General features: G+C 66.8%; 42 protein-coding genes (2 of these 42 cut by a window edge). 25 read left to right on the forward strand and 17 right to left on the reverse strand.

Features of this window, described 5'->3' with window-relative positions; all coding sequences use genetic code 11:
* On the forward strand, window positions 1-1,181 hold the 3' portion of the coding sequence (locus tag CAP37_RS18965) for a hypothetical protein (protein ID WP_179190283.1). It extends 829 nt beyond the left edge of the window; only the last 1,181 of its 2,010 coding nucleotides appear in the window; its start codon lies off the left edge, out of view; its stop codon occupies window positions 1,179-1,181.
* A 13-nt stretch (window positions 1,182-1,194) separates the two neighbouring features.
* On the opposite strand, the gene CAP37_RS18970 is transcribed toward CAP37_RS18965, so the two are convergent.
* The 3 genes from CAP37_RS18970 to CAP37_RS18980 are packed head-to-tail and all read right to left on the reverse strand — an operon-like array spanning window position 1,195 to window position 5,071.
* A complete protein-coding gene (locus CAP37_RS18970) occupies window positions 1,195-3,702 on the reverse strand; it encodes a hypothetical protein (RefSeq protein WP_086125861.1) in 2,508 nt (835 codons plus the stop codon).
* A gap of 18 nt (window positions 3,703-3,720) precedes the next feature.
* Window positions 3,721-4,470 carry a hypothetical protein gene (locus CAP37_RS18975; RefSeq protein ID WP_179190284.1) on the reverse strand — a complete coding sequence of 250 codons (750 nt, stop codon included), beginning with the start codon at window positions 4,468-4,470 and terminating at the stop codon, window positions 3,721-3,723.
* Window positions 4,471-4,480: 10 nt separating this feature from the next.
* Window positions 4,481-5,071 carry a hypothetical protein gene (locus tag CAP37_RS18980; protein WP_086125867.1) on the reverse strand — a complete coding sequence of 197 codons (591 nt, stop codon included), beginning with the start codon at window positions 5,069-5,071 and terminating at the stop codon, window positions 4,481-4,483.
* A 201-nt stretch (window positions 5,072-5,272) separates the two neighbouring features.
* Between CAP37_RS18980 and CAP37_RS18985 the strand changes: the two genes are divergently transcribed.
* Complete coding sequence (locus tag CAP37_RS18985) at window positions 5,273-5,758, forward strand: hypothetical protein (protein WP_086125870.1); 486 nt, start codon at window positions 5,273-5,275, stop codon at window positions 5,756-5,758.
* A gap of 121 nt (window positions 5,759-5,879) precedes the next feature.
* Here CAP37_RS18985 and CAP37_RS18990 read toward each other — a convergent pair whose 3' ends face one another.
* A complete protein-coding gene (locus tag CAP37_RS18990; RefSeq protein WP_086125873.1) occupies window positions 5,880-6,908 on the reverse strand; it encodes an IS630 family transposase in 1,029 nt (342 codons plus the stop codon).
* Window positions 6,909-7,257: 349 nt separating this feature from the next.
* Between CAP37_RS18990 and wbaP the strand changes: the two genes are divergently transcribed.
* The 20 genes from wbaP to CAP37_RS19090 are packed head-to-tail and all read left to right on the forward strand — an operon-like array spanning window position 7,258 to window position 28,890.
* Window positions 7,258-8,832, forward strand: a complete 1,575-nt coding sequence (gene wbaP / locus CAP37_RS18995; RefSeq protein WP_179190286.1) for an undecaprenyl-phosphate galactose phosphotransferase WbaP — start codon at window positions 7,258-7,260, stop codon at window positions 8,830-8,832.
* Window positions 8,833-8,855: 23 nt separating this feature from the next.
* Window positions 8,856-9,869, forward strand: coding sequence for a GDP-L-fucose synthase (locus tag CAP37_RS19000; RefSeq protein WP_086125879.1), 1,014 nt, complete (start codon window positions 8,856-8,858; stop codon window positions 9,867-9,869).
* Window positions 9,870-9,879: 10 nt separating this feature from the next.
* Window positions 9,880-11,031, forward strand: a complete 1,152-nt coding sequence (gene gmd, locus CAP37_RS19005) for a GDP-mannose 4,6-dehydratase (protein WP_086125881.1) — start codon at window positions 9,880-9,882, stop codon at window positions 11,029-11,031.
* Window positions 11,032-11,047: 16 nt separating this feature from the next.
* Window positions 11,048-12,370, forward strand: a complete 1,323-nt coding sequence (locus CAP37_RS21770) for a lipopolysaccharide biosynthesis protein (RefSeq protein ID WP_179190287.1) — start codon at window positions 11,048-11,050, stop codon at window positions 12,368-12,370.
* Window positions 12,367-13,962 carry a GMC oxidoreductase gene (locus CAP37_RS19015; RefSeq protein ID WP_179190288.1) on the forward strand — a complete coding sequence of 532 codons (1,596 nt, stop codon included), beginning with the start codon at window positions 12,367-12,369 and terminating at the stop codon, window positions 13,960-13,962. The genes CAP37_RS21770 and CAP37_RS19015 overlap by 4 nt, the downstream gene beginning before the upstream one ends.
* A 2-nt stretch (window positions 13,963-13,964) precedes the next feature.
* On the forward strand, window positions 13,965-14,906 hold the full coding sequence (locus CAP37_RS19020; protein WP_218776884.1) for an aldo/keto reductase: 942 nt from the start codon (window positions 13,965-13,967) through the stop codon (window positions 14,904-14,906).
* Window positions 14,894-16,162: an O-antigen ligase family protein gene (locus tag CAP37_RS19025; RefSeq protein ID WP_086125892.1), complete on the forward strand. Its 1,269-nt coding sequence runs from the start codon at window positions 14,894-14,896 to the stop codon at window positions 16,160-16,162. Before CAP37_RS19020 ends, CAP37_RS19025 begins: the two co-directional genes overlap by 13 nt.
* A 1-nt stretch (window position 16,163) precedes the next feature.
* Window positions 16,164-17,150 carry an acyltransferase gene (locus CAP37_RS19030; RefSeq protein ID WP_086125894.1) on the forward strand — a complete coding sequence of 329 codons (987 nt, stop codon included), beginning with the start codon at window positions 16,164-16,166 and terminating at the stop codon, window positions 17,148-17,150.
* 25 nt (window positions 17,151-17,175) lie between these two features.
* A complete protein-coding gene (locus tag CAP37_RS19035) occupies window positions 17,176-18,306 on the forward strand; it encodes a glycosyltransferase (RefSeq protein ID WP_086125897.1) in 1,131 nt (376 codons plus the stop codon).
* Complete coding sequence (locus CAP37_RS19040) at window positions 18,303-19,451, forward strand: polysaccharide pyruvyl transferase family protein (protein WP_179190289.1); 1,149 nt, start codon at window positions 18,303-18,305, stop codon at window positions 19,449-19,451. Before CAP37_RS19035 ends, CAP37_RS19040 begins: the two co-directional genes overlap by 4 nt.
* A complete protein-coding gene (locus tag CAP37_RS19045; protein ID WP_086125903.1) occupies window positions 19,448-20,020 on the forward strand; it encodes a putative colanic acid biosynthesis acetyltransferase in 573 nt (190 codons plus the stop codon). The genes CAP37_RS19040 and CAP37_RS19045 overlap by 4 nt, the downstream gene beginning before the upstream one ends.
* Window positions 20,013-20,966 (forward strand): nitroreductase family protein, encoded by a 954-nt coding sequence (locus CAP37_RS19050; RefSeq protein ID WP_086125906.1) that lies wholly within the window; start codon window positions 20,013-20,015, stop codon window positions 20,964-20,966. The genes CAP37_RS19045 and CAP37_RS19050 overlap by 8 nt, the downstream gene beginning before the upstream one ends.
* 10 nt (window positions 20,967-20,976) lie before the next feature.
* Window positions 20,977-21,948: a glycosyltransferase family 2 protein gene (locus tag CAP37_RS19055; protein ID WP_086125908.1), complete on the forward strand. Its 972-nt coding sequence runs from the start codon at window positions 20,977-20,979 to the stop codon at window positions 21,946-21,948.
* Window positions 21,949-21,960: 12 nt separating this feature from the next.
* Window positions 21,961-22,875 (forward strand): hypothetical protein, encoded by a 915-nt coding sequence (locus CAP37_RS19060; protein ID WP_086125911.1) that lies wholly within the window; start codon window positions 21,961-21,963, stop codon window positions 22,873-22,875.
* A complete protein-coding gene (locus CAP37_RS19065; protein ID WP_086125914.1) occupies window positions 22,872-24,113 on the forward strand; it encodes a glycosyltransferase WbuB in 1,242 nt (413 codons plus the stop codon). Before CAP37_RS19060 ends, CAP37_RS19065 begins: the two co-directional genes overlap by 4 nt.
* Entirely contained in the window at window positions 24,110-24,484 is a 375-nt protein-coding gene (locus tag CAP37_RS19070; RefSeq protein WP_086125917.1) for a VanZ family protein, read from the forward strand. Before CAP37_RS19065 ends, CAP37_RS19070 begins: the two co-directional genes overlap by 4 nt.
* Window positions 24,481-25,194 carry a polysaccharide biosynthesis/export family protein gene (locus tag CAP37_RS19075; protein WP_086125920.1) on the forward strand — a complete coding sequence of 238 codons (714 nt, stop codon included), beginning with the start codon at window positions 24,481-24,483 and terminating at the stop codon, window positions 25,192-25,194. The genes CAP37_RS19070 and CAP37_RS19075 overlap by 4 nt, the downstream gene beginning before the upstream one ends.
* Window positions 25,195-25,209: 15 nt before the next feature.
* The gene (locus CAP37_RS19080) at window positions 25,210-27,618 is read left to right on the forward strand and encodes a polysaccharide biosynthesis tyrosine autokinase (protein ID WP_086125923.1); all 2,409 of its coding nucleotides are present in this window, start codon (window positions 25,210-25,212) and stop codon (window positions 27,616-27,618) included.
* Between the two features lie 10 nt (window positions 27,619-27,628).
* Window positions 27,629-28,096 carry a DnaJ family molecular chaperone gene (locus tag CAP37_RS19085; RefSeq protein ID WP_086125926.1) on the forward strand — a complete coding sequence of 156 codons (468 nt, stop codon included), beginning with the start codon at window positions 27,629-27,631 and terminating at the stop codon, window positions 28,094-28,096.
* The gene (locus CAP37_RS19090) at window positions 28,093-28,890 is read left to right on the forward strand and encodes a tyrosine-protein phosphatase (protein WP_086125929.1); all 798 of its coding nucleotides are present in this window, start codon (window positions 28,093-28,095) and stop codon (window positions 28,888-28,890) included. The genes CAP37_RS19085 and CAP37_RS19090 overlap by 4 nt, the downstream gene beginning before the upstream one ends.
* 9 nt (window positions 28,891-28,899) lie before the next feature.
* On the opposite strand, the gene CAP37_RS19095 is transcribed toward CAP37_RS19090, so the two are convergent.
* On the reverse strand, window positions 28,900-30,156 hold the full coding sequence (locus tag CAP37_RS19095; protein WP_086125932.1) for a murein transglycosylase A: 1,257 nt from the start codon (window positions 30,154-30,156) through the stop codon (window positions 28,900-28,902).
* Between CAP37_RS19095 and CAP37_RS21775 the strand changes: the two genes are divergently transcribed.
* On the forward strand, window positions 30,089-30,235 hold the full coding sequence (locus tag CAP37_RS21775) for a hypothetical protein (protein ID WP_179190290.1): 147 nt from the start codon (window positions 30,089-30,091) through the stop codon (window positions 30,233-30,235). The two genes, CAP37_RS19095 and CAP37_RS21775, sit on opposite strands and share 68 nt — an antisense overlap.
* Here CAP37_RS21775 and CAP37_RS19100 read toward each other — a convergent pair.
* The 7 genes from CAP37_RS19100 to CAP37_RS19135 form a co-directional block, all read right to left on the reverse strand.
* The gene (locus CAP37_RS19100) at window positions 30,230-30,859 is read right to left on the reverse strand and encodes a response regulator transcription factor (protein WP_086125935.1); all 630 of its coding nucleotides are present in this window, start codon (window positions 30,857-30,859) and stop codon (window positions 30,230-30,232) included. The two genes, CAP37_RS21775 and CAP37_RS19100, sit on opposite strands and share 6 nt — an antisense overlap.
* Before the next feature lie 55 nt (window positions 30,860-30,914).
* Complete coding sequence (locus CAP37_RS19105; protein WP_179190291.1) at window positions 30,915-31,676, reverse strand: hypothetical protein; 762 nt, start codon at window positions 31,674-31,676, stop codon at window positions 30,915-30,917.
* A gap of 35 nt (window positions 31,677-31,711) precedes the next feature.
* Window positions 31,712-32,659, reverse strand: a complete 948-nt coding sequence (locus tag CAP37_RS19110; protein WP_143435988.1) for a hypothetical protein — start codon at window positions 32,657-32,659, stop codon at window positions 31,712-31,714.
* A gap of 1,424 nt (window positions 32,660-34,083) precedes the next feature.
* The gene (locus CAP37_RS19120; protein WP_218776885.1) at window positions 34,084-35,046 is read right to left on the reverse strand and encodes a M28 family peptidase; all 963 of its coding nucleotides are present in this window, start codon (window positions 35,044-35,046) and stop codon (window positions 34,084-34,086) included.
* A 7-nt stretch (window positions 35,047-35,053) separates the two neighbouring features.
* The gene (locus CAP37_RS19125) at window positions 35,054-37,087 is read right to left on the reverse strand and encodes a nitrogen regulation protein NR(II) (RefSeq protein ID WP_086127114.1); all 2,034 of its coding nucleotides are present in this window, start codon (window positions 37,085-37,087) and stop codon (window positions 35,054-35,056) included.
* A gap of 11 nt (window positions 37,088-37,098) precedes the next feature.
* A complete protein-coding gene (locus CAP37_RS19130; protein WP_086125951.1) occupies window positions 37,099-37,905 on the reverse strand; it encodes a carbon-nitrogen hydrolase family protein in 807 nt (268 codons plus the stop codon).
* A 27-nt stretch (window positions 37,906-37,932) separates the two neighbouring features.
* Complete coding sequence (locus tag CAP37_RS19135; protein WP_256927056.1) at window positions 37,933-42,063, reverse strand: YhdP family protein; 4,131 nt, start codon at window positions 42,061-42,063, stop codon at window positions 37,933-37,935.
* A 71-nt stretch (window positions 42,064-42,134) separates the two neighbouring features.
* Between CAP37_RS19135 and glnE the strand changes: the two genes are divergently transcribed.
* Together glnE and CAP37_RS19145 are read left to right on the forward strand one after the other, a co-directional pair.
* Entirely contained in the window at window positions 42,135-44,969 is a 2,835-nt protein-coding gene (gene glnE, locus CAP37_RS19140) for a bifunctional [glutamate--ammonia ligase]-adenylyl-L-tyrosine phosphorylase/[glutamate--ammonia-ligase] adenylyltransferase (RefSeq protein WP_086125956.1), read from the forward strand.
* Window positions 44,966-45,589 carry a rhomboid family intramembrane serine protease gene (locus tag CAP37_RS19145; RefSeq protein WP_086125958.1) on the forward strand — a complete coding sequence of 208 codons (624 nt, stop codon included), beginning with the start codon at window positions 44,966-44,968 and terminating at the stop codon, window positions 45,587-45,589. The genes glnE and CAP37_RS19145 overlap by 4 nt, the downstream gene beginning before the upstream one ends.
* Here CAP37_RS19145 and CAP37_RS19150 read toward each other — a convergent pair.
* The 5 genes from CAP37_RS19150 to CAP37_RS19170 form a co-directional block, all read right to left on the reverse strand.
* Window positions 45,564-46,412, reverse strand: a complete 849-nt coding sequence (locus CAP37_RS19150; protein WP_086125961.1) for a ferritin — start codon at window positions 46,410-46,412, stop codon at window positions 45,564-45,566. The genes CAP37_RS19145 and CAP37_RS19150 overlap by 26 nt on opposite strands.
* Before the next feature lie 101 nt (window positions 46,413-46,513).
* Window positions 46,514-50,323: a hypothetical protein gene (locus tag CAP37_RS19155; RefSeq protein ID WP_086125964.1), complete on the reverse strand. Its 3,810-nt coding sequence runs from the start codon at window positions 50,321-50,323 to the stop codon at window positions 46,514-46,516.
* Between the two features lie 7 nt (window positions 50,324-50,330).
* Window positions 50,331-51,365 carry a hypothetical protein gene (locus CAP37_RS19160; protein ID WP_086125966.1) on the reverse strand — a complete coding sequence of 345 codons (1,035 nt, stop codon included), beginning with the start codon at window positions 51,363-51,365 and terminating at the stop codon, window positions 50,331-50,333.
* A 14-nt stretch (window positions 51,366-51,379) separates the two neighbouring features.
* Window positions 51,380-53,386, reverse strand: a complete 2,007-nt coding sequence (locus CAP37_RS19165; RefSeq protein WP_086125969.1) for a hypothetical protein — start codon at window positions 53,384-53,386, stop codon at window positions 51,380-51,382.
* A gap of 7 nt (window positions 53,387-53,393) precedes the next feature.
* Window positions 53,394-57,671 carry the 3' end of a DUF6603 domain-containing protein gene (locus tag CAP37_RS19170; protein ID WP_086125972.1) on the reverse strand. The gene runs 6,438 nt beyond the window's last position, so only the last 4,278 of its 10,716 coding nucleotides appear in the window; its start codon lies off the right edge, out of view; its stop codon occupies window positions 53,394-53,396.

The raw sequence follows: 57,671 nt of genomic DNA on the forward strand, positions 1-57,671 counted from the left end.
ACCGCATCCAGGGCCAGTTCCTCAACACGCAGGCCAGCAACGTGCCGGGTGGGCGCCAGGGTTTCTGGGTCGACGGCGAATGGGACGACGGCCCGCGCAAACACGGCCTCGGCGCCTACCGCCTCGAGCCCGACCTGAGCTGGGCGCAGCAACCTCTGGCCAACGACATCGTGGGCGCCTACGCGCGATCAAGCTGGCGCACACGCCAGTGGTCGGCCGAGGGCTCGCTCGACTGGCTCGACTCGGTCAGCGGGCGCAACGCCAGCGGCTACTTCGCCACCGGCTCGGCGCGCTGGCGCCTCAACCGCGACCACTCCTTTGGCGCCGGTGCCACCGTGCGCCAGTTCAATGGCAGCGCCTGGAGCACCTACGGCGACTGGCGCTTCCAGAACGGCTTCGGCACGAGCGGCCTGCACCTTGAACTCACACAGGGCGACTCCGACTACGACTCGCGCCGCCTCACCTGGGACCAGGACTGGCTGGTGCCGCAAGGCTGGTCGTTCGCCACCAGCCTCGGCCTGGGCAGGAACGGGGCGCTGTTCGACCAGCCGGCCGAATCGCTCTGGAGCGCGGCCATGAGCCTGTCCATGCCCCTGTCGGGCCGGGCCGGCTTGCGGGGCAACCTCACCACCGAACGCGGCAGCTCGGGCCAGTCGCGCCACAGCATGAACCTCGGGGCCGACTGGCGCATCGACCGCCACTGGAGCGTGGAAGCCAACTACAACCGGTCCACCGGCCGCAACCGCTTTGTCACCTCGCTGGACCCGCTCGCCCCCTTCGCGCCAGTGGTGGTGCCGCTTTCGGACCGGTCGTTTTTCGCCGTGCTGCGCTACGAGCTGGAAGCCGGTACCCGCAATGTGCCGCTGGGGGGCAGACCTTCAGACGGCGGCGGCCGCATCGAAGGCACGGTGTACTTCGACGCCAATCGCAGCGGCACCCAGGAGGCCAGCGAGACCGGCGTGCCCAACGTCACGGTGTTCCTCGACAACCGCTACGCCGTGCGCACCGACAGCCAGGGCCGATTCGAGTTTCCTTTTGTCGCCGCTGGCCCACGCATGCTGAGCGTGCGCAACGAAACGCTGCCCCTGCCGTGGGCGGTGGTGGACCAGGGCCAGGTCAAGGTGGACGTGCGCATTCGCGAGAGCATCGGCCTGAGCATTCCGGTTCAGCGCAGCGAATAAAGCGCCGCGCCCGTCAGCGCGGCGGGCTGGCGGCCGCAGGCGACACCAGCACCTCGCACTGGAATTCCACCTCGGGGTAAATGCCCGCCAACAGCACGGGCGCGGGAGGGGGCGCCTCGCACCGGTAACGTGTGACTTCGCGACTGTTGTAAACGTCGAGGTAACGGACCCGCGTGTCCTTTGCCGCAGGTTCAAACACAAAGGCGTAGCCCTGAGCGTCCTGGTAGATGCGCTCCTCCGCGCCATCGAGGCTGCGTCTCACGTGGGTCGTCTTCAGCCCCTGCACCCCTGAGGCTTGGCCACCCGAACCCATGAATCGAACGCGCTGCCAGCTCCCGTCGCGCACCCGGATTTCCTCGATGTTTCCGGCGTGCAGGTATTTCGGCATGGCAAGGCCCTGCGGATCCTCTACCGGGCCGGGTGCGACCCTGACGTCGGGCGAGTGACCCACCAGCGAGGGAATCAACAAACGCGCCTGGGGTGGCACGGCAATGGTCCGCATGCCCAGGGTCACCATCTGTTCGTCCATGGAGTCGTTCACGAATTTGACCGCTGCCATGGTGGTGGGTGACAGCGTCGACTGGCCCAGTTCGGGTGAGTAGCGCGTGAACGCCAGCCGGCCCCGCGAAAGGCCGTAGTGCGCCGTGCCAGCAGCGTTGATCACCCCAGAGCCCTGCCCCCCATGGCTGGCCGACAGGTGGGCGCCGATGGGCCCGGCTCTGCCACTGAACTGGTGATGAAACGAAGGCGGTGCCGAGCCCGTGCCGAACTGGCCGGAGATTCCCTGAGAAATTGTGGCTGGCGCACCCCATACGTCGTCGAGGCGCCGAGAGTAGCCCACCCCCAGATCGGTGCGTCCGTCTTGCGCGTTCAGTGAGGAGTTCACCATGGTGCCCTCGGCATCCAGCATGAAACTCAGGAAGGCAAACACCGCCCGGGTGCCCGACGGTTGCATCTGCCTCAACCCGATTTGCAGATGCGTACGGTTTGCGCCGATGTTCAGCGGTATCGAGGTGCGCAACAGCATCTGCCGGCTGGACAATCCACCGCTGCGCGATGCGCTCACACTCAGGTGAATGGGCCAGCGCGAATTCAACCAGCTCGCTTGCACCGAGGTGCGTTCCTGCGAAACGCTGGCGTAACACAGCGTGCGGTCCATGGAGCAGGGGAGGGTCGCCGTCCCGCTGTTCCAGGTCGGCGCGCGGTAATGCAGGTGATTCACCCCGGCTTCGAGCACGTCCAGCAGGCGCGTGGAGGCATGGCCGCTGAAGGCGAACTCTCCCCGATGGCCAACCGTTACGCTGCCACCCCACCGGCCCTCGTGGGGCACCAAGCTCAAGCCCAGGCGCGCAGCCCCGCCGGAGCTCAACTGCATCGCCGCCTGCCAGTTGAACGCCTTCCAGGGCTGGGCGCGCACGGCCGTCAGCAACAGACCCTCCTTATGGGAAGCAATCGCCAGGCCTGGATTGGCCACCGTCTGGCCCAGTTCAAACCGCCACGAGTCGGCCTGGCCGCCGCTGAATTCGCTGCCGACCACCGCGGCCTGAAACGTCTGACGTTCCCCGCTCATTTCCTCCGTCTGGACATCGACGAAGTTGCCCGGCAAGCCGGGCAGCGAGATGACCTGCTCGCCCAAACCCAGCAAGGCCGAATACAACTGCACCCCGTTGGCGCTGATGGTGACCCGGGCCGGCGCCAGCAACGTGATGCGAACTTGCGCCACTTCGCCAGGCCGCAGCATGCGCCCCTCGGACCGGACCGCGAAACCCAGCAAGCGGGGCCGCACAAAGAATTGTGTGGCGCTGGCCTCACCCCCCAGGCCACTGGCTCTGAAGAGTCCGGCATGCGCCGCCGCGCCGCTGAAAAGCCGTGTGCCCCACACCAGCAGGTTGGGTGTGATGGCGCCACTCTGCCGCGTGCTGCCCGCCAGCAGATCGTATTCAAGGTAGTTCTCGCGCGAAGACACCATGCCCTGCGTCGAGAGGCCGTAGCGCAAGCCCGAGCTATTCTTCGACTGAAAAGCCCAGCTGGTCGAGGCGTAGGCACTGCCCAGCAGGGCGAGTTCGCCGTCTCTGGCCTCGGGTGCCCGCGGCTCGCCTGACAGCAGCGAAACGCGTCCCTGCTCATCCGCATCCAGCCAGATCGGCAGGCAGTCGGCCGAACGCTTCAGCGGCAGGCAACTGCTGGATCCGAGTTCGAATTCGGCCCGATCCACCCACGCCCGCGCAGCGCGTGGATGCACACCGAGCTGGCCCAGAAGCCCTGTCAGTGGCTTGCTGGTGGCACGAGCGACGACCACGGTGTCGCCGGCCTGCACAGCTTGCGCCATCTGGCTGCGCACCAACAGCACCATGCCGGGTTGCGGTATGCCCTGGAAGTGAATGAGCTGCTCGACAGAGCGCGTCTGCAGGGTCTCAAAGCCTGGTGGCGCCAGGCGCTTCACCGAGACTTGCGCGTGTGCCGCCAGCGCCACCCCGAACTGCGCCGCCCACAGCACCAAGACCCGCAACTTGAACGGCATGCCGCATATCCCCTCGCCTCAGGGAGGGACGGGAATCAGGAGCGCCTGCGGCAGACTCTGCTGGCTCAGGCTGGGCTTCAGCAGAACGCCTAGAAACGGTGCGTTCGGGGCTGGAATCCGCAACTCTTCGTCCATCACCGCAGACTGCCGGGGGAAATCTCGCAGCATGTTGCAGGAGTTGAGCGATTGCTGCGCGTTGTCGCACCCATAGCCCCCCTGCAAATACACGTGTTGCCCGCTGCGGTTGCTCAACCGCCACTGCCCCTGATCATCGCGTCTGACCACGAACATATCCGGCTTCACGGTCGCTGCGTTTCTCGCACCGACCGACACCAGCACTTCATGCGCCAGCAAGGTGCTGGTGGCCATGGCACTGCCAGCGCCTTCTGCCACCAGGTTCGAGACATCACGCAGTTTCAGGTAGAAGCTGCGGTTGGTGCCTTCGAGCTTGCGCGCATCGGCCACCACCCGAACCGCAAACGAGCTGTTCGGGTGCAGCACGAACTCCGCCGGATACACCGAGAGCACCGGGCCACTGTCGGGCGCCCGCTCACGCCGGCCATCCTGTGCGAGCAGCGCGGTGGTGCTGGCGCGCAGGTACACCGGCTGAGGCGTGGGATTGGTGGCCACCACGGTGGCCACGTACCGGTTCGACGGTTCCAGCAACAGCATGCTGGACTCCATGTACCAGGCTTGCTGTGCCTGCACGGAGACCACCGGCAGGCACAGCAGCGTGACCGACAACCATCGAAGCCGTTGCCGCCACATATTCAAACCTTCAGTTCGGCGTGGCGGTGATGGTCACCTGGCTGAAGTAAACGTTACCGTTGGTGGGCAACAGGCCGTCGATGATCACCCCACCGTCGAGGTCCATCGCATGGATTGCCTTTCGCATGTTGCCCCCACCGCACTGGCTGGCATCCGAAAACCCATTGGGAACGATCTGGGTGGGCAGAGTCGAATCCATAACGGTGTTGAAGCCCGGATTGGCAACGGACTCCATCGACAGCTGGTATCCCAGGATCGAGCCGCTCGCAGCCCGAGCCACAGGCCGCAGGGTAGTGGCGCTGTATTCATTGGCCGTCACCGTCAGGCCGACGGCGCCGCCGTAGGTATCCACCACGCAGAAGTTGTCCGCCACGCCCTGAACTGGGGTGCCTGGGCTGGAAGTGAACGCGTTGATCATGCCGGAATCGATCGACACCGTGGCGTCAAACAGACCCAGCACCTGCACCTGGCGCAACCCTGTGGCGTTGAACGTGTTGGTGAAACTGCCGGTCGAGGTGGCGCCCAGCGTACCCTGCTGGGCTGCGAAGGCGCTCGAACAAGCAATACCAATAAGGGCAGCAAGGATTCGATGGGTTTTCATAACATGACCTCTTGAGTTGGATAAGGGGAATTCATCTTTGCCCACATCGGATCATTCCGATGCGCTGCGGAACCAAGCGGCGTTCTGCCTGCTTCGGCAGACAAGAAGCCGACACCAGACCGAATGCTTCCGCCAGGCGGTCGATTGAACTGACCCGTAAAAGCCCCTCAAGTTGAGGGATCGGGGGTCGATAGTTTGGGCATGTCCAAGTTATTGCCCCGCCCAAACCGCCTGTCAGCCGCCCTGCTGGCGGTGGGCTGGCTGCTCACGCCCGCGACGGGCATGAGCGAGAGCGTCCTGGGTGGGGCGTCGCGCCCGGCCAGCGCCGCTCTGGACTTCCGCATCGTCATTCCCCCGGTGATGCAGGTGCTGGAAAACAGCCATCCCAGGCAACTCGACACCTTCGCCGACGGTGAGGCGAGCGCGCTGCAACGGCTGGTGGTGGTGTCGAACATGAAGCGGGGTTTTTGCGTGTCGCTGCGCCAGGACGCCGCCCCGATCGGCACCTGGGAGGTGCAAACCGCCCCACAAAGTGGCATGCAGCTGAGCCTGGTGGCCAACGGCTACCGCCTCTGTGGCGCCCAGCCAGGGCGCTACACCGTGCTGATTCAGCACCGCTTTCGCAGCAGCGACGGCAGCCTCGACGCTCTGAACTGGCCAGTACAGACCGACATCTCGGCGATCTGAACCGCCATATCTGTGGAACGAGCGCGCCAAACGGGTTTCCGGATGTAAGCATCGCACACAGCCTAATAGCCTTCCCGAGCCGGTTTTATGCTGCAGTGCGTCATTTTGAGTTGCACTTAAGTTATCGTTTTGAACGCGTCGGAGAGGCCCGGGTAACGCCGCCGACCTCTTCTGACGCGCTGGCGGTCCAGATGAACGGTTTTGGGTGTTCAGGGCGGTTCTCTATGTACTGCGCCATGGCCTGCAGAAGTCCGGCCATGTCGGTGAAGCTGTCACGTCCGATTTGCTCCTCCGGAATAGCCGACAGGAACCGCGTGACGGTCTTCAGCCAGGACGCACTGGAGGGCGTGAAGTGCATGACAAAGCGCGGGTGTCTGGCCAGCCAGGCCAGCACCTCCGGGTGTTCATGGGTTGCGCTGCTTTCGGCAATCAGGTGCAACGGCAGGTGCCTGGGTGTCTTGCGATCGATCAGGCGCAAGAATTTCATCCAGGTCTCGTGGTGATGCCGGGCCTGAAACACGGAGGTTCTTGCACCATTCAGCAGGTTGAGCGCGGCAAACAGAATGGCAAGGCCACTGCGCTGGGGGTCGCGGCTCGTGGTGCTGGCGCGTCCGGGTTTCGCCGGCAGACCCGTCAGCACCAGCGCGCGCTCAGGCGGGTTCAGGTAGAGCCCCACCATATCGATCGGCCTGTCTCGCGAGCGGCGATGAGATCCTGAGACGGGCTCCTGCAAATGCGGCTGGATGCCGTTGCGCTGCCACACCCGGCGGATGGTTGTGGGGCTCAGGCCCAGCTCTGATGCGAGCGTGCGCGTGCTCCAGTGCGCGGCCTCCGCCGGTTGCTCGCGCAGCGTCCTGCTCACGATCAGCGACTCGACCGACAGCGTCACGCTGGGCGTGCGACCCGAACGCACAGCGTCTTGCAGCAACGCCTGCACGCCGCCTTCCATAAACCGCCGTCGCCACATGGCCACCTGCCGCCGGTCGAGCTTGACCGCATCGGCGATGTCCTTGTTCTGCCAGCCCTGGGCCGCCAGCAGGATGACGCTGGCGCGTTGCTGCACGCGGGCCTCCACCCGCCGCCCCTTGGACAGTTTTCGCAGTTCGCGCTCGGTTTGCGCATCCAGGTCAATCGGCTCTGCCACTCGCATCGAATCATTTTCCGCAAGGCTCGAAATGGCAGCGTAACGATAAGTTCCATCAATTAAGGCGCAAGGCCTTCCGCTGCCTCGACACCGGGCCTCATACGTGGATTGATGCCCTGCAAATTCCTGTGCAGTAAATCAAAGCTCGTTACATGCGGCCGCCGTGCGTGACCTAAAAAAGGTGAAACGCCAGTGCATGAATGAACGCATGCCGGCGCAAGACCAACTCAATCAGGGTGTCCATGTATGTCGTGCTTCAACCACCAGCAAATATTCCTGCGCGCCAAGCGAGTGCATGCCGTGCACCCGCTTGGGGCCTGTCCAACGATTCACGCCATGGGCGGCAGGTGCTGACATGAGCACCGCAATCGCCCGCCCGCAGGAGAAACCCCCGCCGGCTGAAGACCGGCAGGGCACCGTCGTCCCTCTCTACAACGAGCACGACCTCGCTCGAAGTCTCGCTCCGTGGGCCAACCTTGCGCAGCGGCAGAACGAGGTCAAAGCCTGGCTGGTGCTGACCGACCTGAGCGTGCTCGGGTTCTGCTTCATCGCCGGGCGCCTGCCTGCATGGTTTCGCGACGAAGCAAACTTCTCGCAGGCCATGAACGTGTGGTGGGCCGCCAATGGTCACCTTCGCACCACGCTGTTCGCTGTGATCGCGCTGGCGATGGTGAGCTGGATGTGGACCGTGCAGGGCCACTACGCGGACCACCGCCGAAAACCCTGGTGGGACGAAGCGCGCCAGATGATCCAGGTGGTTGTGCTGGCGGCGCTGCTCGACGCCATGGTCATCTACCTCGCCAAGTGGCCGCTCTCTCGGTTGTGGACCGGTGCCACCTGGGGTCTGGTGCTGATCTGTCTGCCGCTGGCACGGCTGGCCATCCGCACCTACCTGTTGCGTGCCGGTCTGCTGACCCAGCCCTACGTGCTCATCGGTCATCCCGACGACGTTGAAAAAGCCGCCGCCGCGCTGGCGAGCGAGCCGCTGCTGGGCTACCAGCCTGTGGCCGTGGTCTGCCCAGACCCGGGCGCGCGGCTGGTTGAACTCGGCGGCGGACAAGTGGCCGCGCCCACCGCGCTCACACCCGGCGTGCGCGAGTTCCTCGCCCGACCCGCACCCCACCAACTGGTGGGCGTGCTCGGCATCCGGGACAACAACTGGCTGCGCGAACTCGCGCAGGAACTCATGCTCACGCGGGACGACCTGGTCATGGTGCCGGCGATCGGTGGCCTGCCCATCTACGGCATGGAGGTCTCCCACTTCTTCAGCCATGAGGTGCTGCTGCTGCGCGCCCGCAACAACCTCAACCGCCGCGGCCCGCAAGTGCTCAAACGTGCGCTCGACATCGTGGGCGCCACCGTGCTGCTGGTGCTGCTCTCCCCATTGTTTGCCTGGGTCGCATGGCGCATCCGGCGTGAAGACGCCGGCCCCGCCCTGTTCGTGCAGAAGCGCGTGGGGGTAGACGGCCGGCTGTTCGACTTCTTCAAGTTCCGCAGCATGGTGATGGATGCCGACGGCGCGCTGGAGCGCTGGAAGACCGAAAACGAAAAGCTCTACGTGCAATACCTCGCCAGCAATTTCAAGCTCGCGCAGGACCCTCGCATCACGAAGATCGGTCACTTCATCCGGCGCACCAGCATCGACGAGTTGCCCCAGCTCATCAACGTCCTGCGGGGCGACATGAGTCTGGTCGGTCCGCGCCCACTGCTGGCCCGCGAGCTGGGCGAGTACGGCAAAAGCATCGCCGCTTACGGCAAGGCGCGACCCGGCATCACTGGCCTCTGGCAGATCAGCGGGCGCAGCGCCAGCACGTTCCAGCACCGCATCAACATGGACCTCTGGTACGTGCGCAACTGGTCGCTCTGGTACGACCTCGTCATCCTGCTTCGCACCGTGCGCGTGGTGTTCAGGCAAGAAGGCGCCTGCTGATTCAACCCACCCACGTCCCTCCCATGAACACACCTGAAACCATCTACGTGGCAGGCCATCGCGGCATGGTTGGCTCGGCCATCGTGCGCCAGCTGCTCGCTGCCGGCCATCCCGCCGACCACATCGTCACCCGCACCCGCGCTGAACTCGACCTGACCGACCAGGCGGCCGTGCGCGCCTTCTTTGCACACACCAGACCGCAGCAGGTGTACCTCGCCGCGGCCAAGGTGGGCGGCATTCATGCCAACCACGTCTTCCCTGCCGACTTCATCTACCAGAACCTGATGATCGAGGCCAACGTGATCGAAGCCGCGTTCTGCAACGGCGTGCGCAAGCTCCTGTTCCTCGGGTCCAGCTGCATCTATCCGCGGCTCGCCGAGCAGCCCATGAGCGAACAGGCGCTGCTCACCGGGCCGCTCGAAGCCACCAACGAGCCTTATGCGGTGGCCAAGATCGCCGGCATCAAGCTCTGCGAAAGCTACAACCGGCAATTCGGCGCCAGCCACGGCGTCGACTACCGCAGCGTCATGCCCACCAACCTCTACGGACCGGGCGACAACTACCACCCTGAAAACAGCCACGTCATTCCTGCGCTGATCCGCCGCTTCCACGAAGCCAAGGTGTCCGGATTGCCAGAGGTCGCGATCTGGGGCAGCGGCACGCCAATGCGTGAATTTCTGTATGTGGAGGACATGGCTGCCGCCTGCGTGCACGTGATGAACCTGCCCAACGCCGTCTACCAGCTGCACGCCCAGCCCATGGTCAGCCACATCAACGTGGGCTACTGGCCCGACGTGACCATCGCCGATCTGGCCCACAGCGTCGCCCGCGCCACCGGCTTCACCGGCGAGATCCGCTTTGACGCCAGCAAGCCCGACGGCACGCCCCGCAAGCTCATGGACAGCAGCCGCCTGCAAAGCCTGGGCTGGCACGCCAAGGTCGATCTGCACCGAGGACTGGAACTCACCTACCAGGACTTCCTGGCGCACTCGCCCCCCACCCCCCTTTCCGCCTTTCGCCCATCCACCACTCAGTGAGGAACGAACCATGACCAAGAACCCCCCCTATTTCAAGGCCTGGCCCAAGGTAGCGCTCATCACCGGCATCACCGGCCAGGACGGTTCGTACCTCGCGGAGCTGCTGCTCGAGAAGGGCTACATCGTGCACGGCATCAAGCGCCGCAGCAGCCAGTTCAACACGCAGCGCGTGGATCACTTCTACGAGGACCCACACATCGACAACGCACGCTTCCACCTGCACTACGGCGACCTGAGCGACACCAGCAACCTGATCCGCATCGTGCAGGAAACCCAGCCCGACGAGATCTACAACCTGGGAGCACAAAGCCATGTGGCGGTGAGCTTCGAGAGCCCTGAATACACAGCCGATGTCGATGGCCTGGGCGCGTTGCGCCTGCTGGAGGCCATCCGCATTCTCGGGATGGAGAAGAAGACCCGCTTCTACCAGGCCAGCACCTCCGAGCTGTACGGTCTGGTGCAGGAAACGCCGCAGAAGGAAACCACGCCCTTCTACCCGCGCAGCCCCTACGCCGTGGCCAAGCTCTACGCGTACTGGATCGTCGTGAACTACCGCGAGGCCTACGGCATGTACGCCTGCAACGGCATCCTGTTCAACCACGAATCGCCACGCCGGGGTGAAACGTTCGTCACCCGCAAGATCACGCGCGGCCTGGCCAACATCGCGCAGGGCCTGCAGGACTGCCTCTACATGGGCAACCTCGATTCGCTGCGCGACTGGGGCCACGCCAAAGACTACGTGCGCATGCAGTGGCTGATGCTGCAGCAGCAGAAGCCCGAAGACTTCGTCATCGCCACCGGTGTGCAGTACAGCGTGCGCCAGTTCATCGACATGGCCGCCAAGGAGCTGGGCCTCACCCTGCGCTTTGAGGGCGAAGGCGTGGAGGAGCGGGCCATCGTGGAAGCCGTCGAGGGCGACAAGGCCCCGGCGCTCCAGCCAGGCGACGTGATCGTGAAGGTGGATCCGCGCTACTTCCGCCCGACCGAAGTGGAAACCCTGCTGGGCGACCCTTCCAGGGCCAAGAACAAGCTGGGCTGGGTGCCGCGAATCGCGTTGCAGGAAATGGTGACCGAAATGGCGAGCGCCGACCTGAACGACGCACAGCGCCACGCCTTGCTCAAGAACCACGGCTACCCGATGGCGGTGTCCAGCGAACACTGAACCACGGATCTTCCCGATGTCTGTCCCTCACCCCTTGCGCACACCGGCTGTCGGCGCGTCGTCCATCGCGCGGCGCATCGCCACGGGGGCGGGTGCCTACGGCTATGCGCAGGGGGTCAGCATCGGCACGCAACTGGTGTCGCTGCCGCTCTTCCTGCACCACTGGGACATGGCCACCTACGGCTACTGGCTGGCGCTGACGGCGCTTCCCTTCTACCTGTCGCTGGCCGACGCGGGCATCTCCACTGCCTCGAGCAACCAGATGATCGGCCTGATTGCACAGGGCCAGAAAGCGCGGGCGGCCGAGGTGTTCCAGAGCGCGGTGGCGTTCCTGTTGTCCATCTCGCTGCTGGTGCTGCTCATTGTGGGCGTTGCCCTGCTGCTGCTGCCTGCCACCACGCTGCAGGCTCCGCACTGGAAAACCGTGATCATGCTGCTGTCCTTCAGCGTGGTGCTCGGCCTGTTCTGCAGCCTGGCCGAGGTCATCTACAAGGCCACCGGCGGCTACGCAGCGGGCACCTACCTGGTCACCACCGGCCGCCTGGCCGAATGGTTGGGCGGCATCACGGGTCTGGTGCTCACGCAGAGTTTCATCGGGGTCGCCGCCTCGGCGCTGCTGGCGCGCCTGGGCTACACGCTGCTCTGCATCTGGTTGAGCCAGCAGCGCACCGACTTTCTGCGCTGGGGCGTGCAGCGTGCCAGCCTGGCCGATATCAGGCAGGCCGCGAAGCCGGGCATGCTGTTCCTCTCGCTCACGCTGACCAACGCGCTGAGCCTGCAAGGCTTCACCTTGCTGGTGGCCGCCACGCTTGGCCCCGCCGCCACCGCCGTGTTCAACACCTACCGCACCCTCGCCCGGACCGTGGTGCAGCTCACCAGCGCCCTCAGCAACCCGCTCTGGCCGGAACTCACCGCGCTCAAGGGGCACCAGAACGACAGCGCCTTCTGGAAGCTCTACCGCCGGGCCAACCGCCTGGGCCTGCTGATGGCCGCCGCGGGTGCGTTGCTGGTGTACCTGATCTCTCCCTGGTTGCTGCACATCTGGACCCACGGCCAGATTCCCTTTGCCGCCACCGGCATGGCGCTGTTCCTGCTCTACGCCGCCGTGTGCTCGGCCACCCAGGTTCCGCGCGTCGTGCTCATGTCGATCAACCGCCATGCCGGTCTGGCCTGGCAGAGCCTGGCCGCCGCCGTGGTGGCGCTGCTGGTGGCATGGCTGGTCTGGGACCACACCGGCATGACCGGCGTGGTGGGCGCCATGTTGCTGGGCGAGGCGCTGGTCTGGTTCACCGCCACACGCGCGGTGCGCCACCTGCGAAGCGCGAGGGCCGCCGCATGATCGTCGACCTGAACCACACCGCTCCACCCGACACGCCGAATGATGTCGTCATCGTCGGTGGTGGCACGGTGGCCCTGTTGCTGGCGGTGCTGCTGGAGCGCCAGGGCCAGCGCGTGCTGGTGCTGGAAACCGGTGGTGGCAGCTTTGAAGCGCCCGCGCAGGAACTCAACGACGCGACCGTCATCGGCAGGGCCCACAGCGGCATTTCCGTGGCCCGGGGACGCGCACTGGGTGGCACCTCCAACCTCTGGGGGGGCCAGCTCACCGGCTTCATCCGCTCCGATTTCGAGGCACGCCCGGGCGTGTCCGATGCGCCCTGGCCGATCGACTTCGACGATCTGCAGCCCTGGTACGAAGCCGTGGCCCGAGAGCTTCGCCTGGCCGATGTGCTCGATGAAGGCACGCCGCAGGCACACAAACTCTTCGGCGACCAGTACCCCGATATTCCCGGCTTCACCCTGTTCCTCACCCGCTGGCTCAAAGAGCCGGCGCTGGCGCGGTACTTCCATGAACGCCTGCAGAACGCGCCCGGGCTCACCGTGCTGCTGCATGCGCACGCCACCGGCCTGGACCTGGCGCCGGACGGCAGCCGCGTGCTGGCCGTGCGTGTGGCGCTGCCCGACGGCACCGCCACAGCCATCCGCGGTGAGCGTTTCGTGCTGGCCAACGGCACCATCGAAATCGCCCGCCTGATGCTTGCCTGTGCGGCCGAACAGCCACAGGCTCCCTGGGCCGGCAACCCGTGGGTGGGCGCGGGCTTTCAGGACCACCTCGAAATGCGTGGCGGCCGGGTGCACCTGCTGGACAAGCCCCGCTTCCTGCGCACTTTCCAGAACATCGTGCTGGGGGGCCACAAGTACCAGCCCAAGCTGCGGCTGAACACCGACGCGGGGACCGTCGGCGCCGATGCAGCGCTCAACGTCACCGGCTACTTCGCGTTCGAGTCCAGCATCAGCGAGCATCTGCAGCACCTGAAGGTGATGGTCAAGTCGCTGCGGCGCGGCGGGCTGTCGCACCAGGGCATGGGCGACATGCTGCGCCACGTCCGTGGCATGGGCAGCGCCTGGGTGCCGATGATCGTGCAGTACCTGCGGCATCACCGCATCTACAACCCGGCCGACCGCGGTGTCTGGCTGGTCATGCATGCCGAACAGCTGCCGCGCCAGGACAGCCGCATCACGCTCGACCCCGAGCGCAGGGACCGCTTCGGCATGCCACTGGCCACGCTGGACTGGCGCATTGGCGGCCAGCCCGAGGTGCGGGCCATGGCCGCCTTTGTGCGCCGTGTCGGTGAGAGCCTGCAGGCGGCCGGGCTGGCCCGCGTGGAGATCGATGCGCTGCTCGACGCCGAAGACGCTCACGCGCTGGACCGCGCCACCGACACCTACCACCAGTGCGGTGGTACCCGCATGGGACACCACGCGCGCGACGGCGTGGTCGACAGCGAGCTGCGCGTGTTCGGCACCAGCAACCTGTATGTCGCCGGTGCCGCCGTGTTCCGCACCTCCAGCTACGCCAACCCCACGTTCACCGCGCTGGCGCTGACCGCGCGGCTCGCCGATCGGCTTCACCTTGAACCGGCCCACGCATGAAGATGGACCAACCCACCGACTTCATTGCCCAGCGGCTGGGCTTTGGCTGCGGCCGTCTGAAGGGGGGCGCTGAAAAGGCCCACGCCCTGCGGCTCGTGCATGCGGCGCTGGACCTGGGCATTCGACACTTCGACACCGCGCCACCCTACGGCCTGGGCACGTCCGAATCCGTGCTGGGCGAAGCCCTCAAGGGCCGGCAGGAGGTCGTCACGGTGTTCACCAAGGCGGGGCTCGCCCGGCCTTCATCGCCCGGCCTCATGCAGACGGCGCGGGCGATCGTCAAGCCGCTGGCCAACCACATCCCCGGCCTGCGCCGGGCGGTGCTGCAGGGCCTGGCGCAGCGCGCCACGCCGGCCAGTTTCAACCCGGACTCCATCGCCCGATCGTTCGAGACCAGCCTGCGCTTGCTGCAACGTGACCGGGTGGATGGCCTGCTGCTGCACGAGGCGCAACCCCATGACACGCTGGCTCCCCTGAAGCCGCTGTTCGACCGCTACGTCGCCCAAGGCCAGCTGGTGGCCTATGGCTCCTCGACGGGAGGACCATTGGGCGACCTCGTGCGCTTTGGTGCGGTGCTGCAATACCGCTGCCCGGTGCCCGGCACCGACGACATGCCTGACGCGCCCACCGATGTTCTGCACGGTGCGTTCCGCTTCATTGCACCGGCCATCTCACGGCAAATGGAACGTGACAGCCAGCTCACAGACGAGCTGGCCAGCCTGCTGCCCGCGGGCACAGACCCGGCCGCAGCCACCGGCACCCTGGCCCTGGCCTACGCACTGGCCCGGTGCCCCAACCGCCTGCTGTTCTCCACCAACCAGCCGCAGCGCCTGGTCACCACGCTTCAACACATCCGGCACGTCACAGGCTCGGCCCGGTGGCGGCCTGCGATGCAGACCCTTCACGCGGCCCTCGCGCAGACAGGTGACCTATGCGCGGCCTGAACACACAGTTGTCGCGCTGGTTTCTGGGCGGCTCCATCTACCTGACGGGGTGGTACTACGAAGGCCCGGCGCTGCAGGCTTCCCAGATGGGGGCCATCAGCCTGCTGCTCATGGCCGGCTTCTTTGCCGCGCTGTCTGGCGGCACCCTGCGCATTCGGCCCAGCCTGGTCGAATGGATGTTCGCCACCGCCTTCCTGTTTGCCATGCTGGTGGCCTGGGTGACCGGCAACGTGCTGTCGACGATGTACGGTGCCATGTTGCTTCTGGTGCTCACGGCCGTTGCATTTCTGGTTCGGCACCGGGGTGCGGCCGAGCTGGTCGCCGTGTTCCGGTGGGCCTACGTGGCGCTCATCGGCACAGTGCTCGCCCTGGAGTCCCCGGCCTGGTTCGCCTCGCTCTCGGGCAGTGTGGAATACGGCCTCGGACTGGTTCGCTACCAGCCGCTGGGCATGCACCCCAACCTGAGCGGGCTGGTGTACGGCGGTGGTGCGCTGCTGTTCTTTCAGCGCTATCTGGCCACGCACAGAAGGACCGAAAAAGCTTTTGCAATGGCCATGGTGGTGCTGTGCCTCTGCGTGTTGCTGGCCGCATCGGCACGCGCCGGCATGCTGGCGCTGGCCGCCGCCGGATTGACCGGCATCAGCCTCATCGCCTTGCGCGGCTCCCGCCGTTCGCGCGTGAGCCTGGTGCTGGTTGCGTTGATCGGCGTGATGGTCATTTTCTTCAAGCGGGCGGACATCAAAGAGTACCTGTCGCTCATCCTCGACCTCGACTCGCCCACCCGCGGTGTGGACTCCGGCGCCACGGGGCGCACCGATATCTGGCGCGCCGGCATCGAGCTGGTGTTCTCCGACGCCGTGCTGCTTTTCACCGGCCGGGGCATCCGCTCGGCGCTGCCCGAGGTCATTGGATTTCCGGTCGAAAGTTCATACATCAACCTGGCACTGGAACACGGGCTGTTCTTCGGCTCGCTGATCGTGCTGGCGTTCGTCGTCACCGCCTGGCGCGCGCTCCAGCAAGGCCTGCAGCCGGGCCAGCACCGGTACCAGCTGTTCATGGCGGGGCTGATGCTGGTCTTCATCCTGGCCCAGTCCATCTTCAACCGTTACCTGATCGGTGTGGGCAATCCCTATTCGCTGTGGATTCTCGTGTTGACCCTGCAGCTCAACCTCGGCCGAGTCCACCGCACTTTGCCGGTCAGGCGCGAGACCTTCTCTTCTCTGAACATCCCTCGGACCACCCGGATCGGAGCTTGATATGACACGCAGACAAACAGACACCACGCTGATGCTGTTCATTGCGACCGCATTGATCACCCTGTCGCACCTGGATGCCTTCGTGCCAGACAAACGCATTGCCACGGGCGGCGCCATCGGCAATTCCCTGTTCTTCTTTCTGTCGGGCTTTGGCCTGGCGATGAGCCTGAACGGCGCCGGCAAGGACGCCTCCGCGCCGTCGCTGCTGGACTACCTCGAGAAACGTGTCCTGCGCCTGTACCCCGCGGTGCTCATCGTTGCCTGCGCCATGCTTGCCATCGGCATGATCCGCATCACAGGCATCGCCGACCTCGCGAAGATCTTTGTCTGGCCGACACCGTTCTGGTTCATCTCGGCCGTGATGGCGTTCTACGTGCCCATCTTCTATCTGGCGCGACTCAAACCCGCTGGCATCGCTACGGCCATGGCGCTGCTGCTCATTCCGTACGCCTTCTTCTACAGCCAGCTGGACCTGTCGACGTTCGTTGTTGAGGGCGACGACTATTTCAAGTGGATCAATTACTTCGGCATCACCCTGCTGGGCTGCCTGGTCGCGCGCCTGCAGATGACGCCCAGAGCCAGCCTCTTCACCATCGCTTCTTTGCTGATCTCGTTGCTGTTGTTCCTGGTCACCAAGCTCACGGTGTTCCGCTACGACCTGGGCCACCTGCAGTTCGTGTTCCATGTCCTGCTGTACCCCATCGTCTACTTCAGCTTTCATCTCTTTGCATCTGAATCGGTGCTCCGGCCCCTGCGGGCCACACCGCTGTTCCCCGCCATCGCGCTGCTGGGCGGATTGACGCTTGAGATCTATCTGACCCAGACCGCGTGGATCCATTGGCTGGAAGCGCAGAACTACGACTTCGGGTATGCCGTTCTCCTGTTCCTCGCGTTGGTGCCCCTGGTGATTTTTTCGGTGGTGACGCGATGGCTGTCCACCCGCATGACCGCAGGCGCATCGCGATTGCTCCACCCCGCAACGGCCTGACCCACCGAATCCGCTGGACCCCCACATGACCTTCGTCTTCTGGCACTCCTACCTGATGTTCCACCAGGCCGCCTACATCCGCGAGCTGGCGAACCATCCCGGCAACACTGTGCACTGGTGTGTGACCCAGGACCTGCCCGCCTACTACCGCGACCGCGGCTACCCGCTGCCCGACACCGGCAAGGTTCAGGTGCACGCGGCGCCCTCGCCCGAGCAGATCGCCGAACTGGCCACGCTGCCCGACTCGGTGCAGGTCTTCTTCGGCCTGCGCGGTTTCGCGCTGCCGCTCTGCGCCTTCAAGGCCAGCCTGGGTGCTCCGGTGCACCGCTTCCTGATGACGGAAAACCGCTACGAGGCGGGCGCGCGGTTGTGGCCCCGCTGGCTGCTCTACACCTGGGACGCACTGCGCTATCGGCGCCATCTGAGCGGTGTGTTCTGCATCGGTCATTCCGGTCGCTACGGCGGCGAACGGTTCTTCTCGTCCTGCGGTTACCCCAGGGATCGCATCGTGCCCTTCCTGCACGTGGTGGACAGCAAGCCCGTGCAGCACCTGCCCGTGCAGCGCGACCACAAGGAGATCCTGTACGTGGGCCAGCTGATCGCGCGCAAGCGGGTCGACCTGCTGCTGAAGGCGTTCAGCCAGCTCGCGCTGCCATCGGCCCACCTTCGCATCATCGGCGGAGGCGAAGAAGAGCAGAACCTCCGGCAGCTGGCCAGCGAGCTCGGCATTGCCGGGCGGGTCAGTTTCTCGCAGGCGCTGCCCAACGCCAGGATCCTGCAGGCCATGGCCGCCGCCGACGTGCTGGTGCTGCCGAGCCGTTTCGACGGCTGGGGCGCGGTCGTCAATGAAGCCCTGATGGTGGGCACGCCGGTGATCTGCAGCGACCGCTGCGGAGCCAGCGACGTGATCGAAAACGGACACAACGGCTACGTGTTCGAGGCCGACGACGCCGACGCCCTGCTGCAGCGCCTGCACAGCTTCTTCGAAGATTTCCAATGGAACCGGGCAGAACTGGCCAGCGCGGAATCGCTCCGGCTGGGCGGCGTGGCGGTGGCCGCACGCTTTCAGCGCAACACCCGGCGATTGCTCGCCACCTGTCAACCCACCCCGCAGCCGCATGGCGTGCCCACTTCTCAAAAGATGCTGAAAAAATGAACGTCGGCATTCTCACTTTCCACTTCAGCGACAACTACGGTGCCGCGCTGCAGGCCCATGCCTTGCGCCGCTGGTTGACGGAGCAGGGCCACCACGCCAGCTTCATCGACTACCGGCCCGCGCACATCGAGCACGGTGGCCGGCTCAGCGCGCCCACGTCGCCGGCGAAGATCAAGGCCAATCTGAAGGTGGTGTACCTGGCGGTGTCTTCGTTCATCCACCAGCACTTCGGTCACCGGGGCCAGAAAGAAAAGTTCGTCCGGTTCAGGGAACATTTTCTGGGTGTGCGGAGCGACGCCGCACCCACGGACAACGGTGCATCGCTCGCCGCGGCGCAGGCCTACGACCTGATCGTGGCGGGCAGCGACCAGATCTGGAGTCCATCCCAGCATTTCGGTTTCGATCCGAACTACTTTCTGTCCTTCGCCCATGCGTTCCCGGCCAGAAAGATCTCTTACGCCGCCAGTTTCGGCAGAGACCGTGTGTCCACGGCAGAGGCCGCGCAGCTGCCCCGCTTGTTGCGCAACTTCGATGCCATTTCGGTGCGCGAAGCCTCGGGCATCACACTGGTGGAACGGGCCACGGGGCATCGGCCTGCCAACGTGCCGGATCCGACGCTGCTGCACAGCCACTACCCGGAGCTGACCGAAGGCGCAACGTCCGCACCTGGCGACCCTTACATCTTCTGCTACGGGCTGCGTTCGCCCGACAACATCCGGCAGACCGCCGACGTCGTGTCGAAGCAGCTGAATTGCCCGGTCCTCTCGCCGCACAACCCGCACCGGCGCTGGTCGGAGATCGGCACCACCGTGTATCCCGATCCCGGCGAGTGGGTCTCTCTGGTGAAGAACTCGCGTTTCGTGGTGACCAATTCCTTCCATGGCACGGTGTTCGCGCTGTTGTTGCGCAAGCCTTTCATCGTGGCCGGGCTGACGGGCGAAAAAGCCGCCGCCAATGCCCGCGCCACCCACCTGCTGCGCGCCGTGGGGCTGGAGAACCGTTTCGCGCCGTCGTTCTCGGCGCAGAACGTGGAGGCACTGATGGCCAGCGAGATCGACTGGGCTGCGGTGGACGCGAGACTGGCGGAGCTTCGGCAGGCTGGCAATGCGTTCCTGAGTTCGCAATTGAAGGCGGTCTTCCCATGAGCGATTCGGCGATGGACTTCAGTTCGCTGCAGTACCGCAACCGGTTCACCGCCGCCTCCAAGCTGCGGCGGCTGGCGTGGGAGGTGGTGTGGCTGCTGGCTTTCCGGACCACGCCCCGCTGGGCGCTGCACGGCTGGCGGCGCTTCCTGCTGCGCGCGTTTGGCGCCCAGCTGGGCACCGGTTGCCGCGTCGCACCGTCGTGCCGCGTGTGGGCGCCCTGGAACCTTGCCATGGGCGAGTTCTCCGTGCTGGGTGATGGCGTGGACTGTTACAGCATGGACCGCATCACCATCGGCTCCAAGGTCGCCGTGAGTCAGCGAACTTTCCTGTGCACCGGTTCGCACGACATCCGTTCACTGGCCCGGCCACTGGTCACCGGCCCCATCGTGATCGAGGACCACGTGTGGATCGCCGCCGAGAGTTTTGTCCATCCGAACGTGGTGATCCGGGAAGGCGCCGTCATCGGGGCGCGCTCGGTGGTGCTCCACGAAATGCCCGCCTGGTCGGTCTGCGCTGGACACCCTTGTCAAAAGATCAAGGACCGTGTGGTGAGGGAGCGCCATGCTTAACAAGCTCGTCAAGGTGGCAGGCATCTTCAGCGAAGCCATGCGCGACGCCGTGCTGTTCCTGCGCTTCAACTCCTACTCGCCGTTCGCGGACAAGTCCAAACGCGCGTTCTACAAAATCATCATCGAGGCCCACACGATCGAGAAGGGACTTTCGCTGCGGCATCCGAAGATGCTGTTCGGCAAGGACAAGATCCGCTTCGTCATGGCCGCGCTGTCGCGCTACGACCTCCAGCACTCGCCGGTGCCTGCCCACATGTCGCTGGGCGCGTTGGACGCCTACGTGAACTTTCATGCGCGGGCCGGCATGTCCGATCCCTTTCTCGACGAGATCACGGGTTACCTGAAAGGCTGGGAAGCGCGGCTGCCGAAGCCCTGGAAAGGCGGCACCCGGGACTACTCGTTCCAGACCCAGCCGCCCGGCAGCCTGCAGCACCTCATCGCCAGCCGCTCGAGCGTGCGCACGCTGCGCTCCTCGCCGATCGACCCCGACCGGATCGTTGAAGCGATCTCGCTCGCACAGATGGCGCCTTCTCAGTGCAACCGCCAGTCCAGCCGCGTGCACACCTATCGGGATCCCGCTCTGATCAAGGAACTGCTCGCGCTGCAAGGAGGCTCTCGCGGCTTTTCGGAATCGGTGGGCAACCTGTTCGTGGTGAGTTCGGAGATCTGCGCCTGGGGTGGCCCCGGCCAACGCAACCAGGGGTATGTCGACGGCGCGCTGTTCGCCATGTGCCTGCTGCTGGCCTGCCGATCGATGGGCTGGGGCGCCTGTCCGCTCAACCTGGCCATCGACCACAAGACCGAATCGGCGATCCGCCGCGTGGGCGGCATTCCTGCGGGCGAGCGACTCATCATGATGATCGCCTTCGGTGAACCCGTCGCGCCCGAAACGACGGTGGCCTTTTCGCCGCGACGGCCCGCGGCTGAAATCGTGACCGTTCACTGAGGAGATCACCATGAGCATCACGGCGATCATCCTGACCTACAACGAGTCGCGCCACATCGCACGGGCCATCCTGTCCATCAAGGCGTTCGCGGACCAGATCTGCGTGGTCGACTCCGGCTCCAGCGATGACACCACCGACATCGCCAGAGACCTGGGTGCCGAGATTCACACCCACGCGTTCATCAACCAGGCCAGGCAGCTGCAATGGGCGCTCGACCACCTCGACATCCGCGGCGAGTGGGTGCTTCGCCTGGATGCGGACGAGATCATCGAGCCCGATCTCGCCCGCGAGATCGCCGAGGAATTGCCCCGGCTGCCGCGCGACGTGGCGGGCGTCAATCTCCAGCGCAAGCACATCTTCATGGACCGGTGGGTGCGCCACGGCGGGCGCTTTCCACTCGTGATGCTGCGCCTGTGGCGCCGCGGGCAGGGCCGCGTCGAAGACCGCTGGATGGACGAGCACATGGTGGTTTCTGGTGGGCGCACCGTCACCTTCAACGGCGGCTTTGCCGACCACAACCTCAACGACCTGAGCTATTTCACGAGCAAGCACAACCAGTACGCCACGCGCGAGGCGATCGAAGTGCTGAACCAGCGGCTGGGGCTGTTCGCCCGGGACGACGCACTCAATGCCCGCAGCGCTTCGTTTCAGGCTTCGTTCAAGCGCTGGGTCAAGGAGCGCCTTTACAACCGCCTGCCGTTCACGCTCAGTGCGCTCCTGTATTTCCTGTGGCGCTACTTTTTCCAGCTGGGTTTTCTGGATGGCCGCAGCGGGCTGGTCTACCACTTCCTGCAGGGCTACTGGTACCGCTTTCTGGTGGGCGCGAAGGTCATGGAGCTGGAGCGCGCCGTGGCCCCACTGCGCGACAAGGCCGCCATCTGTGCCGAGTTGAGCCGGCTGACCGGGCACAAGCTGGTGCCGCTGAGCGAAGCCGTGGCGACCCCGGCTGTCCGCGACAACCAGCTCGCACCCCGACTCTGAAGAGGAACCCTCATGCACATCCCCACCCCGACCCGGCCGATCCCCTGCGCACTGGCCGCCCTGTGCCTGGCATGGCCGGCCTGGACGCACGCCAATGACGCGTTGATCTGCCTGGACGCCACCACGCCCGAAGGCGCCACGCAGGTGGGCGCGCTGCAACCGCTGTTCCGGGATTGCCCCCGGCTCGCGGACGTGGACTTCACAGGGCGGGCCGACGGGCACAAGTACTACAGCGGCGTGTATTCCACCCCGCTCAAGGACAAGAGCTTTTATGAACAGGCCCACGATGGCGTGGTGATGCAGCGGGGTGGCGTGCTGGCCACCGTGAAGACGAACTCGACCCTCGGCGGACAGTTCCCCTTGCTCAGCGGGGCACGGCCGTTCTACATCGAAGCCCAGGTCGCGACGTCTTCCAACCACCGGGACAACTTCCCCGCCGTCTGGCTCATGCCGATCGAACACAACCCGCGGATGGAAGACGTGTACGAAGGCGATCCGAAGGGCTTCGAGCGCTGGTTTGAACTCGACATCGACGAAGGCGGTTTCGGACCCGGGGGCCACCACACCGCCATCTCATGGTCCGGCATCTGGCCCAACTACAAGAAGATCCAGAACCCCAACCCGACGTCGAAGATCCCGCTGGACAGAACCCAGCCCAACGTCTTCGGGGTGTCGTACTCGCCCGAGACCCTGACCGTCAGGTGGTGGCTGAACGGCAAGCAGGTGCTGGAAGCGGCCCATCCCTACGTGCCCGAAATCGCCCGACGGCAGAACTTCTACCTGATCGTGTCGGCGCAGAGCCACAAGAACATCAGCCACTACCAGATGAAGTTGCTGGGCGTTCGCGCTTTTGTCGGCGAGGCTGTCCAGAAAGGCAGCAGCGCTGCAGCTCCCGCAGGTCCATCCACCACGAAAGGCTCGCCATGAAGCTGCTCTTCTACGGCATCAACTTCGCCCCCGAACTCACCGGCGTGGGCAAATACACGGGCGAGATGGCGCGGTGGCTGGCCAACGCCGGGCACGAGGTGCGTGTGATCACCGCGCCCCCTTACTACCCCGACTGGAAGGTGAGCTCCGGCTACAGCGGCCGGCAATACCGCACCGAAACCTGGCACGGCATTCAGGTGATGCGAACACCGGTGTGGGTGCCGCACCGCCCGGGCGGCCTCAAGCGCCTGCTGCACCTGGCCAGCTTTGCGCTGAGCAGCCTGCCGGTGCTGTGGGCCCAATGGCGCTGGAAGCCCGATGTGGTGTGGGTGGTGGAGCCGCCTTTGATGTGTGCACCCGCCGCGGTCGCGTTTGCCTCCCTGCGCGGTGCTGAAAGCTGGCTGCACATTCAGGACTACGAAGTGGACGCCGCGTTCGATCTGGGGCTCATCAAAGGCAACACCCTGCGCCGCTGGGTGCAACGCGCCGAGCGCTGGCTGATGCGCCGCTTCGACCGCGTCTCCACCATTTCCGGCCGCATGGTGGACCGCGCGCTGGGCAAGGGCGTGGAGGCCGAGCGGATCGTGCACTTCCCCAACTGGGTCGACATCCACGGCATCGCGCCGCTGGCCACGCGCAGCGCCTACCGGGCCGAGCTGGGCCTGGCGCCAGACGCCATGGTCGCCCTGTATTCCGGCAACATGGGCAACAAGCAGGGTCTGGAAATACTCGCCGATGTGGCACGCCTGCTGCAGGACGATCCGCGCATCCAGCTGGTGATCGGTGGCAACGGCACCGGACGCGATGCGCTGCAGGCGCTTTGCGCCGGCCTGACCAACGTGCGCTTTCTGGACCTGCAGCCGCTGGAGCGGCTGAACGACTGGCTGGGTCTGGCCGATGTGCACCTGCTGCCCCAGCGTGCCGATGCGGCGGATCTGGTGATGCCTTCCAAACTCACCGGCATGCTGGCCAGCGGGCGCGCCGTGCTGGCCACCGCACAACCCGGGACCGAGCTGTGCCGGGTGGTGGAGCAGGACGCGGCCTGTGGCCTCGTGGTGCCGCCGGAGAACCCGACGGCCATGGCCGACGCGCTGCGAACGCTGGCGGCCGACCCCGCGCTGCGCGCCGAACTGGGCGCCAACGGGCGCCGCTATGCCGAAGCCGAGCTGAGCCAACGGGCGATCCTGCGCCGCTTCGAGTCGCAGTTGCGGGATCTGGTGCAGGGAGTGCCTGCATGACGCAAGCGGCATTCAAACGCCTCGCCTGGGTAGCCCTGCTGCTCGCACCAGCCTACGCGCTGGCGATGTGGTCGCCTGTGCGCGACGGGTACCGCGAGGTGGACAAGCTGGCCCACGGGCTGGTGTTTCTGGCGGTGTACGCGGCGCTGGCCTGGGCCTTGCGCTGGAAGCCCTGGGCCCTGGCCGCCCTCGCCTGTGCGCTTGGCGCGGCGGTGGAGGTGCACCAGATGTTTTTGCCCGACTTCTCCGCCAGTTTCAACGACTGGCTGGCGGACGCGGTGGGCATCGGCCTGGCCTGCGGCGCCCACCTGCTGTGGCGGCTCAACGATGACAACCCGGAGGCGCTGCGCGCCAGGAGGTACCCAACATGAAAACCACTCAACGGGCCCTATGGGCCATGGGGGCAGTGGCACTGGCCACCGCCCTGCCACTGCAGGCGCAGATGGCCACCGGCGCCGTGGCGACGCCCGCTTCCGTGGACGCACGGAGCGCCACTGCCCCCCTGGAGGCGCCGACGACGATCGACTCGAATTACCGCATCGCGCCCAACGACCTGATGGAGTTCGACGTGTTCGGCGTGCCCGACATGAAACGCGATGTGCGCGTGAACGCCTCGGGCGAACTGTCGCTGCCGCTGATTGGCGCGGTGCCGGTGGCGGGGCTCACCTCGCAGGCCGCGGAGCGTCTGATCGCGGAACGGTACAAGGAGAAATACCTGATGGACCCGCAGGTGTCGCTCTTCATCAAGGAGTTCACCACGCAGCGTGTCGCCATCGAAGGCGCGGTGATCCGGCCGGGCATCTACCCGGTCACGGGGCAGCTCACCCTGTTGCGCGCTCTGGCCTTGTCGGGCGGGTTCGCGCCCTACGCCGACATCAACCAGATCGTGGTCTACCGCAACGGCCCCGTCGGCGCGCGTGAGCAGTTCATCCACGATCTCGACAAGGTGCGCGCTGGCCAGGCAAAGGACCCGGACATTCGCCCGGACGACGTCATCGTGGTCCAGCGCAATGCCCGGCGCGCGGCCCTCCGGGATTCGCTCTTCAGCGACATCCTGAACACACTCAACCCGTTCAAATGAGGGGAGGCTTCTGCCATGGCTTCGACTGACCAACACCCCTATCCCGCCGTGCCCGGCTCACGGGGCGCGCTGGCATTGCGCCGCGAGGCCGCCCTGTCCGAGCACATGCTTGTGACGAGCGAACGTTCATCGAACTCCGAGGACCGCATCGACATCAAGTCACTCTGGAACGCGCTCGTCCGGCACAAGGGCACCATTCTGGGCATTGCCGCCCTGTGCACATTGGCGGCCGGCGTGTACACGCTGCAGATCACCCCCCAGTACCGCAGCGCGGCCCTGCTGCAGATCGATCGCTCGGCGCAGAAGGTGGTGGGCTTCAACGCCGAGGCCGAGGTGGATGAAGGGCCGCTGGCCGATCAGCTCCAGTTGCGCACGCAGATCGAATTGATGAAAAGCCGCAGCCTGGCCGAACGGGTGATCGATGAGCTCGGCCTGTACAAGCCCGCACCCGCCACGCCACCCACGGAGACCGCTGATCGGGCGCCCGCCTGGAACACAGGCTTCGAGCCGCTGGACGTGGCCCTGGGCTACGCCGGAGAAGGCTGGAGCCAGCTGCGCGCGCTGGTCTTCCCACCGGCCGATCCGGCCTCGCTCAGCCGAACGGCCACGGTGGCACGGTTCCAGCAGGCGCTCAGCGTGGAACCCATCCGCAATTCGCGCCTGGTGCAGATCCAGGTGCTCAACCCCGACCCGGAGCTGTCCGCCGGCATTGCCAATGCCATGGCCAAGGCCTTCATTGCCACCAACATCGAACGCAAGCTGCACTCGTCGATCTACGCGCGCCAGTACCTGGAGGGGCAGATCCGCGAGACCAAGGCCCGCCTGGAAGAGAGCGAGCGTGTCATCAACAACTACGCCAAGAAGAACGAGATCCTGAACCTGGGCGACAAGGGCAGCGCGGCCACGCAAACCTTCGTGGACTTTTCTGCCGCGCTGGCCCGCGCCGAGCAAGACCGCATCCGGGCCGAGACGCTGTACAACCAGGTGCGGCTCAATCCCGAAAGCTCGCCGCAGGCTGTGGTCAACGAGGCCATCCGCGCCTACAAGGAGCAGCGCGCGCGCCTTGAAGCCGAATACGCCAGGAACCGCTCCATCTTCAAGCCGGAATACCCCGCCATGGTGGCCGCGCGGGAGCAGATCGCCGAACTGGACAAGCGCATCGACACCGAGGTGAACAACATCCTCTCCAGCATCCAGGGCCAGTACATCTCCGCCAGAAAGGCGGAAGAGCAGCTCAGGGCCAGGGTGGCCGGCAGCCGCAGCGAGGTGCTCAGCGTGCAGGACCGCAGCGTGGACATGAACCTGCTGAGCCGCGAACTGGACACCAACCGGCAGGTGTACGACAGCCTGCTGCAGCGCCTGAAGGAAGTGAACGTCATGGCGGGGATCACCGCCAACAACGTGAGCATCGTCGACGAGGCTTCGGCGCCGCTGTTCCCGGCCAGTCCCAACGTCAAGCTAAATCTCGGGCTGGGCGTGATGCTGGGCCTGTTTCTCGGCATGCTGGCGGCCCTGCTGCGCGAGCAGATGGACGATTCCCTGAAAAACGCCAGCGAAATCGAAGCCCGGTACCAGTTGCCCCTGCTGGGCCTGATTCCATTCACCCGGCCCCAACGCGGCCGCAAGGAACCGGTGGCCCTGCTGGCTTACCGCGAACCGCGCAGCACGTTTGCCGAGTCCTACCGCTCCATGCGCACGGCGCTGCAGTTCAGCACGCCCGATGGCGCGCCGCAGCGCTTCATGGTGACGAGCTGCGGCAAGAGCGAGGGCAAGAGCACCACGGCGCTCGCGCTGGCGATCAACTTCACCCAGTTGGGCCAGAAGGTATTGCTGATCGATGCCGACATGCGCAGGGGCTGGCTGCACAAAATGCTCAAGGTGCCCAATGACAGCGGCTTGTCCACCCTGCTGAGCGGGGACGTCGACACCGAGATGCTGATCCGGGACACCACGGTCAGCAACCTGTCCGTGATCACGGCCGGCCCGGTGCCGCCCGACCCGGTGGAGCTCCTGATGGGACCGCGGCTGGGCGAGCTGCTGGACCAGGCACGGGCCCTGGGCTACCAGCAGATCGTGATCGACGGCCCGCCGCTGCTGGGCATCGCGGACGCGATCGTGCTGGGCAACCAGATCCAGCACATCGTGCTGGCGGTGAAAGCCGGCGGCACGCGCAAGGACAGCATCAAGGACGCCCTGCGCCGCCTGCGCAACGCGGGGCTGGCACCGATGGGCATCGTGCTCACGCACGCCCGAAACGAACACGCGGGCGACTACGCCTACGCGTCGTACTACGGCGCCAGCTATGGCGACCGGAACACGCCGCGCGCCACCAGGGCAGAACCGCTGCCGGACGCGAACACGCCGCCCCTGCCGCCGGCGGCCGGCAACCGCATCGAACCCACGCTGGGTCCCTCTGCGGTCTGACAGAAGCGCCATGACGCAGCCCAACTGGAGCCGTCTGCTGCCCGCGCTGCTGGACTTCGAGCGTTCACCCGGCCGCTTTCCGGTTGCGCTGCGCGAGCCGCGCCCGCTGTTCGAGCACGTCGGCAGCGTGATGCTGCTCGCCGCAGGGCGACCAGTTGGGGGCTTGTCAGCTGCTGCCGTGAAGGGCCTGGAGCTGCACCGCGCGGCGCGCTTTTTTGTACGCACGGTGATGCTGCGCCCAGGCTCGGACCCGCTCACCCTGCTGGGCCTGAAGGCGGGGTTCGAGCCCGCGCAATTGCGCGCGCACTACCGGTTGATGATCCGCCTGACCCACCCGGACTTCCAGGTCGCCGGTGGACGCTGGCCCGCCGACGCCGCCACGCGGGTCAACCTCGCGTACGACATCCTCTCGCGAGAGCAGCCGGTGTTCATGGCGGGCACGTACCAGCTCGTCAACCCGAGGGGTGGTCCGCGATGATCGATCTGCACTGCCACATCCTGCCGGGCATCGACGACGGGGCGAAGACGCTGGGCGATTCGCTGGCGATGGCGCGCATCGCCGTGGCCGATGGCATCCACACCCTGGCCTGCACGCCACACATCTACCCCGGCATGTGCATGAACGATGGCACGGGCATCGCCCACGCGATCTCCACCTTGCAGGCCGAACTGGACCGGCATGGCATTGCGTTGAAACTGGTGATGGGGGCCGACGTGCATCTGGTGCCCGGCCTGATCGATGGGCTCAGAAGCGGGCGCGTGCCGACGCTGAACGGCTCGGGCTATTTCTTGCTCGAGCCTTCCCACACCACGCCGCCGCCGCGGCTGGAAGCGTCCGTGCTGGCACTGATCCAGGCAGGCTACACGCCCATCATCACGCACCCGGAGCGCCTGAGCTGGGTGGAAAGCCACTACCCCGTGTTCCTGCGGCTGATCGAGCATGGCGCCTGGATGCAGGTGACGGCAGGGTCGTTGACGGGCGTGTTTGGCAAACGCGCGCGCTACTGGGGCGAGCGCCTCATTGGTGAAGGCCACACGCACCTGCTGGCGACCGACGCGCACTCCACCGGGCGGCGCCTGCCCCGGCTGAGCGAGGGGCTGGAGGTAGCGCGCCGCCTGGTGGGCAGCACCGAGGCGAACCGGCTGGTGAACGAGCGACCTGCCGCGGTGCTGAAGAATCTGCCACCGCAGGACTTCGGGTCCATCGAGAAGGAAACGGGTCGGCCTTCGGCGCTGAGCAGCTGGTTTTTCAGGCGCCGCGCGGCGGCCTGAGCCGCCCGATCAGCGCGGCAGCAGCGCCCACATCTGCAACGGCTGCTTGAGCGCGGCGGCCACGGTGTAGGCCTCGTCGTTCCAGCTGCCCCAGCCGGTGAACAGATCGGCGCGCACAGCACCCACGATGGCGCCGCCCGTGTCCTGCGCCATCACCAGCTTCTGCTGGTTCAGCGTGACGCCCTGCGTGGCCAGCCACACCGGGGTGCCGTAGGGAATGCTCTGCGGATCGACTGCGATGGAGCGCCCCGGCGTGAGCGGCACCCCCTGTGCGCCGCGCGGGCCGAAACGCGCATCGAGTTCGCTCAGCGCTTCTTCGCGGAAGAACACCGTGCGCGGGTTGCTCCACAGATAGTCGTTGACCTTTGCAGGATTCTGCTTTGCCCAGACCTTTACGGAATCCCAAGAGGCGTCGCGAATAGCACCTTGATCAAGTAGCCAGCGATTCGCACTTTTATAAGGGTGGCCGTTGTGGGCCGCGTAGGCCACGCGCACCTGGCGCATCTGGCCGTTGCTCTCTACCAGGTTGAGCCGGCCCGAGCCCTGAATCTGCAGAATCAGCGCATCGATGGGGTCGGCCAGCCAGGCAATGGCACGGCCTTGCAAAGCCGCCTGCGCGGCGGGCAGGGTGTCGATCTCCTGGCGGCTGTACCAGGGCTGGCCCGATGGCAGACCGGGCGGCGGGCCATACAGCGGCGTGCGGTGCTGCTCGGTGCGCACGCGGCTGGCGTTCATGATGGGTTCGTAGTAACCGGTGAGCAGGCCGGGCGGCTCGCTGCCATCGGTCTCGGTGATGCGGTAGGGCAGAAAGCGGCGCATCACCCAGGCCTGCTGTTCGGCCGGCGTGGCAATGGCGAGCTGGCGGACCTCGCGGCACGGCGTGGCCTGGCCCGGCGCGGGGCGCTCGCAGCCGCGCACCCAGGCGTTCCACACCTCGTGCAGGCTGTCCTGTCCCCAGCCGGGCAGCTCGCTCCAGCGCACCGGCGTCCAGCGGCTTTTGGCGCGCTGGATCGGCGCCGGCAGGGTGGTGTCGTCCGGCACCGCGACCACGCTCGGCCCGGTCGGCACGGCCACCGGACCCGGATCGGGCCGCACGCCAACCGAGCACGACACCACGCTTCCTACAATCAGCACTCCGAGGCCCAGGCGTGCCACCCACCTTCCGGCCACCCGGCCGGGCCACTCTTGAGTTTGATCCATGACCTTGTTGTTGCTTGAAGCGCTGGGCGCGCTGGTGTTGCTGGTGTTCATCGTGTGGTGGACCATGTTCTCCGGCCGCAAGAAAGGCGAGCTGCCCGATGCGGCGGAGCGGGAAAAGCAGGAGGAGAAGCCACCGTCTTCATGACGGGCGCAGCACGTTGGCCAGCTCGACCGCCGACTTCACGCCCATCTTGTCGAACACGCGCGAGCGGTGCACTTCCACCGTGCGCACGCTGATGTTGAGCTGGTCGGCCACCAGCTTGTTGGGCAGGCCGGCAATCACCAGGTCCATCACATCGCGCTCCCGGTCGGTCAGGCTCTCCAGCCGCTGCTGCAGCTCGGTCTGCGCTCGCCGCTGCGCCAGCACCAGCGCCGACTGGTTCAGCGCCTGCTCCACCCGGTCCACCAGCAGGTTGTCGGAAAACGGCTTCTCGCAGAAATCGAAAGCACCGCGCTTGACCGCGTCCACCGCCGTGGGCACATCGGCATGGCCCGAGAGAAAGATCACCGGCGCACAAGCCTGCCAGGGCAAAGCAAGAAAGCGCTCGAACAGCGCCAGCCCGCTCATGCCGGGCATGCGCACGTCCAGCATCACACAACACGGCGCGCTCGGCGCTTCGCGCCACACCGAAGCCGAGTCCACAAAAGCCTCTGCGCTGTCGTAGCCTTCGCTCAGCAGCCGCCGCGTGCGCAGCAACCAGGCCAGCGCCTCGCGCACGCCCACGTCGTCATCGACGAGGTAGATCTTGGCGTCCGGGTGCTGGGTCATGGGGCGGATGATAAGTGGGCCGCTGGAACGGCCCCCGAATACCCGCCCCAGCCCGTCAAATCACCAGCACCCCCTGCTGCACCAGCAGCTCCCGCCCCGCCGCCCCGCTGTGCGCGTACACGGCATAGTCCAGCCCCTGCCAGTTCTGCGTGCCCGCGCTGCTCCAGCTCCCCGAGCCGCTCACCAGCTGCACCGCGTCTCCCGCGTCCCCCAGCACGATCAGCCGGTCTTCACCCGCATCGGGCATGTGCAGCAACTGGTCGATGGTGAGTTTTGCGGTGTTGTTCCCGCCCCCGGTGAGGTCCAGGCGTTCGATGCCCGTGAACGTGGTCTGCCCATAGGCCGTGAGGTCCAGCAGCACCCCGCTCTGGTCGCTGGCCAGCGCCAGCGTGTCCTGCCCGCTGCCGCCCTCGTGGCGTGAAGTGCCCAGGCTGGCCCGCTCGGCCGTGCCGATCACCAGCCGGTCGTCTCCACCACCGCCCAGCAAGGTGTCTGCCCCGCCGCCGCCCCTGAGTTCGTTGGCCGCGCCGTTGCCCACGATCTGGTTGCCCTTGTTGTTGCCAGTGGCGTTCAGCGCGTCGCTGCCCATGATCTCGATGCGCTCCACAAAGACCTGGCGGTTGGCCCCGTTGGCCAGGAAGGAGAAGCTGATCCAAAGCTGCGCCACATCCATCTGCCCCTCGCTGGACATTTCACGGATGTTGTCGCCCGCGTTGTCGATCACATAGGTGTCGTTGCCACCAAACCCCCACAGGGTGTCGGCCCCGGCACCGCCATCGAGCACGTTGCTGCCGTGGTTGCCCGCCCAGCGAAGCACCAGATCACTGCCCGATCGAATCACCTCGGTGGCCGCTAACCGCTGCGCAGCTGATCCACCATCTCGCTCACGTGCACCTCGAACTCGCCGCTGCTCTCGTGCCACGCGAGTCCAATGCTGTCGATGAGCGGCTTGCCTTGCGGGTCCAGCGGGGTCTGGACCCCGTGGTCGGTGTAGCCCACGTTCAGGGCACTCACACCGGCCTGCGCCAAAGTCAGCAGTTCGCCAGCATCGGTCTGGCCGTCGCCATCGGCGTCTTTCCAAATGCGCAGGCTGCCCAAAGTTTCGGTATCGCTGGCGTCGATCACACCGTCCTGGTTCTCATCGAGCTCGGCCAGCGCGTGAAACCCGTTGAAGGCGCGGCTGCCGTCGGCCAGCACGGTGTGGTTGCCAAAGAGCTCGGCGCCGCTGTCGATGCGGCTGTTGCCGTTAAGGTCGCGCACGAGCAGGCCGTCGTCTGCGCCCACCCAGCCGCTGCGTTCGGCGTACCCGCTGTTGTCAAGATCGAAGTACAGGCCGGTGCCAGCTGCATCGCGAGGGGTGGTTTCGACGGTGCCGTCGCCGTCTAGGTCCAGGATGATGGGGGAGGCTTGGCCTTCGGCCAGGCTGAAGGCGGAACGGAGAGTGCTATCGAAACGTGCTTCATTTTGATGAAGAAATTCGTACAAATTCGAGCCCAAGTGCAAAGCACGTATGGCATCAATTAGCATCCCAACAGCTTCGCCAGCAATAACTCCAGAAAGCGCTTGATGGCTCGCTATTGATTTGCCAGCGATTGCATTATCTAAACGCCACAGCGACAGCGTTTTCCCCAAACCGTCCAAGGCAGAGTAACTTCTAAGGACACTTTCTGCGGCTATTCCTGCTGCTAATTGCGCCGCTAACTTTGCGGCATCTGCAGCAACCATGGTGGAGTTCCCCAGCTCCCACGCAGATTTAATTCCATCTAGGGTCTTAAGCACATTCGCCAATGGTTCACTCATCAGATTAGCTCCTTATAAATCAAAAATATCCCAAAACAATTGACGCCTAGCAATGCCCAGTGATTCATCCTGCGCCTATGCGCACCAGTAACTCTGAAGCGTATGAAGATAAGAAGCACTATCAATGAAAAGAATAGGTATCTAGTTTGCTCAAGAAGAATTCCATGAAAACTAATTGCCCTCACCAAGGCAAGAAGAATTATTAGCCACCACAGCAAGACACTCCACCCATCGGGGGTATGAAGCAGAGCTTCGCGCAATTCTTTGATATCGTTCATTTCTAGCCTACTGCTCCAATTTGCATCAACTCTTTGCATACAACTCGATTTCCACTACCCAATGACCTCCATTCCAAAAAACCCTCAATCCGTGCTGCAGCGCTGCGTCGCTCGTAGGACTTGCAATTGAAAGAATTAGCAGAGCCGCCCCTGAAACTACAGATGCCGGGGTGTGGTGAACGCTTCTTGTCAGTCGGGACTAAAAGATGACGTCGCATATGGCTTTTCAGATTCCAACGCTTTTTCTGAAAATGCTCTTCATTCACTCCTCTACCCACCACAAAGCGCGATGGAAATGGGGACAAACTCCCACTCCTTGGCATCGGCCAATGAAAGAATAGCGTACTCAATTCTTCTGTCCATTCTTCAATTGAATCGTGGGTTGCATAACGTATTTCTGGAACTTGAAGCCAATACAGAGTCGTTAAAGTTAAACATGCGAAGAAGAGAATCAGGCCAGCTTTTGCGATGGCTGTATTGGGGACGTAGTAAGACCCAACTAAAAGGGCCTCCGAACTTAGCAGAGATATAAATATCACCCATCGGAATATTTGAAGTTTCATTTCAGTGGCCCTGTACAAAATGCAAATTGAATTGAAATCAAGTCATCCATAAAATATGGCAGCGGTGTCAAATCCCAAATGGATCAGGCCGAAGAGGCGGTATCTCAAAAGCATGATCGCGAGGGGGCGAAAGAACGCACTGACCCCCGCTACAGCATCACGCAATAATCCATCGCCACAAAATGTCAAGAAGCCGTCCCTGAGTCTGCGGCCCGTCAGCGTGGTGTGATCCCACATTTCTGGACGGGCCGTGTTGCTATACCTGAAGAGGCGCAGAGCGCATCAGCCTTGCGCTGGCTGAATGACTACCCTTGCTCCTCAGGATTCAATGAGCGCGCATCATCACGCACCCGGCCTGGATGGTGGAGATTGAAGTCACCAATCGGAGAAATGTGGCTACCAGATACCCCGACAAACCACCCAGAATGAGGCTCCGCAGTTAGGGCCAGGAGCGTTGGCGGCTGCCAGCGAGGGCACAGGGTGACGGTGGATCGTCACCAGTTTGACTCTGGCGAGAATGCGCCGCCAGCCGGACACACTCTGAGTTGAACGGGGCGCCCCGCTCAAACGAGAGGCCTGTGTCTCATCGCAACTGCGCGAAGGCATGAACCCCCTGCACCACCTTCGCCATCCGCTCATAGTCCAGCTTCTCAAACGTGTCTTCCACCCGGTGGTAGTTGCTGTTGCGCAGGAACGCCGTGTCGGTGACCATGATCGCCGGCATGCCTTCTTTCCAGTAGTTCAGGTGGTCGGAGAAGTCGATGCCTTGAAGGGTCGGCGGGGCATTGATGGAGCGGACGGGGAGCGAGGTGGCGCCGGCCATCGCGGCCTTCACCTTTCTCATCAGGGCAAAGTGGTCCAGCTTGCCCACCAGCGCGATGAAGTTGCCCTGGTTCGGGTACAGCCATGAAAAGACCGAATAGGGGAAGCGCTGGCTTCCTGGCTGGTCGGAAAAGTAGCCGATCATTTCGAGCGACAGCATCAGTTCCACGTCCCGGTTGGCTTCTTTCATGGACCTTGCGTGCCATGCACTGCCCATGTGTTCGGTGCGGAAGTGGGGCGGCTCTTCCAGTGTGTAGGCCACGAGTTCGATGGCGCGCGGCGGCGGTGAGCGGCCGAGCAGGCGCGCCAGCTCCAGAAGCCCCGCCACGCCACTGGCGTTGTCGTCGGCGCCGGGGGTGTCACCGTGGGTGTCGTAGTGCGCGCCGATCACGAGCACAGGGCCTGAAGCCGGGCCGAACCTTGCAATCACATTCCGGTATCGGGTTCCCTCCACCCGCACTTCCTGATTGGACACCGCCGCGCCGGAGGCCTTGAGTGACTTCTGGATGTAGTCGGCAGCCCGTTCGAGGTTCTCAATATGCTCGTGGTTGCGCGGGTGAAGGTCTTCAGAAAAGTGCCTGACGTGTTGCTCGAGCTGACTGGCGCTCACTGCTGGCGGCGTCGACACCATGGGGATGACCAGCGGCTGAACGACGATGCCCACACCGATGGCGGCCACCGTCAATGCGACCAGTACGACGGCGAGGAAGAGCTTGCGAATCACGCGCATATCACCCCGCCGCAGGCAACGTGAACCGGAACACCGTGCCCCTCGGCTCCGCATTTTCATGCGTCAACGCCCCGCCGTGCTGCTCGATCACGGTGCGGCACAAACTCAAACCCAGCCCCATGCCCTCGGCCCGTGTGGTGAAAAACGGGGTGAACAGTTTTTCCTGCACTTCGCTGCTCAGGCCCTGGCCGTGGTCGGTGACGGTGAAGTTGACCCAGCTCTTGCGCGGCTCGCCACCGGGCGCCAGACCGGCGTGGGCGCGGCTCTGGCCTACCGCCAGGCTCAGCACGCGCAGGCCCGACGAAATCGGCGGGTCGTCGAAGGGCATGGCCTGCATGCCGTTGCGGCCCAGGTTGAGCAGCACCTGTTCCACCATCGTCCGGTCGCACAGCACGGCGGGGCAGCCGGGCGCTACTTCGATATGCAGGCGGATGCCCTGCTTCTTGGCCTGCAGGGCCAGCAGGGGCTGGATGGCGTCGATCAGGCTTTGCGGGGTGACGGCTTCGCGCACCTGTTCGCGGCGACGCACGAAATCAGCCACGCTCTTGATGACGCGGCCGGCGCGTTCGGCCTGTTCGCTGATGCGGCGCATGGCCTGCAGCAAATCGGCTTGCGGCAGCTGGCCGGCGGGTTCTTCGAGCAGATTCAGCGTGCCGCTGGCGTAGCTGGAAATCGCAGCCAGCGGCTGGTTGAGTTCGTGGCTGAGCAGCGAGGCCATTTCGCCCACGGTGGCCAGCCGCGCCGTGGCCTGCAGGCGCTCTTGCGATGTGCGGTTGAGGTCTTCCACGCGGCGCTGTTCCGTCAAATCCAGAATGGCGCTCATGAAACCGGTCTGGTTGCCTTGCGCATCGATCAGCGGGGCTTCGATGATGAGCACGGGAAAGCGTGTGCCGTCGCTGCGCTGAAACACCGACTCATAACCTTCGCGCGGCAAGATCTTGCCGGCCAGGCGCACGGCCTGACGCTGCTGGTATTCGTCGGCCAGCTCGGGCGGCCACCAGGGTGCGGGCGGGCCGGTGCCAATGAGTTGCTCCGCCGGCAGGCCCACCATCTGGCAGAACGCAGGGTTCACATAGGTGATGCGGCCGTCCATGCCGCGCGCGCGCAGGCCCGTCACCAGCGAATCTTCCATGGCCTTGCGAAACGCCAGCGCATCGGCCACGTCGAGCTCGGCGCGCTGGCGCAGGCGGATGTCGCGCCCCAGCAGGAACAGCACCGCCAGCAGCGCGAGCGAGAGCGCGCCCACCACGGCGGTGAGCACGTTGGGGAACAGGCCGCCGGCCTGGCGTGGCGCCTGCAGTTGCAGGATCAGCGTGTGCCCGGGCATGTCGAGCACGGTGCGGGCGGTGAGCGTGCGCCGGGGGCCGGGCACCATGCTGTGCAGCGCCAGGCGCGTGCCGTCGGCTTCGTTGAAGGCCAGGCCGCGCCCGCGCAGCGAAGCCTGGTTGGTGAGCTCGGCCAGGATGCCGGGCAGCGAGTAGGTGACGACCAGGAAACCATCGGACTCGGCCGAGCGCGAAACCGGCAGGCACATCTCCATGAGTTCGAGCCCCTGGCCGCCGACCATGGGCCAGAAGTAGCTGCTGGAATAAGAAGGGCCCGAAATGCGCCGCGCGTTGTCGCAGGCCAGGCTCACTTCGGCGGGCAGACTGGCGCGGCGCAGCATGCCGTAAAGGTCGGCCAGGTAAGGGGTGTCGCGGTGGGCCAGCAGGCGCAGGTTTCTGCCGCGCCATTCAATGCGCGCCATTTCACGGTGCCGTGCGAGCAGCTCGGTGGCCGGGGCATCCCAGCTGTCCACCGTGGGCGCCACGCTGTGGAGCGATTGCAGCGTCTGCACGTTGCGCACCAGGCCGCTGCGGATGTCGCTCACCAGCGTGGCGGCTTCCTGCTCCAGCGCGGTCTGGTCGCGCCCCTCTTCGTATTCGGTGGCCAGGAACACCAGCACACCCAGCAGCACCAGCACCAGCAGCAGCAGGGCGCCCCACAGCAGCCAGCGGCGCGAACGCAAGGCCTGGCGCCAGCGCGAGGGCCGCATGATGGCCACGGTCAGAGTCGGCGGTGCTGCAGCGAAGGCAGTTGTTCGCGCACGCTGCGCAGGCGTTCGATGTCGAGGTCGGCCAGCACCACGCCCGGGCCCTCGGCGTGCATCGCCATCACTTCGCCCCAGGGGTTGATGATCATGGTGTGGCCCCAGGTTCGGCGGCCGTTCTCGTGCGTGCCACCTTGCGCGCTGGCGATCACGAAGGCCTGGTTCTCGATGGCGCGCGCGCGCAGCAGCACCTCCCAATGCGCCTGGCCGGTGGTGTGGGTGAAGGCCGATGGCACGAGCAGGATGTCGGCCGCGAGCATGCGGTAGAGCTCGCCGAAGCGCAGGTCGTAGCACACGGTCTGGCCGATGCGCCAGTCCTGCCCATTGCGGTCGCGGCATTCAAACACCGTGGGCGTGTCGCCGGCACGCAGCACAGTGGCTTCGTCGTAGTGTTCGCGGCCGTTGTCGTAGCGGAACAGGTGGATCTTGTCGTAGCGGCTGGCGCATTCGCCGCGCGGGTTGTAGGCGAGGCTGGCGTTGGCGGCGTGCGCCGGGTCTTCGGTTGCCATGGGCAGCGTGCCGCCCACCACCCACATCTTCAGATCGCGCGCGGCGTCCGAAAGGAAATCCTGCACCTTGCCCAGCCCGGGCGTTTCGGCCAGCAGCAGCTTGTCTTCGTCCTTCACGCCCATGAAGCAGAAGTACTCGGGCAGCACGGCGAGTTCGGCACCGGCGCTGGCGGCCTGGCGCAGCAGGCGCAGCGCTTCGCTGAGGTTGATGTCCAGGCTGATGCCTGAAACCATCTGGATCGACGCGACTTTCATGCGGAACCTTTCGAAGGATTGGCGAGCTTACTGCAGTGTGCCTTTGGCCGCGTCGCGCGCTGGCGCCGCGCGCTCCACCCGCTCCACCTGCGGATCGGCCCAGCCGCCGGTGATGTGGAACTGCTGCGTGGTGGCGCTCTGCAACGGCTGGCGCAACAGGAATTGCGCAAGGAACGTACCCAGGCCAATGGCGGGGTTGATGGCGGTGGCAATCAGCGAGGCGGTGCCGGCGTTGATCTCGGGCACCACCACCACCTTCAGGTCCTGCTGCTCGCGCGCGATGTCGGCGCTGCCTTCCATCAACACCGCCGCATTCACACCCTTCATCTGCAGGTTGTTGGTGAACAGCACGCCCTGCTCGATGCGGGCGTCGCCGCGCACGAAGTCGAAAGCGAAGCCTTGCGAAAACACATCGCGGAAATCGAGCGCCAGCCGGCGCGGCAGGGCCTGCAGGCTGAGCACACCCAGCAGGCGCCCGGCACCGGGCTCCACCTGCAGGAACTGGCCGCGCTCGAATTCGGCGCGCAGCTGGCCCGAAAGGCTGGGGTAGTCGATGGAGAGCGGCGAACCGAGCCAGCCAATGTTGCCTTCGATGCGGCCTTTGCCACCGCGCACGGCGCCTTCGCGGCCGAAGCGCTTGAGCAGTTCGCCGGAGTCGTCCACATCCAGCGTGAAGTTGAGCGCGGTGCGACGCTGGGTTACCGGGCCGCCCTCACCGCCCAGTGCGGCCCAGTTGCCGGTGGCGTTCAGCCGCGCCTCGGGCACGCTCAGGCGAAGCTTGTTCAGGCGCCATTCGGCGGCGCGGGCTGGCCCGCCCCGGTTGACAGCTTCGATCTCGACCCGTCCCAGAGCGCGGCCGCTCATGTTGAAGTCGTCAACCGCAATGTCCAGCGCGGGCACGCTGGTGGGCTGGGTCAGCAGCTGCTCCACTTCGGTGGCCGCAGACGGCGCCAGCGTGAGCCGCGCGAGCCGGGCATAGACGCTGCCGATCGAGCCACTGGGCAGCTGGCGCACCTCCACATAGCCGTTGAGCTCGTCGGCGTCGATGTTGGCGCGCCACTGGCTGCCTTCGCGCGAGCCGCCCACCACCACGCGGTTGAAGGTGCGCCCCTCCGCCGTGATCCGGTTGGCGCGAACGGCCATGGTTGTGGGCAGGTAGCCCAGCGTGGCGCCTGCCGCGCCGCCCGCGCCCGAGCGCGGGGCCACTGCCGGAGCGGCAGCGGCCCGCACGTCCACACCAGTGGCCGAGGTAAAGACCCGTTGCCAGGCGTCGATGTCGATGCGGTCCAGCAGCACGTTGGCGCTCACGCCCTCGTTCGGCAGCGGTGTGGCGTCGCCATCGGCGAGCCCCACCGCGATGCCGCCGCGCAGCACGCGGGGTTCGCTGGCGGTCAGGTCGCGCTCGTATTGCACGGCGAGCACGGGCGCGAGCAGCGTGCCGAGCTGGATCGCCAACTGGTCGCTGCGCGCGTTGTCGCCGGCCATGTCGAGCACCGTGTTGTCGTAGCGCAGCGGCAAGCTGGCCTCGGCCGTCTTGCCCAGCGGCGCTGGCAGGTTCAGCGCCATGCCCTGCAGGCTGCTGGCCAGCTGCACCTCGGGCTGGCCGCCTTTGAAGCCGAGCTGCAGCGTGTAGCTGGCGCTGCCGCTGGCGTTCTGGAACAGGCGCGAGACAAAGCCCAGTCCGGCGTCGCGCAGACCCTCGGCGCGTGCTTCGCCCTGGCCCCGGAACTGCACACGCTGCACGCCCTCTGCATCGGGCCGCGTGCCGCCTTCAAAGCGCACTTCGCCTCCCAGCAGCCGGGCTTGCGCCGAGCGCACCGTGAAGCCTTTTTCGCTGAACGCCAGGGTGCCGCTGGCGCGCCCGAGCAGGGGCGATTCCGGCGTCACCTGCAGGTCGTTGCCGTCGAACTGCACGCTGCCGCTGACCTCGGTGGCCCGGGCGTCGTGCAGCGGCAGCTTGAGGCCGAAGCCCAGTTGCGCGGCGCCGCCGATGCGCGCGCGCGCCAGCGCCTGGCTGGTCATGGCGTTGATCGGTGAGCGTTGCACGAAGCCCAGCAGTTCGTTCGCCGGGCCTTGCGCGCGCGCACTGGTCACCAGCACCGAATCACCCTTGAGGTTGGCAATGCCCACCTCGCCCTGGCTCAGGCGCACACCCGGCGCGCCCGCCACGCCCGCCTCGGTCACGGTCACTTTGAAGGTGTTGCGGTCGAGCACCAGGTCGCCCGCCACGTTGCGCAGGCCGGGCCAGGGGGCTTCGCCAGCCGACTGCAGGAAGGTGGGCACGTAGTCCATGTCCACGTCCTGCAGGCGGGCCGAGATGCGGAACTCGCCCTGGTCGCCCGGGTCCTCGAACGGCACTTCGGCCACTTCGCCGCGCACGCGGAAATCGACCTTGTCCGAGGCACCACCGAGCACCGCCTCGCGCACGTAGCGCCGCGCGTCGGCCGACAGGGTGAGCGGGAGGTAGCGGTGCACGCGGGTGGCCTCGGCACGGGTGAGCGTGGCGGTGAGGTCGAGCACGCCGGGGAAGCGCTTGTCCGCGCTGTCGCCGGTGCGCCAGCTCGCCTTGCCCGTGCCCTCGGCATCGGCGTTGCTCAGCTGCACGTTGTCGAGTTGCGCCTCAATGCGCTCGCCCTGCAGGCGCCAGCTCGCGTCGGCCTCCAGGCGATCCAGCGGCAGACGCGCTTCTTGGAACACATCGGGCAGTTCGAGCGCGCCATCGCGGACGCTGATGCGCGCGCGGCCGCCCTGGTCGCTGAAGTCGAAGTCCACCGTGGCGCCGCTGATGCCGGGCCGTCCGGGCAGCGGGTAGCGCCCGGAGTTCGACATGCGCCCGCTGGACTGGCCCGAAAGCGCCAGGCCCACGATGCGCCCGCTGGCCTGGTAGCTGCCGTTGGCCAGATCAAGCCCCCCTTCGGCGGCGGGCCCGGCACCGGCCCGCCCTTGCCAGCGCGCGTTCAGGCCATTGACCTGCCCGGCGGGGCGCAGTTGTTCGATCAGCCCATGGCTGGGTGCGGGCAGGGGCAGGCGGCTGGCGATGGACGCGAGCGCGGCCAGGTCGAAGCGCTGGGCATTGAGCTGCAGACTGGCGCCTCGGCCCTCGCTTGCCACGGTGTGCGCCAGGCGCAGGCTGGCGGCCGGCCAGGTCACGCCCTCGGGTGTGCGAAACGCCAGGTTCTCGGTCGACAGCTCGTAGCCATCGCTGGACCAGGTGGCGGCCAGCCGGCCCTGCAAGTCGTCGATGGCGAGCACCGGCAGCTGGGGACCCAGCTGCGCCTGCACGCCCTGCAAAGCAAGATCAGCCGTGACGCCGGCCAGCTGCCCGTCGAGCACGTCGGCCCAGGCGCGCAAAGCCCCTTGTCCCGCGCGCACTTCCACCCCCCAGTCCGACAGGTCCACATAGGCGCGCAGGCGTTCCACGTCGACATGGGTGAAGTCGGCGAACACCTCGCCGTTCCATCGGTGCCAGGGATTCTGGCGTGCGCCATCGCGGTTCAGATCGAGCAGGGGTTCGCGCAGGCGCCCGCGCAGGCTCAGGCGTTCGCCCCACGCCGGCGGCGGCGTGGCATCCACACGAAACTGGTGCGTGAGCGTGGTGTTGCGCGCCACGAGGTCCAGGTTCTCCAGCGCCAGCGCAGGCTGGTTCCGCAGGTCGTCGGTCCAGCGCAGCGTGCCACCCTGAATGACAAATTCGCTCTGGGCAAAAAACCAGTCGGCACCCCGGGTGTTGCCCTCGCCCGGACCGGCCAGGTCCAGCCCGGCGACTTCGATGCGGCCTTGCGCGGTGCGCCGCACATCGAGCACCGGGCGGTCGATCACGATCTGCTCGAAACCGCCGCGCCAGAGGGAGCGCGCCGAGAGCGCGGTGCGGATTAGCGGCAACTGCAAGGCCACGCGGCCCTGGGAGTCGATGAGCTGCACGTCGCGCAGCTCGAAAGAGGGCATCAGCGCGGGCAGCCAGGAACGCCCGTTCTCGCTGTCGCTGGCCCGTATTTCACCCACCCGAACCGGAACTCCCACCGCCGAGCTGGCCCACCTTTCCAGGTCGGGGCGCCATTCGCCGATTCGGGGCACAATCCACGCGTGCAGGCCGAACCAGGTCAGCGCAAACAGGCTCCAGCCCGCCAGAACCAGCCACAACATGAGTCGGGTTGCCAACGAAATTGTCTTGAGGGTTCGCGTGGCAGCAGCGATGGGAGCCGGTCTTTGATTCATGTCCACCGCAAATTATGACGGCCAGCCATTCCACGGGTTCCGCAGCGGGAGTTTCCGGTTTGTCATCAAATGTGAACGCCTGCCCGCCGCTGACGCCGGCCGATCGCCAGGCCGATCGCTCGCGCTTCGTCCAGCGCATCCGGCGCCGCTACCCCGATGAACTGAGTTGCCTGCCCCCGGGCGCACCGGTGCACGCCACCATGCAGGTCTGCCTGACGACCCTGCTCGCGCGTGGCCTGCCCATGCCGGCGGCTTTGCGGGTGCTGCGCCAGCTGGTGCTGGAGCGCCTGGTGGTGCTCGACTGCGAGCAAGGCGCGCCGCTGGAAGGGGTGACGCGCGCCGTCACCGAGCTGGCCGAGCTGGCGCTGGACGCGGCCTGCACGCTGGCCTTCGCCGACCTCGATGAGCTTCATGGCGAGCCGCAGACCACTGGCCCCGATGGCCAGCCCCGGCGCGCGCGGCTCTGGGTGATCGGCATGGGCAAGCTCGGCGCGCGCGAGCTCAACGTGTCGAGCGACATCGACCTGATCTATGTGTATGACCAGGACGGCGAAACCGCCGGCAACGCGCAGGGCCGCAACCGCATCAGCAACCACGAGTACTTCGGCAAGGCGGTCAAGCACATCTACAACACGGTGGGCGAAACCACCGAGCACGGCAACGTGTTCCGCGTCGACCTCGCGCTGCGGCCCAACGGCAACTCGGGGCCGAGCGCGGTGTCGCTCGGCGCACTGGAAGAGTATTTCCTGGTGCAGGGCCGCGAATGGGAGCGCTTCGCCTGGCTCAAGAGCCGCGTGATCGCGCCGCTGGCCTGCGTGCGCGACGGCGGTGCCCAGCAGTTGCGTGGCACCGTGCTGCCTTTCGTGTTCCGCCGCTACCTCGACTACGGCGTTTTCGAGTCGCTGCGCAACCTGCACCGCCAGATTCGCGACCACGCGGCCAAACGCGCCGCCGGCAACCCCGGCCGTTCCAACGACGTCAAGCTCTCGCGCGGCGGCATTCGCGAGATCGAGTTCACCGTGCAACTGCTGCAGGTGGTGCGCGGAGGCCAGTTCCCCGAGCTTCGCACGCGCCCCACGCTCGATGCCCTGCAGCGCCTGTGCAAAGCCGGTCTGATGCCGCAGGCCACCGCCGAAGCACTGGCGCAGGCCTATCAATTTTTGCGCCGCGTGGAGCACCGCATCCAGTACCTGGACGACCAGCAGACCCACGTGATGCCCACGCAGGACGACGATCTGGCGTGGCTGGCCGCCACGCTGGACTACCCCGATGTGTGCGCCTTCCTGCACGCGCTTGATGCCCACCGCGAGCTGGTGGCACAGGAATTCGACACGCTGCTGGGCGGCCCCACCAATGGCGGCTGCAGCGGCAAAGGCTGCAATGGCAAGAATGGCACGGGCGCCCGGAGCTCGAGCGACGACCTGCAGACGGTGCTCGCGCAATTGCCGCCCGCCTTTGCGGCCAAGGTGAGCCAGTGGTGCGATCACCCGCGCGTGCTGGCCTTGCGCGAGGACACCCGCTCGCGCCTGGTGCGGCTGGTGCAGCGCACCGGCGCCTGGCTCGACGAAGGCCGCGTGAGCGAGGAAGCCGCGCTGCGCATGGCCGACTGGATCGAACCCCTGCTGCGCCGGGAGAGTTATCTGGCGCTGCTGCAGGAGCGCCCTTCGGTGCACGAGCGCCTGCTGCACCTGCTGGGCGCGGCGAGGTGGCCAGCGCGCTACCTGCTCAAGCACCCCGGCGTGATCGATGAACTCGCCGGCCAGCAGCTGTTGACCGACCGCTTCGACGCCGCGCAGTTCGAGGCCGAGCTGGAGGCGCGCCGCGCCGCGCTGCATTCCACCGGAGAGGACGACGAGGAAGCTTTGCTCAACCTGTTGCGCCGCGCGCACCACGCCGAGGTGTTCCGCACGCTCGCTCGCGACGTGGAAAAAGTGCTCACGGTGGAACAGGTGGCCGACGACCTTTCGGCCCTGGCCGATTCCGTGCTGCGCACCACCGCCCGCTGGTGCTGGGCCCGCCTGAAGAACCGCCACCGTGCCGAGCCCAGCTTCGCCATCATTGGCTACGGCAAGCTCGGTGGAAAGGAGCTCGGCTACGGCAGTGACCTCGACATCGTTTTTGTCTACGAGGACGAGCATGAGAACGCAGCCGAAATCTACGCCGCCTTTGTGCGCAAGATGATCAACTGGCTGACCGTGAAGACCAGCGAAGGCGACCTGTTCGAGATCGACACCGCGCTGCGCCCGAACGGCAACTCGGGCCTGCTGGTGACCAGCTTCACCGCCTACGCCAACTACCAGCAGCAGCGCGGCAGCAACACCGCCTGGACCTGGGAACACCAGGCCATGACGCGCGCGCGCTTCGTGCTGGGTGGTGTTTCCCTGGCCGGCCGTTTCGATGCGATTCGCGAATCGGTCATCACCGCTCCGCGCGATGCGCCGTCGCTGGCCGACGAGATCGTGGCCATGCGCGCCAAGGTGCGCCAGGCCCACCCGGTGCGCGGCGAGCAGTTCGACGTGAAGCACAGCCCTGGCGGCATGGTGGATGTGGAGTTCGCCGTGCAGTACCTGGTGCTGCTGCATTCGCACGCGCACCCCGAGCTGCGCGCCAACACCGGCAACATCAACCTGCTGCGCCGCGCCGAGCAAGCGGGGCTGCTGGAACCGGGCATGGGCGAGGCGGCGGCGCGCGCTTACCGCGAGCTGCGCCAGATTCAACACCTGGCGCGGCTGGACGAAATGCCCACGCAGGTAGACCCGGTGCGGGTGGAGGAGGCGGCGGCTGCCGTGCGCGCGCTGTGGCAGCACGTGCTGGGCCGCAAGCTGGTGCCTGGTGCCGCGGTGGCATGAACCGGTCGCGCGCCTGGCTCCTGGTGTGCTGCATGCACGGCGTGGCCAGCATGTTGTTGTGGTGGGCCCAGTCAGACGCGGTGGAGACACTCACCTGGCGCGCCGACCACTGGGCTGACCGCCCCTGGACGCTGTGGACCAGCGCCTGGGTTCACCTCAACACCCCGCACCTCATCGGCAACCAGCTCGCCCTTGGCGCGCTCACCGCCTTCGCCTGGGTGGTGCGCCCCAGCCTTCGCTGTGCCATGGCCTGGCTCACCGCCTGGCCACTGACGCAGTTCACCTTGCTGCTGTGGCCGCAGATCGGCTACGCGGTGGGTCTTTCAGGCCTGCTGCACGCGGGGGCCATGGTGCTCGCGGTGCAGCTCATCTTCAAGCGCATCCCCATCCGCAAGGCGCGGCGCTGGGGGGTGCTGCTGGCGCTGGGCGTGCTCACCAAGACCGTGTTGGAACGCGGCTGGTGGTACCCCGTGGTCTGGGACCGGGCCAACGACATGTCGGTGGTGCAGGCCGCCCACCTCAGCGGCGTGGTGTGGGGCGTGCTGCTGGGCCTGCTGGTGGCGTGGTGGCCGGCGTGGTCGGCCGGCGAAGGATTCAGGTGGCCTGGGGCGCGGGCGTGACCACCGCCAGCGACTTGCGGAAGCGGTTGAGTTCCTGAACGGTCTTGAAGCTCTGCTCCATGAGCAGGCTCATGTTGTGCAGGATGCGCTCGACCACGCGCGTTTCCCAGACCGCATCGAAATCGATCTGCTTGTCCAGCCAGTGCTCCAGCCACTCGGGGTTGGGCAGCCGGCTCTGAATGGTGTCGTTCGGAAACAGCGTCTTGTTCACGTGCAGGTTGGTCGGGTGCAGCGCCTGCGCGGTGCGCCGCGCACTCGCCATGAGCACGCCCACCTTGGCAAAAGCCGAACGCGCCTCGTCGCCAAACTTGCCGATGGCGCGCTTCATGTAACGCAGGTAGGCGCCACCGTGGCGCGCCTCGTCCTGGCTGAGCGTGCTGTAGATCTGCTTGATCACCGGCTCGGTGTGCCATTCGCTGGCGCGGCGGTACCAGTGGTTGAGGCGGATCTCGCCACAGAAGTGAAGCATCAGGGTTTCGAGCGGCGGCGCCGGGTCGAACTCGAAACGGATGTCGTGCAGTTCCTGTTCGGTGGGCACGAGTTCGGGCCGGAAGCGGCGCAGGTATTCCATGAGCACCAGCGAGTGCTTCTGCTCTTCAAAAAACCAGATCGACATGAAGGCAGAAAAGTCGGAATCGTCGCGGTTGTCGCGCAGGAACATCTCGGTGGCCGGCAGCGCGGCCCACTCGGTGATGGCGTTCATCTTGATGGTCTGGGCCTGCTCATCGGTGAGCGCAGCGGCATCGAACTGGTCCCAGGGAATGTCCTTGTCCATGTCCCAGCGCACGGATTCAAGTTGTTTGAAGAGTTCAGGGTAGAGCATGCAGGTCTTTCGAAACTCCTCGCATTTTATGCGGTGGGGGAAAAACCTCTTAGAAATCATCGTGTTGCGCAGGGGTATGGGTGCGGGATAGCCCTTCAAAATCATTCCGGCGGTTTCGCCAGCGACCCGCTGAGCTTGAGCCAACCTTCGCTGAGCATGGCCGGGGCGTCGGGCAGCAGGGCGTCCTGGCTGGCCTTGACCACCGGGTCTTCCTGCCAGGTGGTCACGTTGATGCGGCGCACCCAGCTCCAGCCGCCAGCGATTTCCGCGGGCACGGGCATGCGCACGGCGTCGGGGTCGACCAGCACCGGGCCAACACGGAAGGTGAATGCGAGTGCTTCCAGTGCGGGCGCCACGTGCTCCCGAAGCAGCTCGATCTTCTTGCGCGGCAGGAAGCCGCAGGTGGCGTGGACCGCGCCGCGCGGGTCGAGCACCAGCGTGAGGCGGATGCGCTGGCCGGGGCGGATCTCCACCAGGGGTGAGCGGTCGATGTAGGGGTGTTCCACCGCGCGCGGATCGGTGCCGGGCGGCAGGGCCATGGAGCCGAGGTAGCCTTCGCCGGGGCCGCTGGGCCGGGCCTGTGGCGCGAGCGATTCGTGCACCGGGTGGAAGCGGCTGTAGTCGTCGTTGACGAAGTAACCCATGAGGCCGTCGTCGAGCGCGAGCACTTCGCCCAGACGCACCGGCAGCGGCGTGCGTTCGAGTTCGGCGCGCGCATCGTTGTAAAGCGCACCTTGCCAGTTGCTTGCGCGTGGGTCGGACTGCACTTCCAGCCGCAACTCCGCGCGCACCAGCGCCAGCGGGTGGCCCACCAGCAGGCTCAGGTGTTCGTTGCCGGCGCGGCCCACCGGGTCGGTGCTCCAGAGCGTGGCGTCGATCATGCGCAGCAGGGCCGAGAGCGCGGTCTCGCTCGGGGGCGCGTCGCTGGCCAGCCGCTCGCGGTCGCGCAGGCCGTGTGCGAGCAGGCCCTGCACCACGCCCGCGAGCTGCGGCTGCGCCAGCGCGGGCGGTGCACCCAGCGGGTCCTGCTGACCGGGCACGCCCTGCCATTCGAGCGTGCGGCCATCGTCGGCGGGCTGAAGCTGCCCGCGCGCCTGGCCGGCGGCGTCGAAGATTTCCACCGCCTCGTCCAGGTGATCGGGCACCAGCCAGCCGCACACCGGCGAATGCAGCCGGGTGGCTTCGCGCGCATCGTCCGCAGCGTCGAGCAGGCGGAACATGAGGCGCGCCGGCTCCTGCACGCGCGGCGGCATGGCGAGAAAGGCTGGCCCGGCGCGACTCACCAGGTCTTCCGCGCGCACCGGCGCGTTGAGCACGGAGGCCACGAGGTCGTGGAACTGCCCGAAGGCGTCGATGACGCGCGCGCGCAGCACGCGCAGGTGCCCGGCGCGCAGCAGCCACAGCGCGGTGGCATCGGGCACGGGTTGCCAGTCGTCCGGCGCGGGGGTGCCGGCCACACCAGGTACCGGCTGGCGCGCCATCAGCACGTCGTGCACGCCAGAGAGCGAAGCCCCGAGCACGTCCAGACCCGCGAAGTCGCGCATCACGCGCGCAAGGTCGGCCTCTTCGGCCGGCGTGGCTTCGTCGCGCGCGCCGCTGGCTTCGTCGTCGAGAAAGCGCTTGAGCTGCCGCTCCAGCGTGCGCGCCACCGACGGCGTGAGCAGGCTGCGCCCGCGCAGGGTGAGCGCGGGCACGCCCTCGGTGCCGGTGGGCACGCCGGTGCGCAGCGCAAAGTCGGTCTGCTGCAGCACCCAGTCGCGCTCGGCACCGGGCGATGGGTACCAGGCGACTTCCCAGGCGAGTTCGATCGGCGTCCACGGACGGCGCCAGAACTGCAGGGCCATGGGCTTGGGCAGGGTGCCTTGCAGGCCGGAGACGGCGGCCAGTGCCTGCAGGTCGATCTGCGGATCGAGCGCGGCGGCCAGCCACATGGATTGCTCCACCTGCACGCGCTTGCCGGTGGCCGCTGGCGTGAGTACGCGGGCCTTGAGCCGCTGGGCCTGAGCGCCAGCGCGCTTGATGACCACATCGCGCGCCACGGTGACCACCGTGGGGTCCAGCAACAGGGTTTCGTGCAACAGCGCGCCGCACTCCGCAGGAATCTGTCCACTTCGCAGGTCGTCGGTGCAGAGGTCGCTGCCGACCACATCGACCAGCGGGCCGTTGCGGATGCCGCCGCCGAATTCGGCCCAGGGGTTCACGCTGAGCTGGCGCACAGTCTGGCCGCTGATGCGGCAGCCGAGCACGCCATCCACCCCTCGATCTTCGCCGTGCTTGTAGGCGCGCCGCCCCTGGCTGATCAGCAGCACCGGATCGCGCGGTTCAAACCAGCGTGGCATGGCGCGGCGCACGGTCTCGCTGCGGCGAGCCTGGGCCTGCGGCGCGGCATCGGCGGCGCGCTTCGCACTGCCCGACATCGAAGACTGCAGTTCCTGCAGGGTGGCGCCGGCCTTGTAGAAACTGCGCTTCACCTTGATCTCGCGCCCTTCGTATTTGTCGCCCCGCACCACGCCGTCACCGGCCTGCGCGGTGTGGCGCGGCGCCGGCGGCGTCTCGGCGCCAGAAGCGGGTGCGAACTCGTCGCCCTGCTCGATCTGGTCGACCACAAAGCCACCGGGCATGGAAGAAAAATCTTCCGCGTGCAGGTGGTTTTCCAGCCGGGCGATGCCGCTCTGCTGCGACAGATCGGACAGCGCGCCGGTGGCAAAGGCGTCGAGCAGGCGCGCCATGGAGGCATCGCCCGACTGCCGCGCAGACAGCGCGGCCAGTGCCTGCGCCGCGGTGTGGCCCACCGCCAGACCGACCGAACCGCCGGGCGGCACACCGGCCGAGGGGTGGTCGAAGCCGCCACCGCGCCCGCCCCAGGCCACATCGAACACCGCGCCGTGGCACAGCATCTGGCGCGGCCAGTAGGGCTCGAAAAAACTCTGCCGTGCGTAGCGGGTCTTGTCGTGGGTGCGCGCGAACTGCGCAAAGCCGGTGCCGACCGACACCTTTTCGCGATCGGCGTTGCGGGCACCGATCTCGACGCCGGACTTTCCCTCTTCGCTCTCATCGGCGCTCTTCAGGATGTTTTTGCGCTGCTCGGCCATGGCCTTTCTGCGCAGCGTGCGGATCACATCGGCGTCGACCATCCAGCCCAGGCGTTCGAGCACACCCAGCCACTGCTGCTCGGTGGTCGGCGCGTGCAGCGGGTCGTCTTCCAGCCGCGCGTGCCAGCCGCACACCAGGTAGGTGAGCGGGCCGGAGGCCACGCCCTGCAGGGGATCGTGGAAGGCGAGAAAATTCTGCGTGTTGTCGTAGTAGACGGCGAAGGTGGGATCGCCCGGGCCCATGGCGGTGACTGGAGGCGCTGCACTGGCGCGGTCTTCGCGCCAGTCGGCCAGCGGCACGGCGCGGCGGCGTGCGGGGTCGAGCGCACCGGCCACCACCCAGGCGGCGGCGCGCCGGGGCGATGTCTGCGTGGCGCCGGCCTGCACCCGCACCACCAGCCAGCGGTCGGGCACGCTGGAGAAGCGCGTGCGCGTGCCATCGCGCACGTCCGGCTGCTCGGTGGCGCTCTGGGCCGATGCGGCCAGCGGCGCGTCGGGCGCAGCGTTGCTGCGTTCGCCGCGCGTCAACCCATCGGGCAGCGCCCAGTGCAGGTGAACGCCGGCAGGGCGGCCGGTGTGGGTGTCGAACGGATCGGGCCGCGCCGCACCGACCTGCAAGGGGTCCACCGCCACGGAAGCCCATTGCGCGGTGCTCGCTACCGAAGCGGAAAGCGACAGTGCCTCGACCACGATGGGCACGAGCACGCGCGCGCCTTGCCACGCGCCTTCGTCCCAGTCGAGCGCGGTGGCCGGCGCAATGCCGTGCGCCATGGCGAGGTTGCGGGCGAGGAGTTCGGTCTGGAAAAGACGTTGGGCCATGGTGTGCTCACTGCGCCAGCGGGAACAGCGCCCGCACTTCTTCCACCCTCAGCGGCTGCGCGATCACCGCCACCTGCAGCACCGTATCGATGTACTGGGAACTCGCGGTGTAAGCACCGGAACCATTGCCCTCGAAGCGCTGCTGGAACGGAAACTGGAACATCTGCAAGGCCAGCTCGCCCGAGGTGAGCGTGCCGGGGTTCGCGTCGGCATCGCCGCTGGCCACCAGTTGCTGCTGCAGCAGATCGCGCAGCGCACGAACGTGCAGCACGCGCCGGTTCGACCGGCGCACCGGCACCGCCACGGTGCGGTTGCCGGCCACGGTCTGCCCGGTGCTGGCGCCGCGCAGTTTGCGCAGCTTGAGTCGAAAGCCACTGGGCGTGTCGGCCGAGGGTTCCACCAGGCCATCGCCGTTGCGGTCCTGCAGGTCCACGCCGAACTGAATGCCTTCGCGCGGTTCTTCCACGTCCACGCGCGTGGGCACGCCCTCGAAGACGCACAGCAGCACGTCGGGCGCGAGGCGGTCCATGCGCAGCAGCGGCAGCGGCCGGCCTTCCGGTCGTGCGGTGGTGATGTCGCGGTAGGCCTTCACCTCCAGGCCCGGCCAGCCGGACACAGCGCGCGAGCGCAGCAGCAGGCCGGTGAGATCGGCCGGCTGCGGCGCCACGATGCGGGCGATGCCCGGTGTCTTGCGCAGCCGGGGGCGCAGCACTCGCTCCTCTTCATCCACCTTGGCGCGCACGCCGCTGTGGGTGGCCTGAGCCTGTGCGTACTCGCGCGTGGTGCTTTTGCCCACGCTCAGTGCCCCATCCACCAGGCGATCGGTGAAGTTGCGGTCGATGTAGAAGAAACGCACCGACTCCTGCGGCAGCAGGCGGCTGTCGGGCACGAGGTAGTTGAACGGCACGCCGTAGAGCAGGCGCAGGCGCGCCAGCCAGTCGGTCAGCGCGGCGGGCATGCGCTCGGCGCTGGCCGCCAGCGCGGGGCGTTCCTCGGTGCGCAAGGCGCCGAGGTAGAGCGGAGTGGTGAGCCAGTTGTCCATGGGTTTCCCGGTGTTCAGAGCGGGCGGCGGAAACCGCCCAGACGGCTTTCAAAGGCCTGCACCTGCGGCGCGAAATGGCGCTGCGGGTCCTGCAGCAGCACGTCCAGCCGCGCCTCCTGCGGCGCCATCTGGGCGAAGCCGATCTCGTCGAGCACGGTGCCGGCAAGCGTCAGGCCGCCGAGCAGGCTCTGCACCACCACCACGTCCAGCCCCTTGGCTTCGGCCACCTGGGTGGCGTCCAGCCCGGGCAGCCGCTCGCGCAGCGCGACCAGCCCGGTGGGATCGCGCAAGGCACCCAGCCGCCCACCCTTCATCAGGCCGTCGAACGAGCGTGCGGTGAGCCTGGTGAGGATGCGCGGCATCAGCAACATGGCGCGCGGGTTGAGCAGTTCGGGCAGCACCAGACCAGGCCTTGCCAGGCGCGCCGTGATCAGGCGGTTGAACAGCGCGGTGTCGAGCGACAGGCGGCCATCGCGCCGCCAGTGCATGAGGTCGAGCGCGAAGCGCGGGTCGCCCAGCGCCATGAGGCGGCCGATCTCGAACGCGGCCGCGTAGCCCAGGTTCTCCAGACCGGTGGCGGGGTCGAGGCGGCGCGCCTGGTCGGCGTGGTGGTACGGCCCCACGGTTTCGCGGCGCACGCCCACCGGTGTAAGCGGGCCGCGGTACCAGGCAATGGTCTGTTCGCCGTCGCGCGTGAGGTGCGGCAGCGGCACATGCCCGGTGTCGAGCGCGGCGCGCCACACCGCGGCACCCGTGCCGCCCGGCGCCTGCGCGAGCGAGGGCGGCAGGCCCAGCATGGCCACACCGCCGTTGCGCGGCAGCGCCTGCATGATGGCCTCGAAGTCGCCGCCTTCGCGGCATTCAAAACTCCATTGCGCCAGCATGAAGAGGCGCACCTTCGGCATCAGCAGCTGGATACCGATCGCGCGACCGCCCTTGTTGATGGCCGAGCCCACCACCTTGTCGGACTGCGCCACTTCGATCCACGCACTGCTCTTCGCGGACTGGCGGTTGCCCGAGACGCTGGTGGCCTTGCCCTTGACTTGCTGCTGCCGCATGGCGGTGGCGCCCGCAGCACGAGTGCGTGGCTGCTGCGCGGCCACGCCCGAAGGTGCAGCAGCCGCATCGCCGGCCCACTGGTAGGCCGAGCCGGTGCGCTCCATGTGGTCGAGCAGCAGTTGTTCGACCTGCGATGCATCGAGGCTCGGGTCGCTCGCCACCACCAGGTTTTTCCACACCTGCGCCTTGTCCGCAAAATCGGCCACCACCGGGCGGCTCAGATCGGCGGCGGTGAGTGGCGTGGTCTGCGCCTCGGTGGGCAGAAAGGCCTGCGTGCCTTCGAGCGATACCAGGCAGGCTTCGTACTTCTTGCCGGGCTCGGGCAAGCGGTTGCCCACGACCACGGCGAACCAGCCGTCGTCGTCCATGCCCATGAGCTCCTTGTCTTCCGTGTTGACCTGTCGCACGTGCGTGAGCAGGCCGATCTCGCTCTGCATCGGCGCGATGTCCTGGAACAGATCGAGCGGCATCTCCAGGCCCAGGCAGGGCTGGTTCAGCATCGCCTCGGGCACGTCGGGCAGGCTCAGCCTCGGCGAGAGCGGGCTACTGGCGCCCTGCACCACATCGCGCACGGTGCAGGGCGAAAGCGTGGTGGCCTCGCCCTTCTCGAACAGCAGCACCGCCAGCCACGGCGTGGCATCGCCCGGCGCGAGCTGGCGTTCCCACGGCAGAGTGCGACGGCGCAGCACGATCATGGGCAGGCGCGACACATAGCTGCCCACCCCGTTGGTAGGCGGGAACACCGCGTGGATCATCGACGGGTCCATCGTGAAGCGCGGTGCGTCGATCGCGAAGGGGTACACGCGCTCGGGCGGCAGCGGCTTGGAGCCGGTGTCAACGCGGGCGGCGCCGGCCTTCAGTTCGTGCGAGACGCGCAGCGAATACTCGCCCGCGCCGAGGGCAGGGCGGCAGACGGCGTGGAAGACCACTTCGCCGCGCGCGGGGTTGGGGAGGGTGGCCATGGTGGTCTCAGTGCTCCGTGAAATGCAGCCGCAAGCTGCCTGTGGCCGACAGCGGGCCGTCTTCAACCAGCGTGTCCAGCTCCGACTCGGCAAACAGCGGTACCCAGACGTCTGGCGAAGCCTGCAGCCCCATCACCCCACACACGCTCCACGCCGTGGTGAAGGCCAGCGAAATCTCGATCCACGGCGCGTCCACGTCGGTCTTCTGCACCTCGTAGACCAGCACCGTGCGGCCGCCGGCGGCAATCACCTCCGGCTCGCTGGCCAGCTCGGCATGCCGCGCCGAGAGGCCGAGCGAACTGGCGAGGTCTCCGCTGGGTTCGCCCGGCCCGTCGTCGAGCACCACCACCACGCTGCGCACGCCCACCGGCAGCAGTGTCTGCAGCCCGGTCTGGCGGCTCACCGCCTCATGCGCGCGCACCGTGCCGCGCCGCGCTGCGGCACCCGCCGTGGACGACAGGCGCAACAGCGCACCGCGCGCGAGCAAGGTGGTGTCGGTCAAGGCCACCAGCTCGCTGTGCGACTGCCAGCCCACCACCGGCACGGCGTGCGTGGCCTCGGCCAGCGTCACCGCACCCAGCGCTGGCGTGCGCCGCTTCTCGCGCACGCGGCCCAGTCCGGTCACGGCCACCACCGAGGCGCCCTGGGGCAGGGCCTGCCTGGCCCGGCCGACGGTCTCCACGTCCAGCAGCGGTTCGCCGCCCCGGTCGAGCACGGTGATGCGCGCCGCGCCCTCGCCAGTGAGGTGCAGCGTGGGCGGCTCACCTTCCACGTCGCGCGAGGGCAGCACAAAGCGCAGTGTGCTGCCGGGGTCCAGCGGGGCACCGGCTTTGGCCTTGAGGCTGCGGTGCGTGAGGTCGATGGGCTTCTCGCTGCGCAATGCTGCGCGGCCCACGGCATCGAGCCAGGCGGTTTCGCGAACGGAGGCGGTGCCCGAGCGCACCACTTTGGGCGCGGCCATGGCCAGGCCGGTGGCGCGGGGTTCGGTGGCATTGCCCTGCAGGATCACGGCGGCGCCGGCCATGGGCGGCGCCAGCAATTCGGCCATGCGGTGGGCATCGAGCCGCAGCGCTTCCTTGCGTCGGGGCGACACGGTGGTGCGGATGTTGGCCTCGGCATCCAGTGTGGGCTCCACACGCTGGCGGATCACGGCGTCGAGCACGGGCACGATGCGCTGCCGTTGCACGCCGGGGTCGGCCACCGGCGGCACAACCTTTGTGTCCACACCCGTCACGGCGTCCGCCGCCAGGCCTTCGTGCAGTGAGCGCACCAGCGGCGGCGCGCTGCGCCGTGCGCGCCGGAAGCTGCCGCGCGGCATCACGTCGCCGGATCGGTTGGAAGGTGTCACGCGCACGCCTTCGGCCGAGAGCGCCTGCAGCGTGGCGCTGCGCCGCGTTTTCCATTCGGCGCTGGCCAGCACGGTCTGCTGCGCCTGCCAGATCGCCTGGCTGCCTTGCGCGGCGTGCGCATCGAGCGCCAGCGAGGCATTGGCCCAGACGCTGACGGTGTGGCGCAGGTCGAGCTCGCGCGCGAACGGCAGCGGGTGCACCACGCCGGTGTCGAACAGTTTTTCCCACGGAATCGGGTCGGTGTGGTCGAGCAGGTTGCGGTCGATCTCGGCCACCAGCCGCATGCCGGTGTAGGCGGGAATCACACTGCGGTCCGGCTGGCCTGTATCGGTGTCCCACAGCGCGCGCGCCACGTTGCCGCTGAGCGCCTCGCACACCTGGAAGCGGTGCGTCACGTCCTGGCCCAGGTGGTTGAGCACGCGCACATGGTGCACGCTGGACACACCGGTGCGGTTCATCGGCTTGATGTCGATGGCGAGGGTGCCCCGCGCCCCGAGGTCGATGCCGCCACTGCCCGGGCGCACCTCGCTGGCGCCAATGAAGCTCTCGGTGCGGATCACGAACTCGGGCAGCACGCTCCACGGCCCGGTGGCCGGGCTGCCGCTCACCAGCCCGCGCTCGATGCCACCGGCGAACAGCTTCTCGTCTTCCGGTGGCAGCAGCGCGGTGCGGAACTGGTCCCACGACAGCACCTCCTGCGGCACCACGCGGTCGGCCCCAAAGGGGATGGTGATGCTGATGACGAACACGTCCACCGTGACCTCGCCACCGATGTCCGGGCCCCACACAATCAGCGAGGCGCCGGTCTCGATCTTCACGCGCCCGAGCCAGGTGTCGACCGACACGCCGATGGAGATGCCGATCTCCACCTCGAACCAGAACGGGCGCCACTGGATGTACATGTTGGCCCAGGCGCGGAACCAGGCGCGCACGTCGCCGCTGTCGTACACCGCCTCCAGCAGACCACCGGCCATCACCTGGCGCGGCGTGAGCGCGAAGTAGGCCTCGCCCTTGATGGAGATGCAGTTGGAGACGCGCCAGTTGAAGCCCAGGCGCGGCACCACCGGGTAGTGGTCGGGCGGTGTGTAGCGCGGGTGGTAGCCGCCAATGGTGATGACGAAGTCGCCCGCGTGTTCACCCGCGAACCAGATGAAGAAGGCGAAACCGCCGGTGAGGCGGCAGTCGCGCGAGAGCACCCAGGAGTTGTCGGTGAGGCGCGCCTCGACCGAGATCACACCTTCGATGGTGGAGAAGCGCGCCTTGAGCGCCAGCTCCACACTGACCAGCGGCACCGCCGGCGGCAGCTCGAACTTCGACATGCCGAGCAGCCCGATCTCCAGCCCCCGGTTGAGCAGCACATACAGCAGCGCCTGCGAGTTCACCAGCGCGAACGAGCTGAACTTCAGGCCGGCGGCAAACCAGTAGCTGCCGCGCTCCATCGGCACGGCCGGGCCCATGCGCTGCAGGAAATCCATCGGCGCGGCGGTCACGGCCGACGAATCGCTCATGGCCGCCACCAGCGGGAACTGCGGCAGGCCTTCGATGGCCGGCACCACCAGACCCCGGTTGTAGCCAAAACCCCCGGCCAGGCCGGTGATGAAGAAGTAGGGCGGCCCACCGATGGGAATGCCGATGACCACGAACACGAACAGCGAAGGGTCGCCGTTCACCACGCCGTACGAGCCCAGCGCCACAAAGCTCTTGCCGCCCACCTCGACCAGCAGGAAACCGTCGTAGCGCACGTCGTCGCTGTCGCCCAGGTCGGCCTGCAGCAGGCCGCCGCCGATGCGCACGCCGCCGCCGTCGTAGCTGACCGCCAGGCCACGCAGGCCGAGTTCCCATTTCGACAGGTCGCCCATGTCGGCAAACGGAATCGTGAGCGAGAGATCGTCCACGCCCACGGCGAGGCCAGCGAGCGCCACGCCACCGTCGAGCAGGATGGCGCCTTTCAGATCCGGCCCACCGATCCAGCGGATGCCGATCTGCTGGATGCTCACCGGCCCGAAGGTGCGCTGGATCGGGAACCACACCTCGTTGCGTCCGGGTGTGTCGCCGAGTTCGAGCCAGAAGTTCTCGATGTAGGCCGCGCGCACCGAGAAGCGCGGGTTCACCGGCGCGCTGTCTCCACCGCTGCCGCTCATGAGCGATTGCGCCACCGGGTTGCTGTCCGAGCTGCCGAGCGGTATGGCGATGTGTTCGAGGTCGCCGTAGACGCCGAACTTCACGCGCGGGCTGGCGTTCAGCGGCAGTTCCAGTCGCAGGTAGAGCAGCGATTCGACGCCACCGAGCTGGAAGCCGCTGAGGTCGAACAGCGGCTCGTCGGCGCGGCCGCTCACGTCGATGCCGACCCCGGCGAGCTCGATCACCGGTTCGATCTGGAAGCGCGGGTTGCCACTGCCGTTGTCTTTCAGCAGCAGCAGCGAGAGGCCAGGCAAGGTGGTGGCCGGCCCACCGGCGGCAGCGACCCAGTCGGTATCGCCACCGAGGCGCACGATGATCTCGGGGTCCTCACCCAGGCGAAGTTCGGGCAGGCACACGCGCAGGCCGTAGAGCTTCGGCGCGCTGCTGCCTTCGCGGTGCACGAACAGGCCCGATCCCACCACGCCGAAGTCCACCACGGGCTCGGTGTCGAACGCGGTGGCCAGCGTTTCGAGCGCGGCGCCGATCAGGCGTTCCACCACCGCCACCGGGCCGTTGGCGTCGGTGAGGTCGTTCACCAGTTCGTCGATCGGCACCAGGTTCCAGCCGCTCGCGCCATCGTCCACCAGCAGGCCGGCGCTTTGCAGAATGGGGCCGGCGCGCACACCGCGCCCGAGATCGCTGTTGAGCCAGCCAGTGACCTCGGCGGTGTCGAGCACGGTCTCCACCGCTACCGGCACGAGTACGCGGCGCGCCAGCGCGAGCAGTGCGTCTTCAATGGTGCCGCCGTCGTCCAC

The organism is Hydrogenophaga sp. IBVHS1 (genome assembly GCF_002127265.1).
GTDB lineage: Bacteria > Pseudomonadota > Gammaproteobacteria > Burkholderiales > Burkholderiaceae_C > Hydrogenophaga.

Bases quoted from the DNA above. Each gene is read 5' to 3' on its own strand.
- CAP37_RS18970 (WP_086125861.1), bottom strand. From the start codon at position 3,702: ATGCCGTTCAAGTTGCGGGTCTTGGTGCTGTGGGCGGCGCAGTTCGGG.
- CAP37_RS18975 (WP_179190284.1), bottom strand. From the start codon at position 4,470: ATGTGGCGGCAACGGCTTCGATGGTTGTCGGTCACGCTGCTGTGCCTG.
- CAP37_RS18980 (WP_086125867.1), bottom strand. From the start codon at position 5,071: ATGAAAACCCATCGAATCCTTGCTGCCCTTATTGGTATTGCTTGTTCG.
- CAP37_RS18985 (WP_086125870.1), top strand. From the start codon at position 5,273: ATGTCCAAGTTATTGCCCCGCCCAAACCGCCTGTCAGCCGCCCTGCTG.
- CAP37_RS18990 (WP_086125873.1), bottom strand. From the start codon at position 6,908: ATGCGAGTGGCAGAGCCGATTGACCTGGATGCGCAAACCGAGCGCGAA.
- wbaP (WP_179190286.1), top strand. From the start codon at position 7,258: ATGAGCACCGCAATCGCCCGCCCGCAGGAGAAACCCCCGCCGGCTGAA.
- CAP37_RS19000 (WP_086125879.1), top strand. From the start codon at position 8,856: ATGAACACACCTGAAACCATCTACGTGGCAGGCCATCGCGGCATGGTT.
- gmd (WP_086125881.1), top strand. From the start codon at position 9,880: ATGACCAAGAACCCCCCCTATTTCAAGGCCTGGCCCAAGGTAGCGCTC.
- CAP37_RS21770 (WP_179190287.1), top strand. From the start codon at position 11,048: ATGTCTGTCCCTCACCCCTTGCGCACACCGGCTGTCGGCGCGTCGTCC.
- CAP37_RS19015 (WP_179190288.1), top strand. From the start codon at position 12,367: ATGATCGTCGACCTGAACCACACCGCTCCACCCGACACGCCGAATGAT.
- CAP37_RS19020 (WP_218776884.1), top strand. From the start codon at position 13,965: ATGGACCAACCCACCGACTTCATTGCCCAGCGGCTGGGCTTTGGCTGC.
- CAP37_RS19025 (WP_086125892.1), top strand. From the start codon at position 14,894: ATGCGCGGCCTGAACACACAGTTGTCGCGCTGGTTTCTGGGCGGCTCC.
- CAP37_RS19030 (WP_086125894.1), top strand. From the start codon at position 16,164: ATGACACGCAGACAAACAGACACCACGCTGATGCTGTTCATTGCGACC.
- CAP37_RS19035 (WP_086125897.1), top strand. From the start codon at position 17,176: ATGACCTTCGTCTTCTGGCACTCCTACCTGATGTTCCACCAGGCCGCC.
- CAP37_RS19040 (WP_179190289.1), top strand. From the start codon at position 18,303: ATGAACGTCGGCATTCTCACTTTCCACTTCAGCGACAACTACGGTGCC.
- CAP37_RS19045 (WP_086125903.1), top strand. From the start codon at position 19,448: ATGAGCGATTCGGCGATGGACTTCAGTTCGCTGCAGTACCGCAACCGG.
- CAP37_RS19050 (WP_086125906.1), top strand. From the start codon at position 20,013: ATGCTTAACAAGCTCGTCAAGGTGGCAGGCATCTTCAGCGAAGCCATG.
- CAP37_RS19055 (WP_086125908.1), top strand. From the start codon at position 20,977: ATGAGCATCACGGCGATCATCCTGACCTACAACGAGTCGCGCCACATC.
- CAP37_RS19060 (WP_086125911.1), top strand. From the start codon at position 21,961: ATGCACATCCCCACCCCGACCCGGCCGATCCCCTGCGCACTGGCCGCC.
- CAP37_RS19065 (WP_086125914.1), top strand. From the start codon at position 22,872: ATGAAGCTGCTCTTCTACGGCATCAACTTCGCCCCCGAACTCACCGGC.
- CAP37_RS19070 (WP_086125917.1), top strand. From the start codon at position 24,110: ATGACGCAAGCGGCATTCAAACGCCTCGCCTGGGTAGCCCTGCTGCTC.
- CAP37_RS19075 (WP_086125920.1), top strand. From the start codon at position 24,481: ATGAAAACCACTCAACGGGCCCTATGGGCCATGGGGGCAGTGGCACTG.
- CAP37_RS19080 (WP_086125923.1), top strand. From the start codon at position 25,210: ATGGCTTCGACTGACCAACACCCCTATCCCGCCGTGCCCGGCTCACGG.
- CAP37_RS19085 (WP_086125926.1), top strand. From the start codon at position 27,629: ATGACGCAGCCCAACTGGAGCCGTCTGCTGCCCGCGCTGCTGGACTTC.
- CAP37_RS19090 (WP_086125929.1), top strand. From the start codon at position 28,093: ATGATCGATCTGCACTGCCACATCCTGCCGGGCATCGACGACGGGGCG.
- CAP37_RS21775 (WP_179190290.1), top strand. From the start codon at position 30,089: ATGACCTTGTTGTTGCTTGAAGCGCTGGGCGCGCTGGTGTTGCTGGTG.
- CAP37_RS19095 (WP_086125932.1), bottom strand. From the start codon at position 30,156: ATGGTCCACCACACGATGAACACCAGCAACACCAGCGCGCCCAGCGCT.
- CAP37_RS19100 (WP_086125935.1), bottom strand. From the start codon at position 30,859: ATGACCCAGCACCCGGACGCCAAGATCTACCTCGTCGATGACGACGTG.
- CAP37_RS19110 (WP_143435988.1), bottom strand. From the start codon at position 32,659: ATGAGTGAACCATTGGCGAATGTGCTTAAGACCCTAGATGGAATTAAA.
- CAP37_RS19125 (WP_086127114.1), bottom strand. From the start codon at position 37,087: ATGCGGCCCTCGCGCTGGCGCCAGGCCTTGCGTTCGCGCCGCTGGCTG.
- CAP37_RS19130 (WP_086125951.1), bottom strand. From the start codon at position 37,905: ATGAAAGTCGCGTCGATCCAGATGGTTTCAGGCATCAGCCTGGACATC.
- glnE (WP_086125956.1), top strand. From the start codon at position 42,135: ATGACGGCCAGCCATTCCACGGGTTCCGCAGCGGGAGTTTCCGGTTTG.
- CAP37_RS19145 (WP_086125958.1), top strand. From the start codon at position 44,966: ATGAACCGGTCGCGCGCCTGGCTCCTGGTGTGCTGCATGCACGGCGTG.
- CAP37_RS19150 (WP_086125961.1), bottom strand. From the start codon at position 46,412: ATGCTCTACCCTGAACTCTTCAAACAACTTGAATCCGTGCGCTGGGAC.
- CAP37_RS19155 (WP_086125964.1), bottom strand. From the start codon at position 50,323: ATGGCCCAACGTCTTTTCCAGACCGAACTCCTCGCCCGCAACCTCGCC.
- CAP37_RS19160 (WP_086125966.1), bottom strand. From the start codon at position 51,365: ATGGACAACTGGCTCACCACTCCGCTCTACCTCGGCGCCTTGCGCACC.
- CAP37_RS19165 (WP_086125969.1), bottom strand. From the start codon at position 53,386: ATGGCCACCCTCCCCAACCCCGCGCGCGGCGAAGTGGTCTTCCACGCC.